The 45,876-nt window shown below is 71.4% G+C and carries 40 protein-coding genes and 1 riboswitch (1 of these 41 running past the window's edge); of the genes, 22 read left to right on the plus strand and 18 right to left on the minus strand.

The window, feature by feature from the left end; genetic code table 11:
- The 6 genes from DLJ58_RS15605 to DLJ58_RS15630 all read left to right on the plus strand — a co-directional run.
- Positions 1–1,154, plus strand: the final stretch of a protein-coding gene (locus tag DLJ58_RS15605; protein WP_124857094.1) for a type 2 lanthipeptide synthetase LanM family protein. It extends 2,164 nt beyond the left edge of the window; the window shows 1,154 of its 3,318 coding nt (coding positions 2,165–3,318); the start codon falls outside the window, past its left edge; the stop codon is at positions 1,152–1,154.
- A gap of 70 nt (positions 1,155–1,224) precedes the next feature.
- Positions 1,225–1,476 carry a mersacidin/lichenicidin family type 2 lantibiotic gene (locus tag DLJ58_RS15610; protein WP_112603060.1) on the plus strand — a complete coding sequence of 84 codons (252 nt, stop codon included), beginning with the start codon at positions 1,225–1,227 and terminating at the stop codon, positions 1,474–1,476.
- 88 nt (positions 1,477–1,564) lie between these two features.
- Positions 1,565–1,843 carry a mersacidin/lichenicidin family type 2 lantibiotic gene (locus DLJ58_RS15615; protein ID WP_091399738.1) on the plus strand — a complete coding sequence of 93 codons (279 nt, stop codon included), beginning with the start codon at positions 1,565–1,567 and terminating at the stop codon, positions 1,841–1,843.
- Positions 1,844–1,936: 93 nt separating this feature from the next.
- Complete coding sequence (locus DLJ58_RS15620; protein ID WP_124857096.1) at positions 1,937–5,278, plus strand: type 2 lanthipeptide synthetase LanM family protein; 3,342 nt, start codon at positions 1,937–1,939, stop codon at positions 5,276–5,278.
- Complete coding sequence (locus DLJ58_RS15625; RefSeq protein WP_124857098.1) at positions 5,271–5,765, plus strand: hypothetical protein; 495 nt, start codon at positions 5,271–5,273, stop codon at positions 5,763–5,765. Before DLJ58_RS15620 ends, DLJ58_RS15625 begins: the two co-directional genes overlap by 8 nt.
- Positions 5,762–7,936: a peptidase domain-containing ABC transporter gene (locus DLJ58_RS15630; protein WP_091399730.1), complete on the plus strand. Its 2,175-nt coding sequence runs from the start codon at positions 5,762–5,764 to the stop codon at positions 7,934–7,936. The genes DLJ58_RS15625 and DLJ58_RS15630 overlap by 4 nt, the downstream gene beginning before the upstream one ends.
- A gap of 6 nt (positions 7,937–7,942) precedes the next feature.
- Here the strand turns inward: DLJ58_RS15630 and DLJ58_RS15635 are convergent, their stop codons facing one another.
- On the minus strand, positions 7,943–10,780 hold the full coding sequence (locus DLJ58_RS15635) for an AfsR/SARP family transcriptional regulator (protein WP_124857100.1): 2,838 nt from the start codon (positions 10,778–10,780) through the stop codon (positions 7,943–7,945).
- Between the two features lie 161 nt (positions 10,781–10,941).
- Positions 10,942–11,550, minus strand: a complete 609-nt coding sequence (locus DLJ58_RS15640) for a TetR/AcrR family transcriptional regulator (protein WP_124857102.1) — start codon at positions 11,548–11,550, stop codon at positions 10,942–10,944.
- A gap of 116 nt (positions 11,551–11,666) precedes the next feature.
- Between DLJ58_RS15640 and DLJ58_RS15645 the strand changes: the two genes are divergently transcribed.
- On the plus strand, positions 11,667–12,677 hold the full coding sequence (locus tag DLJ58_RS15645; RefSeq protein WP_124857104.1) for an aldo/keto reductase: 1,011 nt from the start codon (positions 11,667–11,669) through the stop codon (positions 12,675–12,677).
- Positions 12,678–12,692: 15 nt separating this feature from the next.
- Here DLJ58_RS15645 and DLJ58_RS15650 read toward each other — a convergent pair whose 3' ends face one another.
- Together DLJ58_RS15650 and DLJ58_RS15655 are read right to left on the minus strand one after the other, a co-directional pair.
- Positions 12,693–13,520: a GNAT family N-acetyltransferase gene (locus DLJ58_RS15650; protein WP_124857106.1), complete on the minus strand. Its 828-nt coding sequence runs from the start codon at positions 13,518–13,520 to the stop codon at positions 12,693–12,695.
- A 7-nt stretch (positions 13,521–13,527) separates the two neighbouring features.
- On the minus strand, positions 13,528–15,108 hold the full coding sequence (locus DLJ58_RS15655) for a helix-turn-helix transcriptional regulator (RefSeq protein WP_124857108.1): 1,581 nt from the start codon (positions 15,106–15,108) through the stop codon (positions 13,528–13,530).
- A 197-nt stretch (positions 15,109–15,305) separates the two neighbouring features.
- Between DLJ58_RS15655 and DLJ58_RS15660 the strand changes: the two genes are divergently transcribed.
- Positions 15,306–15,566 carry a hypothetical protein gene (locus DLJ58_RS15660; protein ID WP_124857110.1) on the plus strand — a complete coding sequence of 87 codons (261 nt, stop codon included), beginning with the start codon at positions 15,306–15,308 and terminating at the stop codon, positions 15,564–15,566.
- A gap of 13 nt (positions 15,567–15,579) precedes the next feature.
- The gene (locus DLJ58_RS15665) at positions 15,580–16,713 is read left to right on the plus strand and encodes a cupin domain-containing protein (protein WP_124857112.1); all 1,134 of its coding nucleotides are present in this window, start codon (positions 15,580–15,582) and stop codon (positions 16,711–16,713) included.
- Positions 16,714–16,781: 68 nt separating this feature from the next.
- Here the strand turns inward: DLJ58_RS15665 and DLJ58_RS15670 are convergent, their stop codons facing one another.
- The 5 genes from DLJ58_RS15670 to DLJ58_RS15690 all read right to left on the minus strand — a co-directional run bounded on the left by DLJ58_RS15670 (position 16,782) and on the right by DLJ58_RS15690 (position 23,111).
- On the minus strand, positions 16,782–18,257 hold the full coding sequence (locus tag DLJ58_RS15670) for a PepSY-associated TM helix domain-containing protein (RefSeq protein WP_124857114.1): 1,476 nt from the start codon (positions 18,255–18,257) through the stop codon (positions 16,782–16,784).
- Positions 18,258–18,536: 279 nt separating this feature from the next.
- Complete coding sequence (locus DLJ58_RS15675; protein ID WP_124857116.1) at positions 18,537–19,100, minus strand: copper resistance CopC family protein; 564 nt, start codon at positions 19,098–19,100, stop codon at positions 18,537–18,539.
- A complete protein-coding gene (locus DLJ58_RS15680; protein WP_124857118.1) occupies positions 19,097–20,305 on the minus strand; it encodes a Dyp-type peroxidase in 1,209 nt (402 codons plus the stop codon). Before DLJ58_RS15680 ends, DLJ58_RS15675 begins: the two co-directional genes overlap by 4 nt.
- A 23-nt stretch (positions 20,306–20,328) precedes the next feature.
- On the minus strand, positions 20,329–20,931 hold the full coding sequence (locus DLJ58_RS15685) for a copper chaperone PCu(A)C (protein ID WP_124857120.1): 603 nt from the start codon (positions 20,929–20,931) through the stop codon (positions 20,329–20,331).
- Between the two features lie 65 nt (positions 20,932–20,996).
- Entirely contained in the window at positions 20,997–23,111 is a 2,115-nt protein-coding gene (locus tag DLJ58_RS15690; RefSeq protein WP_124857122.1) for a copper resistance protein CopC, read from the minus strand.
- Positions 23,112–23,232: 121 nt separating this feature from the next.
- Positions 23,233–23,449, plus strand: a riboswitch (cobalamin riboswitch).
- Between the two features lie 196 nt (positions 23,450–23,645).
- Between DLJ58_RS15690 and DLJ58_RS15695 the strand changes: the two genes are divergently transcribed.
- The 3 genes from DLJ58_RS15695 (at position 23,646) to DLJ58_RS15705 (ending at position 26,824) form a co-directional block, all read left to right on the plus strand.
- Positions 23,646–24,092, plus strand: a complete 447-nt coding sequence (locus DLJ58_RS15695) for an acyl-CoA thioesterase (RefSeq protein WP_238684380.1) — start codon at positions 23,646–23,648, stop codon at positions 24,090–24,092.
- Positions 24,093–24,499: 407 nt separating this feature from the next.
- Positions 24,500–25,576, plus strand: coding sequence for a cellulose-binding domain-containing protein (locus DLJ58_RS15700; RefSeq protein WP_158629596.1), 1,077 nt, complete (start codon positions 24,500–24,502; stop codon positions 25,574–25,576).
- 183 nt (positions 25,577–25,759) lie between these two features.
- Positions 25,760–26,824 carry an ABC transporter substrate-binding protein gene (locus DLJ58_RS15705; protein WP_124857124.1) on the plus strand — a complete coding sequence of 355 codons (1,065 nt, stop codon included), beginning with the start codon at positions 25,760–25,762 and terminating at the stop codon, positions 26,822–26,824.
- On the opposite strand, the gene DLJ58_RS15710 is transcribed toward DLJ58_RS15705, so the two are convergent.
- The 5 genes from DLJ58_RS15710 to DLJ58_RS15730 are packed head-to-tail and all read right to left on the minus strand — an operon-like array spanning position 26,745 to position 31,887.
- Positions 26,745–27,425, minus strand: coding sequence for an ABC transporter ATP-binding protein (locus tag DLJ58_RS15710; RefSeq protein ID WP_244218954.1), 681 nt, complete (start codon positions 27,423–27,425; stop codon positions 26,745–26,747). The genes DLJ58_RS15705 and DLJ58_RS15710 overlap by 80 nt on opposite strands.
- On the minus strand, positions 27,422–28,426 hold the full coding sequence (locus DLJ58_RS15715) for an ABC transporter ATP-binding protein (RefSeq protein WP_124857128.1): 1,005 nt from the start codon (positions 28,424–28,426) through the stop codon (positions 27,422–27,424). Before DLJ58_RS15715 ends, DLJ58_RS15710 begins: the two co-directional genes overlap by 4 nt.
- Positions 28,423–29,307: an ABC transporter permease gene (locus DLJ58_RS15720; protein ID WP_124857130.1), complete on the minus strand. Its 885-nt coding sequence runs from the start codon at positions 29,305–29,307 to the stop codon at positions 28,423–28,425. The genes DLJ58_RS15715 and DLJ58_RS15720 overlap by 4 nt, the downstream gene beginning before the upstream one ends.
- Complete coding sequence (locus DLJ58_RS15725) at positions 29,300–30,319, minus strand: ABC transporter permease (RefSeq protein ID WP_244218955.1); 1,020 nt, start codon at positions 30,317–30,319, stop codon at positions 29,300–29,302. Before DLJ58_RS15725 ends, DLJ58_RS15720 begins: the two co-directional genes overlap by 8 nt.
- A complete protein-coding gene (locus DLJ58_RS15730; protein ID WP_244218956.1) occupies positions 30,289–31,887 on the minus strand; it encodes an ABC transporter substrate-binding protein in 1,599 nt (532 codons plus the stop codon). The genes DLJ58_RS15725 and DLJ58_RS15730 overlap by 31 nt, the downstream gene beginning before the upstream one ends.
- A gap of 189 nt (positions 31,888–32,076) precedes the next feature.
- Between DLJ58_RS15730 and DLJ58_RS15735 the strand changes: the two genes are divergently transcribed.
- Positions 32,077–32,577: a signal peptidase II gene (locus DLJ58_RS15735; protein ID WP_124857132.1), complete on the plus strand. Its 501-nt coding sequence runs from the start codon at positions 32,077–32,079 to the stop codon at positions 32,575–32,577.
- Here DLJ58_RS15735 and DLJ58_RS15740 read toward each other — a convergent pair.
- From DLJ58_RS15740 to DLJ58_RS15755, 4 genes are read right to left on the minus strand one after another with little or no spacing between them, the layout of a single operon-like run.
- Entirely contained in the window at positions 32,566–33,168 is a 603-nt protein-coding gene (locus DLJ58_RS15740) for a LutC/YkgG family protein (RefSeq protein WP_244218957.1), read from the minus strand. The two genes, DLJ58_RS15735 and DLJ58_RS15740, sit on opposite strands and share 12 nt — an antisense overlap.
- On the minus strand, positions 33,165–34,610 hold the full coding sequence (locus tag DLJ58_RS15745) for a LutB/LldF family L-lactate oxidation iron-sulfur protein (RefSeq protein WP_124857136.1): 1,446 nt from the start codon (positions 34,608–34,610) through the stop codon (positions 33,165–33,167). The genes DLJ58_RS15740 and DLJ58_RS15745 overlap by 4 nt, the downstream gene beginning before the upstream one ends.
- Positions 34,607–35,317, minus strand: a complete 711-nt coding sequence (locus tag DLJ58_RS15750; RefSeq protein ID WP_124857138.1) for a (Fe-S)-binding protein — start codon at positions 35,315–35,317, stop codon at positions 34,607–34,609. The genes DLJ58_RS15745 and DLJ58_RS15750 overlap by 4 nt, the downstream gene beginning before the upstream one ends.
- A 29-nt stretch (positions 35,318–35,346) precedes the next feature.
- Positions 35,347–36,066 carry a GntR family transcriptional regulator gene (locus DLJ58_RS15755; protein ID WP_124857140.1) on the minus strand — a complete coding sequence of 240 codons (720 nt, stop codon included), beginning with the start codon at positions 36,064–36,066 and terminating at the stop codon, positions 35,347–35,349.
- Positions 36,067–36,190: 124 nt separating this feature from the next.
- On the opposite strand from DLJ58_RS15755, the gene DLJ58_RS15760 reads away from it, so the two are divergent.
- From DLJ58_RS15760 to DLJ58_RS15800, 9 genes are all read left to right on the plus strand, one after another.
- Positions 36,191–37,240: a sugar ABC transporter substrate-binding protein gene (locus DLJ58_RS15760; RefSeq protein ID WP_208741122.1), complete on the plus strand. Its 1,050-nt coding sequence runs from the start codon at positions 36,191–36,193 to the stop codon at positions 37,238–37,240.
- Positions 37,240–38,328 (plus strand): mandelate racemase/muconate lactonizing enzyme family protein, encoded by a 1,089-nt coding sequence (locus tag DLJ58_RS15765; RefSeq protein WP_124857142.1) that lies wholly within the window; start codon positions 37,240–37,242, stop codon positions 38,326–38,328. Before DLJ58_RS15760 ends, DLJ58_RS15765 begins: the two co-directional genes overlap by 1 nt.
- Entirely contained in the window at positions 38,325–39,398 is a 1,074-nt protein-coding gene (locus DLJ58_RS15770) for an ABC transporter permease (RefSeq protein WP_124857144.1), read from the plus strand. Before DLJ58_RS15765 ends, DLJ58_RS15770 begins: the two co-directional genes overlap by 4 nt.
- A gap of 5 nt (positions 39,399–39,403) precedes the next feature.
- Complete coding sequence (locus DLJ58_RS15775; protein ID WP_158629597.1) at positions 39,404–40,345, plus strand: ABC transporter permease; 942 nt, start codon at positions 39,404–39,406, stop codon at positions 40,343–40,345.
- Complete coding sequence (locus DLJ58_RS15780; RefSeq protein WP_124857148.1) at positions 40,342–41,874, plus strand: sugar ABC transporter ATP-binding protein; 1,533 nt, start codon at positions 40,342–40,344, stop codon at positions 41,872–41,874. The genes DLJ58_RS15775 and DLJ58_RS15780 overlap by 4 nt, the downstream gene beginning before the upstream one ends.
- Positions 41,871–42,848, plus strand: coding sequence for an aldo/keto reductase (locus DLJ58_RS15785; protein WP_124857150.1), 978 nt, complete (start codon positions 41,871–41,873; stop codon positions 42,846–42,848). The genes DLJ58_RS15780 and DLJ58_RS15785 overlap by 4 nt, the downstream gene beginning before the upstream one ends.
- 64 nt (positions 42,849–42,912) lie before the next feature.
- Positions 42,913–43,752: a fumarylacetoacetate hydrolase family protein gene (locus tag DLJ58_RS15790; RefSeq protein WP_124857152.1), complete on the plus strand. Its 840-nt coding sequence runs from the start codon at positions 42,913–42,915 to the stop codon at positions 43,750–43,752.
- Positions 43,752–45,056, plus strand: a complete 1,305-nt coding sequence (locus DLJ58_RS15795) for an L-fuconate dehydratase (RefSeq protein WP_124857154.1) — start codon at positions 43,752–43,754, stop codon at positions 45,054–45,056. Before DLJ58_RS15790 ends, DLJ58_RS15795 begins: the two co-directional genes overlap by 1 nt.
- Positions 45,057–45,137: 81 nt before the next feature.
- A partial coding sequence (locus tag DLJ58_RS15800; protein ID WP_148097990.1) for an SDR family NAD(P)-dependent oxidoreductase occupies positions 45,138–45,876 on the plus strand: 739 nt, incomplete at its 3' end.

Genomic DNA, 45,876 nt, shown 5'->3' on the forward strand with positions numbered 1-45,876 from the left:
GCTGGCTGGGCCTGAGCCTGATCGCCGACAAGGTGTGGATGCTCGGCCCGAGCGCCATGGACCTCTACAACGGCATCAGCGGCATAGCCCTGTTCCTCGCCCGGCTGGCGGACGTCACCGGCGACACTGTCTACCGGCAGGCCGCCGACCGGGCCGCCACGATGATGCTCCGCGAGGCGCGGAGCTGGCTCGCCGGCCCGACCGCGACCGCGGGCGTCGGCGGCTTCGACCACCTGGGCGGGTCGGTGTACGCCCTGAGCCACCTCACCGCTGTCCTGGACCGCGCCGACCTGGCCGACACCGCCGCGGGCCTGGCCGCGTCGATGGTCACGCACGCCACCGAAAGCCGCGAGTACGACATCATCAACGGCAGCGCCGGTGGGCTGCTGGCCCTGCTGTCGCTGCACCGGGTCACCGCGGACCCCAGCGTGCTCGACGGCGCCCGGACGCTGGCCCGGCACACGCTCAGCGGCGCGCAGCCGGTCGGCGACGGGGTCGGCTGGTCCGGCACCCTCTACGCGGACACGCCGCTGGCCGGCTTCTCCCACGGCGCGTCCGGTATCGCGACCGCCCTGGCCCGATGGGACCGGTACACCGGGAAGCGCGAGCATCGCGACACGGTGGACGCGGCGCTGCGCTACGAACGCACGGTCTACGACGAGGCGACCGGCAACTGGCGCGACCTACGCCCGGACACGCCGGAGGGCGACTCCATGGTCGCCTGGTGCCACGGCGCGGCCGGGGTCGCGATGGCACGCGCCGAACTCCTGGGCTACGCCACCGACGACGCGCTGCTGCGCGACGACCTGCGGCGTGCGCTGACGGCGACCCTCAAGCCGAGCAACCTGCTGCACAACCACTCGATCTGCCACGGGGACCTCGGCAACGCCGAGGCCGCACTGGCCGCCGCCCGAGCCCTCGGGGACGACGAGGCGGTCCAGCGCGCCGCCGCGATCGGGGCGACCGCCGTCGCGGACATTGAGAACCGTGACTGGCGGTGCGGCGTGCCACGGGGGGTGGAGACACCGGGGCTGATGAGCGGCCTGGCCGGCATCGGCTACGCGCTCCTGCGGTGGGCCGATCCGGCGGGTGTGCCGTCGGTGCTGCTGCTGGAGCCGCCGACCGACCATCGCGGTGCCATCGATCTGCCATAGCGCGGTCCTACGGTTCCGCCGTGGAGGTCCATCCACGTATCGCTTCACCACCTATAGATGGGAGTTTCACATGGACTACATCAGGGCGTGGAAGGACCCGGTCTACCGGGCGTCCCTCAGCGCCGAGGACCGGGCCAGCCTGCCGGCGAACCCGGCCGGCTTCGTCGAGCTGAACGACCAGGAGCTCGACGGCGCCGACGGCGGCACGTGGACCCCGACTCCCACGATCACCGTGGTCACCGGGGCCGCCGGCTGCTTCTCCTTCAACGGCACCTTCTGCAACGGCACCTGCGCGGCGTTCACCGCCGGCTGCTGCGGCTGACCGATCCACCTCGGCGGGGAACCCGAACCGTCCCGCACGGACACGTTTCCTCGCCGGCACACCCCGAATTCCCTGAGGAGAGCCCTTAATGAACATCGTGCAAGCCTGGAAGGACCCCGAGTACCGGGCGAGCCTTTCCGCCGAGCAGTTGGCGGCGCTGCCGGAGCACCCCTGCGGCGTGGTCGAACTCGGTGACGACGTCCTCGCGCACATCGCCGGCGCGCGCACCGAGGGCCTGTGGACCCTCGGCTGCTGCGGCGGCTTCACCGCCCGCGAAACACCGTGCGGTTCCTGTGGCGCGACGTGCGGTGGAACCACCTGTGGCACCTGCCAGACGCAGTCGACCTGCGGTCTGTGCACCGCCTGATCCACCCGCTCCACCGGCGGTGCCCGGACATCTGAGGTGTCCGGGCACCGTCCCCCGCGAGACCCGACCGCTGCGCGAGAGAGAGCACCCCCGATGACGCAGTCGCACCTGCCCGGCCACGACCCGGTGGACGTTTCGAACCCCTGCTGGTACCTGGCGTACTCCCTGCCGGAAAGGCTCGGAGGCGCGGCGCCGACCGGCTCGGTGGACGAGGACCGGGGGCGGCTCCGGCTCGATCGGTGGAGGAACGAACCGGTCTTCGCCGGTGACACGGACCTGTTCGAGAGCTGGCTCGACGCCCTCGACCTCGACGAGCCCACCCTGACCAGAGTGCTCGGCGAGACGCCGGAGACGGTCCGCAGCAGGTTCGCCGACATCCCGGACTACGTGCGCACGATCGAGCGTGCATGGCGCAACCACCGGCCGGGCGAGACCGCTGACAACGACCACGGGCACGACCACGACCACGACCATGACCATGACCACCACCACGAGCCGCACCCGCACGCCGCGTTCGTCGAGCTGGTGCGCCCGCTGGTGGACGACGGCGTACGCCGGGTACGCGAGGCGGTGCACGAGGCCTGCGCCGAAACGCCGGGACCACACCTCGATGCCGACCTGCTCGCCGACCAGCTCTGCGAGCCGCCCTACGGGGCGATCAACCTGCTCGTCGGTCGGGTGCTCGTGCTGGAACTCAACGTCCTGCGGTTGCAGGGGCAGTTGGAGGGGGAGACTTCGCAGCAGCGCTTCCAGGACTTCGCCCGGCGGCTGCGCGACCCGAAGTACACACTCGACGTTCTGATGGAGTACCCGGTGCTGGCCCGGGACGCGACCATCCTCATCGACAACTGGGTGGACGCCCGGATCGAGTTCGCCCAGCGTCTCACCGCGGACGCCACCGCCCTGACCGCCCGGCTGGGGGACCCGGCGGAGCTGGGCAGCGTGACGGAGGTGTCGTTTGGCGCCGGTGACTCACACCGCGGTGGCCGCTCGGTCGGGTTCGTCCGCTTCGCCAACGGTGCACGCGCCGTCTACAAGCCCCGAGGACTGCAGGTCGAGCTGCACTTCCAGCAACTGTTGGACTGGCTCAACACGCGCGGCGCGCAACCGTCGCTGCGCACCATGTGGGTGCTCGACCGCGGCGACTACGGCTGGTCGGAGTTCGTCACCGCCGGGCCCTGCGCCGATCACGACGCGCTGCGCCGTTTCTACACCCGGCAGGGCAGCTACCTGGCATTGCTGCACAGCCTCGCGGCCGTCGACTTCCACCTGGAGAACATCATCGCCGTTGGCGAGCACCCGATGCTGGTCGACCTGGAAGCCCTCTTCCACCCGCAGGGCGAGCAGACGGACCAGCAGATCGGCGTCTCGGCGGAGTCGTTCCGGACGATGCGGGAGTCGGTCCTGGAGGTCGGGCTCCTGCCCCGGCCCATCATCTACCAGGACGACGACGGCGTCGGCGGAGTCGACTTCAGCGGCCTGGCCGGCACAGCCGGGCAGCTCACGCCCACCCCGGTCGCCACCTGGGAGGAGTCCGGCACCGACGAGATGCGCCTGGTCCGCAAACGGATCGAGATGGGCGGCGGGCAGAACCTTCCCAGCCTGAGCGACGCGGCACACCACACCCTCGACTTCAGCGCCGACATCATGGCCGGGTTCGAACAGACCTACCGGCTGCTGCACCGCCACCGCGACGAGCTGCTGGCACCGGACGGGCCGGTGGCCGCGTTCGCCGGTGACGAGGTACGCGTGATCCTGCGCGCCACCCGCACCTACGGCAAGCTGCTGCAGGAGAGCCGCCACCCCGACCTGCTGCGCAACGCCCTGGACCGGGAGCGGTTCTTCAGCTTCCTCTGGTTGCAGGAGGAGTGGCCCGGCGCCGAGGCCCGGATCGCCACCGCCGAGCAGGCACAGCTGAGCCGCGGCGACATCCCCTTCTTCAGCACGACGCCCGCGTCGCACGACTTCGTCGCCGGAGACGGCTCGGTGGTCGCCGGGGTGCTGCCCACCAGCGGTCTGGAGCGGTCGCGGCAGCGCATCGACGCCCTCTCCGAAACGCACCTGGCCCAGCAGACCTGGATCCTGCGCAGCTCGCTCGCGGCGCTGACGATGGGCGTGGAGAGTCAAGGGCAGTGGTCGGAGTACCAGGTCACCGCCGCCACCGTTCCCGCCGACGTGGACCGGTTCGTCGCCGCCGCGTGCGCCGCCGGCGACCGACTGCTGCTGTCGGCCGACACCGGCGAGGACTCGATCGCCTGGCTCGGGCACACCCTGGTGGCCGACAAGATCTGGCAGCTGGGCCCGGTCGGGATCGACCTCTACAGCGGGTTGTCCGGGATCGCGATGTTCCTCGGCTACCTCGGCGAGGTCAGCGGCGAGCAGCGCTTCCGCAGCGCCGCCGAGGTCGCCGCCGGCATGCTGGTACGTCAGATCGACCTGCTCGACGAGACGCCGACGGAGAGCCTGGAGAACTTCACCGTCGGCGCCTTCAACGAGCTGGGCGGACCGCTGTACGCGTTGAGTCACCTGGGCGCCCTGTGGCAGCGCGACGACCTGTTGGACGCCGCCGGACGCATCGTGCCCGTCCTGCTGCACCTCGCGCCGCAGGACGAGGCGTACGACGTGATCAGCGGCGCGGCCGGAGCGATCCTCGCGCTGCTGGCTCTGCACGCGGCGCGGCCGTCGGAGCCGGTCCTCGACGCCGCCCGCACGTTCGCCCGGATCCTGAGGGACAAGGCCGAGCCGGCCGGCGACGGGATCGGCTGGGCGGGCGCGGTGAACCCGAGTCGGCCGCTGGCGGGTTTCTCACACGGGGGGTCCGGCATCGCGGTCGCCCTGGCCCGGCTGGACCGGGCCCTCGGCAACCGCGACCATCTGCCGCTGGTCGAGGGAGCGATGCGCTACGAACGCTCGGCCTTCGACCCGGAGCACATGTGCTGGCTCGACCTGCGCGACACCACGCCGGAGCGGTACTCCATGGTCGCCTGGTGCCACGGCGGGCCCGGTATCGCGCTCGCCCGCGCCGACCTGGCCGGCTACGTCGACGACCACGAACTGCTCGATCGCGACCTCTCCGACGCCAGCACCGGCATGCTGCGGTTCGGCCTGACCGGCGAGGTCATCACGGGCACCGGCAACCACAGCATCTGCCACGGCGACCTCGGTAACGTCGAGGCCCTGCTGGCCGCCGCACGGGTCCGTGGCGACGAGGACGCCGCCCGGCAGGCCGAGCTGGTGGCCGCCAGCATCCTGGACTACATCGACCGGGACGGCTGGCTGTGTGGGGTTCCGCTCGGTGCGGAGACTCCCGGCCTGATGAGCGGCATCGCCGGCATCGGCTACAACCTGCTGCGCCTGGCCTTGCCGGAGCGGGTTCCGTCGATCCTGCTGGTCGAGCCTCCGGTACCGGCGGTGGGCGGTGACCCGCGTGGCTGAGCAGCAGATCTGGCCGTACCGGCCGCAGGCGTTGGCGACCTACCGAGGTGGCGTGCACGACGGTCCCGGGCGCAGCCCGATCCGGTCCTCACGACGGCCGCTGGTCGCGCTCGCCGTGCTGCTGCTGATCGGCGTGGGCTTCGCGGCGGTCATGCGGGTGCCGCGGACGGCCGACGGGGCCGTGATCGGTGCCGACGGGCCGAATCTGGTCTCCATGTTCGCCGGGCGCCTCAATCCGGAGCCGGCGCCGGGCTCGGAGGTCACCCTCGTGCAGGAGGGTGGCCGGGCGACCCTGCGGGTCGTCCGGGCCGAGGTCGTCGACGACCCCGCCGATCGGCGCTGGAACATCCCGGCGGAGGTGCCCCGGCCGATCACCATCGTCTGGCTCGCCGGAGACGCGAAGGAGAGCTTCGGCCGGCTCAGTCTCGTGGTCGCCAACCCCACCCTGCTGGAGCTGGTGCCGGGCGTTGAGGGGGTCCTCCGATGACGATGAGCTGGCTGCGACCGCGTCGCCGGGTGCCGATCATGCTCCAGATGAGCGCCACCGAATGCGGTGCCGCGTGCCTCGCCATGGTCTTCAGCTCCTACCGGCGGTGGACCTCTGTCGCCGAGTGCCGGGAGCAGTTGGGCATCGGCCGCGACGGGGCCACGGCGTTGCAGATGACCCAACTCGCCCGCCGGACGGGGATGCGGGCCCGAGGTGTCAGCGTCGACCTCGACGGACTGCCGCAGTTGCGGTTGCCGGCGATCGTGCACTGGAACTTCCGGCACTATCTGGTGCTGGAGCGGTGGGACCGACGCGGCGCCGTCGTCGTCGACCCGGGGATGGGCCGGCGGCGGATGAGCCGCGAGGAGTTCGGCGAGGGATTCACCGGCATCGCCATCGAGCTCACCCCGGGCGAGGAGTTCGAACGACGCCCCAGCCCGGGACGGCTGGCCTCGCTGCGGTTCGCCCGCAGCATGCTGACCTTCTCCCGTCCGTTGCTCGGCCTGGTCCTGGTCGTCTCGCTGCTGCTCCAGCTGGCGGTGCTGCTGCCCGCACTGATCACCAAGTTCGCGGTCGACACGGTGATCGGAAAGGGGCAGGTCGACGCCCTGACCGTCCTCGGCCTCGGCATGCTCCTGCTGTTGGCCACCCAGGGGGTGGGCACCTACGCCCGAGGTGCAGCTCTCAACGTGTTGCACGCGCGCATGGACGACACCATGATGCGGCGCTTCTTCGACCATCTGCTCGCCCTGCCGTACTCCTACTTCCAACTGCGCAGCAGCGGCGACCTGCTGATGCGGATGTCCAGCAACACCGTCATCCGCGACCTGGTCACCAGCCAGACGATGTCGCTCGTCCTCGACGGCCTGTTCGTCGTCGTCTACATCGGCATGCTCCTGGCGTTCACACCGCTCTACGCCTGGCTGGTGCTGGGCCTGGGTCTGCTGCAACTCGGCGCGATCGTGGCGACGTACCGGGCCATGCGGGAGCGTACGCACCGGGACATCGCCGCCCAGGCCGAGGAGCAGAACTACGCGGTCGAGGTGCTGGCCGGCGCCGAGACGGTGAAGGCGATGGGCGCCGAGCAGCAGGTCCTCGGCCGCTGGTCCGGGCTGTTCCAGACCCGGCAGTTCGCCTCGCTGCACCGCCGTCAGCTGGAGACCGGGTTGGAGGCGACGCTCGGGGTGTTCCGAATGGGGTCGCCGCTGCTCCTGCTGTGGGTCGGCGCGCACCAGGTCGTCGCCGGTGCGATGTCACTCGGCACCATGCTGGCGCTCAACGCCCTCGCCGCAGCCGTGCTCACCCCGCTGATGGGGCTGGTCAACACGGCCCGTCAACTACAGACAGTCGGCACCCACCTGGAACGGATCCGGGACGTGATGGACGAGGCCGCCGAGCAGGACCGGTCCACGTCCCAGCCACCGGGCCGCATCTCCGGGCAGGTGACGCTGACCGGGGTCGGCATGCGTTACAGCGCCAACGCCGCCTGGGCCGTACGCGGCGTCGACCTGACCATCCCGCCCGGCGCGAAGGTGGCGCTTGTCGGGCGGACCGGATCGGGCAAGACGACGCTCGCCAAGACCATCATCGGGCTGTACGTGCCCAGTGAGGGCGAGGTCCGATTCGACGGGCGTCTGCTCCAGGACCTCGACTTCCGCGAGTTGCGCCGCTGGTGTGGCATGGTCACCCAGGAGCCTGCCCTGTTCGCCGGGTCCGTCCGCGACAACATCTCCCTCGGGCATCCGTCGGCGACCTACGACGAGGTCGTCCTCGCCGCCGAGCGCGCGCAGATCCACGACGAGATCATGGCGATGCCGATGGCGTACGAGACCCGACTCACCGAGGGCGGCGGAGGGCTCTCCGGCGGCCAGCGGCAACGGCTGGCCCTCGCCCGCGCCCTCGTGCACAACCCGCCGCTGCTGCTGCTCGACGAGGCGACCAGCCACCTGGACGTGGTCACCGAGCGTCGCGTGGACGAGGTCCTCTCGGCGCTGTCGTGCACCAGGATCGTCATCGCGCACCGGTTGAGCACGGTGCTCAACGCGGACCTGATCGGTGTGATGGAGGAGGGTTCCCTGGTGGAGCAGGGCACGCACGACGAGCTGATCGCGCACGGGCGCTACTACGAGGCGCTGATCCGCGACCAGCTCCAGACGGCCCGGCCGCTGTAGCCGGGTCTATCCGGCCGGGGTCACCGGGCCGGAGTGGCCGGGCGCGACGCGTGCCAGCAGCTGTCGCACCACGTCCGCGGCGGGGTCGCCCAGGTCGTCGTAGATCCGGATGGCCCGCTGCCATGCCTCGGCGGCGGCCGGAGGGTCCGCCATCGCCTCGCGCGCCTCGCCGAGCCGGACGAGGGTCAGCCCTTCGTGGTACCGGTTGGCCGATTCCTGGAAGCGTTGGACGGACTGCTCGTAACAGGCCGCCGCCCTGGCCGGGTCACCGAGCCGGTGGTACGCGAAGCCCAGACTGTCCAACGTCGCGGCCTGCCCGACGCGATCGTCGATCGCCTCCTGTTGGGCCAGCGCCTCGGCGCAGTCGACGACGGCCTGGTGGTAGTCGCCGGTCAGGGCGTGCAGGTAACCCTTGACGTTCAGCGCGCGCGCCTCGGCGTACCGGTTGCCGATGAGCTGCGAGACCCGCAGCGCCTCGGCACTGTGCTTGAGCGCCTCGTCCAGCCGGCCGTACTGGGTGCAGTGCTCGGTGTACTGGCGCAGGATCAGCGCCAGGCTGTCCAGGTCCTCAAGCTGTTCGTACAGTTCGAGCGCCCGCTGCACGTGGTGCTCGGCCGCGTGCTGGTCGCCGAGCCGCATGAGCGCGCGGGCGAGCATCCGGCTGGCCTGCGCCTGCGCCCGGACGTCGCCGATCCGCTGCGCCGCCGCGAGCGCTGCCTGCTGGGCCGCGAGCTGCTCCTGGAACATGCCCCGAGGCGCGAGGTACGCGGCCAGGGCCCAGGCGAGCTGGCAGGCGTACCGCTCGAAGCCGGTTTCCGCGGCCTGACGCAGCACCCGCAGCAGGACGGGGTGCTCGGCGTGGAACCAGGCCGCCGCGACGACCCGGTCGGGCATCGGCACGTGCACGTTCGCCGGCATCGGTGGTTCCAGCTCGATGGCTGCCCAGGTCGGCTGGAGCAACACCGCGCCGGGGTGCGCGCTGTGCAGGTAGTGGTCGTACATCCGGCGCGCGGCGGCCCGGCGCTCGTCGGCCAGGTCTGATGCCTGGGCCAGTTCGGCCGCGTACGACCGGAGCAGGTCGTGCAGGGCGTACCGCTCGGGCAGGTGCTCGGTCAGCAGGTGCAGCCTGGTCAGCTCCTTCAGCAGCGGGGTGACGGTTGCCCGGGGACGGCCGAGCAGCGCGGCGGCGGCGTCTCCGGTCAGGTCGGGGCCCGGGTGCAGGCCCAACAGACGCAGCAGGCGGGCCGCCTCGGTGCTCAGCGCCCGGTACGACCAGGAGAAGATCCGGCGGACGTCCCCGTCGGCCAGTTGCTCCAACCGGGACTCGGACGGGCGCAGTTGGGCCGCGACGGCGTCGATCGGGAAGGTGGGCCGGGCGGTCAGCCGGGCCGCCACGATGGACAGGGCGAGCGGGAGGCGACCGGTGGACTCGATCACCTCGCTGGTCGCCGCCGCTTCCGCGATCACCCGGTCGTCACCCAGCCGGCTGCGGAGCAGCCTCGTCGACTCGGCGGCCGTCAGCACCTCAAGCGTCAACGGTCGGGCGCCCTCGGCCACGGTGAGGCTGCTGAGCTGGTCGCGGCTGGTCACCAGGACCGCGCACTGGCCGACGCCGGGCAGCAGCGGTCGTACCTGGTCGGCGTCGCGCGAGTTGTCGAGGACGACGAGCATCCGACGCGAGGCCAGCAGGCTGCGGTACAGCCCGGCCCGAGCGTCGACGCTGCTGGGGATGCGGCCGACCGGTACGCCGAGCGCCTCGAGGAAGTCGACCAGGGCATCGGCGGGGGACACCGCATCCGCGTCGTCGTAGCCGCGGAGGTTGACGTACAACTGGCCGTCGGGAAAGCGGTCGGCGGCCCGATGGGCCCAGTGCAGCGCGAGCGTCGTCTTGCCCACGCCGGCCATGCCGCTGATGGTGACGATGTCCACCGTGGCGGGTCGTTCGGGTCGGGCGCCGAGGGTCGCGTCGAGGAGGTCGAGTTCGGCGCTGCGCCCGACGAAACCGGGCAGGGCCAGTGGCAGTTGCTGAGGGCGGCCCGGTGCAGCGCCGGCCGACGCGTCGTCCGCGGGCCTGGTCGTCGCGCCCTGCTGGCCGAGGCGGTGGTGCAGGATGTCGTCGTGCAACCGGGTCAGCTCGGGGCCGGGGTCCATCCCGGTCTCCTCGGCCAGCGCGCGTCTGGCCTGCTGGAACGCTGCCATAGCTCCGGCGATGTCGCCGATCTGGTAGAGGCCGGTCATGAGTTGGGCCCAGGCCCGTTGCCGCAGTGGGTGACGGTCGAGCAGTGCCCGCAACCGGGGGATCACCTGGGCCGCCTCGCCAAGTGCGAGCCGCGCCGCGGCGTGGTCCTCCTCGGTCAGCAGCCGCCGCTCGGTGATCCGCGCGACCCGGCCGCTGAGGAGCCGGGGCAGCGGCAGCCCCGCGAAGGCGGGCCCCCGCCACATGCCGAGCGCGAGGGACAGCTCCGGCTGCGCCGCCGCCGGGTCGCCGGCGGCCAGCGCTGCCCGTCCGCGCGCCGCCGCCGCGTCGAACCGGTCCACGTCCCGTTCGTCCGGCTCGACGCGAAGCAGGTAGCCGCCCGGTGTGGTGAGGATCCGACGGCGCTCGCCCGCGGTGCAGTCGAGTGCCTGGCGCAGCCCTCGAAGGTAGGTGCGCAGGTTCGCGGCGGCCGAGGCGGGGGGCTGGTCGCCCCACACCATCGTCATCAGCTCCTTGGCGGAGATCGCCTCACCGGGGCGTAGCAGCAGAGCGGCCAGCACCAGCTGTTGTTTCGTCGACCCGAGGGCGACCGGTCGGCCGTCCCGTGACACTGTCAGCGGCCCGAGCAGGTCGAAGTGGAGGGGCATCCTCACCTCAGGTTGCGGTGCCGGCCGGGCGAGAGTGGCGATCGTATGAGCATCGATCAATGACGTTAGCACCGATTGAACATGATCTTCATGTTTGGTCGGGCGGAGCCCGCGGAGCCCGGTCGCTCCGTGGCATGCGCGGTGGCCGGACCGGTTGCGGGTCAGCGCAGTCCGCGGATGAGGTTGTCGACCAGGGTGCGGGCGAAGTCCTCGGTGAGCGGCAGGTCGGCGATGAGAAGCCGGTGGTAGCAGGCGCCCCAGAGTTGGTCGACGACGGATTCGGGGTCGATGTCGGCGCGTAGCTGCCCCCGGGTCATGGCCCTGGTGAGGGTTTCGACGGCGAGGGCCCGGCGGGGGGCGGAGTAGCGCTCGCGGTAGGCGGCGGCCAGTTCCGGGTCGGTCTGCGCCTGCCCGATGAGTTGGCTGATGACGCGCCCGGCGGTGGTGTCCCGCACCAGGTGGACGAAGGCGACGAGCTGGTTGGTCAGGTCGGCGACGATGTCGGCGGTGTCGGTGAAGGCCAGGGTGGGCGCGACGACGGTGAAGTAGCCGTCCAGGGCGAGCGCTCCCTTGGAGGGCCACCACTTGTAGATGGTCATCCGGCTGGCTCCGGCGTGGGCCGCGACCTTCTCGATGGTGAAGCCGGCCATGCCCTCGGCCAGCAGGAGTTCACCGGCGGCCGTGAGGATTTCCGCGCGTACCTGATCGGCCGGCCGGCGGCCGCGACCACGGCGCGCTGGCGTCTGGGCATCCGGCGTGAGCTCGGCCACTGGTCCTCCTGGTTATATGGACACGCTGTCTACTTGCTGGTTATATGGACACAGCGTACACAGCGGTGCCCGGACGCCACGAGGCACCGCGACGACGACCGAAGGAGACGAGGGACATGACGGGTCTACGACGGCGACGGTTGGGTGCCTCCGGGCCGGAGGTGTCGATCATCGGGCTCGGCGCGATGGGCATGTCCGACCTGTACGGGCCGGCCGACGAGGCGGAGAGCGTCGCGACGCTGCACGCGGCGATCGACGCTGGTGTGAACCTGATCGACACCGCGGACTTCTACGGGTCGGGTCACAACGAGATGCTGATCGGCCGTGTGCTGCGGGAGCGTCGCCGGGACGAGGTGGTGCTCAGCGTGAAGTTCGGCGCGCGCCGGACACCCGACGGCGGCTTCCAGGCGGCACCGTACGACGTGTCGGCGGCGGCGGTGAAGGACCGGCTGGCGTACTCGCTGCGACGGTTGGGTACCGATTACATCGACATCTACCGGCCGTCGCGGCTGAACCCGCAGGTGCCGGTCGAGGAGACCGTGGGCGCGCTGCTGGAGATGCAGCAGGCCGGCTACATCCGGCACATCGGGCTCTCCGAGGTGGGGGCGGACAGCATCCGCAGGGCCGCGGCGGTGGCGCCGATCAGCGACGTCCAGATCGAGTACTCGCTGCTCTCCCGGGGCCCGGAGGCCACCATTCTGCCGGCGCTGCGGGAGCTGGGCATCGGGTTGACCGCCTACGGGGTGCTGTCCCGAGGTCTGCTCAGCGGCCACTGGTCGGCGGACCGTGCGCTGACCGGCACGGACTTCCGGGCCAACAGCCCACGGTTCCAGGGCGAGCACCTGGCCGCCAACCTGCGCCTGGTGGACGCGCTCGGCCGGGTCGCGCAGCGGCTGGGTGCGACCACGAGCCAGGTGGCGATCGCCTGGGTGGCCGCACAGGGCGAACGGATCGTGCCGTTGGTCGGGGCGCGGCGGCGGGACCGGCTGACCGAGTCGTTGGCCGCGGTCGACCTGGTGCTCGACCAGGACGCCCTGGACGAGATCGAGCGTGCCGTGCCGGCTGGCGCCGCCTCCGGCCAGCGGTACGCGACCGCCATGATGGCGCTGCTCGACAGCGAGAAGTGACAGCGGCGGGCGGCCTCAGGAAGCTGCTCGCCAGACCCAGTTGCGGCGTTCGTAGAGCGGCACCAGCCCGGCCCGACGCATGTTGTTCAGCGACGGGTTCTGCTGGCCGGGCGCGGGCTTGCCGGTCTCGGCGAACAGCCACCGGCATCCCGCCTCGGCCGCGGCTCGGGCGCGGGCGGCGATCAGCGCCGACTGCGCCCCGAGGCCGCGGTGACCGGAGGCCGTCGCGGCGGCGTTGAGCGATGCGGCCTCGCCGTGCAGGAACAGGTTGCCGCCCGCGACCAGTTCGCCGTCGTCCCAGGCCGCACAGGGTCGCCACGCCGGCTGGCCGACCGTCGCGGCCAGCATGTCGGTGAGCCCGCCGGTCGGCATGCCGAACCCGGTGAGCAGCACGTCGGCCCAGCGCCGCGCCTCGGCGGCCGGCACCGGGGCGACGCGCAGACGGGTCTGCGTCGCGGCGACGTCGCCGGGTCGGGCGGCGAGCTTGACCCAGGTGCTTCCCGGCTCAAGCCCGCGCGCTGCGGCGACCTCGTCGAAGCCCGCCGGCAGCACCGACGGAACGAGCTGGAGGACAGCCTGGTCGACGCCCTGCTCCCGGTAGAAGTCGAGGACGCGGTCCAGGGTCTGCACTGTGAACGGCTCGGTGGTGCCGAAGCCGAGGGCCTTGTTCCAGTACCCGCCGGAGGGATCGTTGCGCATGGCGAGGGCGACACCGCCGCCGATGCGGGTGGTGGCGATCCCGAGTTCGGTGTACGTGGGCCCGGGCGCCTGCGACTCGTAGGAGTGCATGAATTCGCACTCCACGGCTTCGGCGAGCGGCGTCAGGTCGGCTGGCGCGGTCATCGGTTGATTATCGTCTGGTCCGTTCCCAGGTCCGCACCAACTGCATCCGATTGTGAATGCCCAGCTTGTGGTATATGGAGCGGAGTTGGGTGTCCACGGTGTGGAAGGAGACGAAGAGGCTCCGGGCCGCCTCCTTCTTCGTGGCGCCGGCGGCGAGCATCTCGGCCACCCGCTCCTCGGCGGGGGTGAGCGCGCCGATGCCCCGGCTTGGCGGCCCGTCGATCGACGGCCGGTGGCGCGGGGTGGCGGCGAGGTCGGCGCAGCGCCGGTCCGCGATCGCCTGGTCGCCAGGAGCGCCGATCCGGGCGTAGAGGGCAGCCGCCTCGTGCGCGGCATCGCGCGCCTCCCCGGATCGCGCCCGGGGACTGTTCGCGAGGTCGAGCAACGCGTCGGCCAGCGCCGGCCGCGCGGCGGTGGTGCGCAGCCGGTCGACCGCCGAACGGAGGGCGTCCGGGTCGTCGTCGCGCAACCCTCGGCTCTGGTCGGCCAGCGCCTGCCACAGCGGCACGGGGGTACGGGTGGAGACCAGCTCGACCAGCTCGGTGACCCGGCGGGCGGCCCTGGTGTCGTCGGCCGCCACCGCCGCGCGCACCAGTCGGGGGCCGAAGTGCGGCACGGGCAGGAGTGACCGGACCGACCGGTGCAGGTCGGCAACGACCCTGGTGAGCAGGCCGGTCGGCGCGCTGAGGGCGGGGTCGCGCACCGCCACACAGAACGCGTACGTCCACATTGTTCGGTCGGGCCACCGGTCCTCGGCGAGGCAGGCGCGGAGGACGGCGCGGGCGTCGTCGTGTTCGCCCCGGCGGTAGCGGACCTCGCCGATCACCGCGACCAACAGGGCACGCACCTCCCTGCTGAGGTCCGCAGAGCCGGAGCTGAGCGTCGTCACGGCCAGCGCGGCCGCCTCGGGCAGCTCTCCCACGGCCACCATGCGCAGGCAGTCCAACGCGGTCAGGCCGGTGAGTGAAACGTCGGCCGCGTCGGGCGCCTGGCGCGTCGCGGCCCGCGCGTCCTGGTGCCGGCCCAGACCGAGCTGCACGAGGATCCGTTCCGCCCGGATGGACGGGGCGTCGGCGCGTGCCGCCCAGGAGCCCGGGTCGAGGGCCGCCAGCACGGCCTGGGCACCCGGAAGATCACCGTGCGCGAGCGAGCGGGCGGCCCGGCCGAGGGCGAGGTGGCGAGCCGACGTCGGGTCACCCGACGCGGCGTGCGCGGTGCCCGCGTCGCGCAGCAGGGCATCGGTGTCCGGATGACCCGTGCGGGCCGCGATCGTGGCGACCAGGGCGAGCAGGGTGCCCCGGCTGTGGGTTTCCAGTCGGAGGTTCAGCGCCTCCCGCAGACCGGCGAGGGCGATGCTCGGCTGCTCCAGCGCCACGATCTGCGCCAGGCGGCCGAGCAGAAGGGCCCGGTGGCGCTCGCCGCTGCGACTGGTGGCGAGCTCCGTCGCCAGGACGTGCAGCGCCTCCATCCCGCGTCCGGCGAGCCGGAGCTGGTCCGCCGTGGCGAACAGCCGGTGCCGTCGCTGCTCGGCGTCGCCGGCGATGTCGTCGGCCGGAAGGGTCCCGGCATTGAAGGGTGATTCGGACAATGGCGTTCTCCCCGGTTGTTACCAGGCGCGTCGAAAGGCCGTCCTGCGACCGAGCCTAGCCACGGCGACAGGTACGGGCGACCAGATCGACGAACCGACGGGAGTGCGCCGAATGACCCCACTGTCCGGGATTCGACCTGCGGTAATGGCGCGATCACGTGATGCCACGTACGACGTTCGGCACCGATCATCGAACCATGGCCCAGCTCACCGAACTTCCCGGTCTGCATCGGCTCCGGGTCGTACTGCTGATGTTCGTCCTCTACGCCAGCACCGGGGCGGCTGGTCACGCTCCGGTGTGGACCCGCCTGGTGCTGACGGCTGCCGCCGCGGCGATTCCGGTCGCGATCGCGGTCCAGTACGGCTGGCCCGGACTGCGTGCCCTGCTGGGGATCTCGTCCCGGCTACGGCTGCGGGGCGGATCCGTTTCCGCACCCAATCCGATCCGACCCGAGTGAGGAGACAGCGATCATGGCGAACAGCGATCCAGAGCCGCGACGAGGCGACCAGGGCGCCTCGCCCTTCGCGGGCCGCAACGTCGAGCTCGAACGGCAGAACCCGGACCTCCTGGTTCCACCGACGACCGACAGCCGGCTGGTGCCCAACCTCAAGTTCTCCTTCTCGCAGGCGCACACCCGGGTGGAAAAGGGCGGCTGGACCCGGGAGGTCACCAGCCGCGACCTCCCGATCGCCAGCCAACTGTCCGGAGTTCAGTTCGGTCTCGAGCCGGGCGCGTACCGGGAAATCCACTGGCACCAGCAGTCGGAGTGGGCGTACATGCTCAGCGGCAGCTGCCGGATCAGCGCCGTCGACCACGAGGGCCGCAACTTCATCGAGGACGTGAAGGCCGGCGATCTGTGGTTCTTTCCGCAGGGCGTGCCGCACAACATCCAGGCGTTGGAGGACGGCGCACAGTTCCTGCTGGTCTTCGACGACGGGGCGTTCTCGGAGAACAACACGTTTCTGCTCAGCGACTTCTTCGCACACACCCCTCGGCACGTGCTGGCCAAGAACTTCGGCTGGACGCTGGAACAGATGGAGAACCTGCCCGAGCGGGAGAAGTACATCTTCCAGGGTGATGTCCCACCGCCCCTGCAACAGGACCGGGTGGTCAGCCCGACCGGTGACATCCCCCGGAGCTTCAAGCACCGAATGCTCGCGCAGACCCCGCAACGATTCCGCGGGGGTACGGTCCGGATCACCGACTCGACAAACTTCGCCGCCGCCGTGACCACCGCGGCGGCCCTGGTGGAGGTCGAGCCGGGTGGGATGCGCGAGTTGCACTGGCATCCCACCACCGACGAGTGGCAGTACTACATCTCCGGCACCGGGCGGATGGGCGTCTTCGCCGCGCAGGCCGCCGCCCGGACGTTCGACTTCCAGGCCGGCGACGTGGGTTACGTCCCCTTCGCGTACGGCCACTACATCGAGAACACCGGCGACGAGCCACTGGTGTTTTTGGAGATGTTCCGCCATCCCCGGTTCGAGGACATCTCGGTGATGCAGTGGATGGCGAACACGCCCCACGAGGTCATCGCCGACACGATCAACGTGCAGAAGTCGATAGTCGACGGCCTGCCGAACACCAAACAGGTCGTGATCTGAGCCAGCCAGCCAGCCAGCCAGCCAGCCGTCCGGCCGTCCGTCGGAGGACGGACGGCCGGTCCGGTGGGTCAGCTCCCCGCGGGTGCCGGGGAGGTGGGAGCCGCGGCAGGTCGTCGGCGTCGAGACACCGCACCCACCGCCACGTCGATGACGAGGAAGGCGAGCAGGGTGAGCCCGAACAGGGGCAGCGCCCAGCCGATCGCCACGGTCACCGGTACGCCGATCAGCAGCGCCCAGAGCGGCAGACCGCGTACGCCGCCGCGGGCTGGCGGGGTGCCGGCGATCGCACGGCGGTCGACACGGGTGGGCCGGCGTTGCCACCACATGCGGTAGCCCCAGAAGATGACGCAGAGCAGGCCGAGGGCGAGCGCGGCGAGCAGGATCTGGTTGACCAGGCCGAAGAGGATCCCCATGTGGGCCTGGATGCCGAGGCCGCTCAGTTTGGCCAGCAGGGGCCAGTCGGCGAAGTCGCTGCGGGCGGTGACCGTGTCGGAGGCCGGGTCGACGGCGATGCGGTCCTTCTTGACCGGCCAGGTGTTGTCGACCTGCGTGACGGTCCAGGCGGAGCCGGGCTCCGGCGCGGGAGTGATCTCGACCGGCCCGGAGAGGCCCGCGCCGCGAGCGACCGTCAGGACCCGATCGAAGGCCGCCGACTCGACGAGCCCGCCTGCCCCGGCGGCGCCGTGCTCGTGGCCCCCGCCGGTCTCGGCAGGGGCGGGGGGACCGGCGGTGAGGCTGGTGGAGATCTCCGGAGTGCGGGCGCTCAGCGCGTCGAGACCGGCGGCGAAGTTCGCGCCGGCGTAGCGGGACCAGGTCAGGCCGGTGACGGAGAGGAAGAGGAGTCCGACGGTGAGCCAGATGCCGGTGGTGGCGTGCCATCCTCGGGTGCGGCGGACACCCTTACCGGTGGACAGGTCCGGCACGAGCAGGTGCCGAGCGGCGGCTCGGGCTGCGCCGCGTCGACGCCACCAGAGGATGACCCCGCCGAGCGCCATCACCCACAGCCAACTCGCGGCCAGTTCGGAGTAGTGCTCGCCCACCGTGCCCAGGTGCAGGTGGCGGTGCAGGTCGTCCAGCCAGGTGGTGATCGGCGTGGACCCGAACCAGGTGGTGAGCTGCCCCTGGGACTCGCCGGTGTACGGGTTGATGTAGACGGTGTGCTGGTTCTCGCCGAGCTCGGGCAGGGAGAACACCACCTTGGTGGTCCGGTCGCCGTCGCCGGGTTGCACTGTGGTGATGCTGCCGTCGGGGTGCGCGTTGCGCGCGGCCCCGATCTGCGCGGCCAGTGGCAGCTGACGGTCACCCACCTGGGCGACGGTCAGCTGGTCGCCGTAGAGGATCGAGTCGAGTTGCGGGGTTGTGGTGTAGGCCAGGCCGGTCAGTGCGGCGACCACCAGGAACGGGGCGACGAGGATGCCGGCGTAGAAGTGCAGCCGCAGCAGCAGCGCGCCGAACGGCGACGTGCGCCGGGCGGCTCGGGCCGGTTTCTCGGCGGTCGTGGCGGGCTCCGGCGTCGGTGCGCCGGACAGTTCAGTCAGAGACATGGTGATCCGATCGGAAGAGTCGGGAAGCACGAAGGTGTTTCCCGTACTGGTCTGGTCGCCCGGTGAGGTGTCGCGTCGGCCCTGACTGGTAGTCGGGGGAGAGACGCCGGCGGTTCCCCGAAGACGGTTCCCGATGTCAGGGCTGGTCCGGCCGGACCGTGCGGCCCTGTTCACGCTGGTCGGCGCGGATCCACTGGCGAATCAGGACGATCATGACGACGATGGCGGGCAGCTCGCCAGCGCGACGAGCGGATGGGTGAGCAGTTTCGCGAGCCGGGATCAGCGTCGGGCCGCCCGCCGCCACAGCAGCGCAGCCGTTACCAGGACGAGGAGGGCCAGCACGGCAGCCGCGACGAGTACACCGGCGCTCGGACCACCGCCGGACTCTGCCGCTGCTGCGGCCGGGGCGGGCGCTGACGCGCTGACAGCGACAACCGGCGCGACGGTGGACGTCGGATCGGCCACCGTGAACGGATAGGACCCCTGAACCGGGTGCCCGTCGACGGAGACGACCCGGTAGGCGACCGTGTATGTCCCGTTCGGCAGGGTGTCGGTCACCTGCACCGTGCTCTTCGCTCCGGTGACCACCGGTTCGCCGGTGGGAAGCTTCCGCTTGGCGGCGTCGGTGAGCACGATGGTGGTGAACGCGGGGTCGAGTCGCTGCATGAATTCGAGCGTGACCTCGGTCGGTGCGCTCGGCACTGTCGCGTCCCGAGCGGGCGTGGCCGTTCGGAGCGAGTTGTGCGCCCAGGCCGGGCTGGCCGGGACGAGCACCGCCACGAGGACGGCGAGCACCGCCGCGCCGAGTCGGACGGCTGCGGGACGGGACGGCGGCACGCTCATGCGAGCACCTGCTCGCCGATCCACCCGCCCGGTTGACATCCGGGCGGGATGGCGAAGACAGCGGACCCGATCGGCGTGGTCCACTCGTTGAGCAGGTCCCGGTCGGCCAGCCGGCGCTGGATGGGCAGGAACTGTCTTGCGATGTCGGCCTGGTACGAGGCGAAGATCAAGCCGCTGTCCGCGTGGCCCTCCGCCGTCGGCACCCCGTCGTAGTTGTAGGGCCGGCGCAGGATCTTCAACCGGTCGTCGGTGACGTGGGCGCGGGTCATGTGCGAGAAGTCGGGGATGACGGTCAGGCCGTCGGCGTCGGTGGCGGCGAAGTCGGGTTCGTCGTGTTCGGCGGTCCCGGTGAGCGGGGCGCCGGTGTCGAGCCGTCGCCCGACGGCGAGTTCGCGGTCGGTCCGGCCGAGCAGGTCCCAGGTCTCCATGTTCATGCTGATCCGCCGGAGCACCACTGTGGTGCTGTCGCGCAGCCACGCCGGGCCTTCCGGGACCCAGAGCGCGGTGTCCATGGGCGCGCCGGGTCGGGGGTTGGCGGTGCCGTCGAGCTGACCGAACAGGTTGCGTTGGGTGTGGCCGCCCGGCTCGACACCGGGGCTGCGCCGGAAGCCCTGCTGGACCCACCGCACTGTCGCGAACGGTCGGCTGTCCTTGATCAGGACCCGCTGGGCGTGGGCGACGGAGATCGCGTCGTCCGCGCAGATCTGTAGCAGCAGGTCACCGCCGGACCAGGCCGGCTGGAGTCGGTCGATGCGGAACGACGGCAGTTCGGTGACCGATGCCGGCCGGCGGTCGTCGACGCCGGCCGCCCGGTAGAGGCCCGGCCCGAAGCCGAAGGTCACTGTCAACCGTGCCGGCAGCAGCCCGAGTTCGGCCTCGGTGTCGGCCAACGCGGGTCGGCCCTGGGTGAGCCGGGCGGCGTCGTCGGTGAGCAACCGCAACATCCGGCCCAGCGCGGCCCGGTCGGTGCCGCGCCGCAGGGTGAGCGCCACGAACGACGCGTGCGCCTGCGGTTCGGTGGACACCCCCGCCTGCCGGGTGCCGTGGAACGGCTCGACCAGGCCGCCGACGCTCGCCACCGGCGTGGTGTCGGCGGAGGCCGGTGGTGGCCCGCTGCCGGTACGAGTCGTGGCGATGGCGGCACCGCCGGCCAGGGCTCCTCCGGCAGCCAGGGCTCCGCCGGTGAGCAGGCCACGCCTGCTCACCGGCCGGACGGGTGGCGTCTGCGTCACGATGACGGGCTCATGCTCATCTCCGGCGTGGCACTCACGCCGGGCATGGGCTGACCGTGCCCGGGGGCGTAGCTCTCCTGCGCGCCGGTGAACGGCTTGGCCACGGCGCTGAACTGTTGGGTCTTGCCGTCGGCGAAGGTCAGCGTGAAGGTCAACTCGTCGCCGGCCTGAACGGGCTTGGTGAGGTTCATCAGCATGAGGTGGTCGCCGCCGGGCTCCAGCGCATGCGCGCTCTTGGCCTTGATCACGATGCCGCCCTGCTTCTGCCGCATGACCATCTTCCCGTCCTTCATGGCCATCTCGTGCAGCTCCATCGGCGACAGGGAGGTCGTGGCCCCAGTCACCGTGACATCGGTGTCGCCGTCGTTGACCAGGGTCCCGAAGGCCGCCGTCATGCCCTTGTCGGCCGCCTTCACCCACGGGTCACGAATGCCGAGCACACCAGCGTCCGGGTTGGCCGGGGCCGACGCGGACGGGCCCGCCTGCGCGGTCGACGGAGAGTCGGACGACCCGCACCCGGCGGCGCCCACCGTCAGGATCGCGGCGGCGAGGATGGCGGCCGAGCGACGGCGTGAAGCGTTTGGGCTGGTGGTGCGCATGTGTTCTTCCTCCGATGGTTGCTGCTGGGAGGTTGGTCGGCCGCAGCTGGGAGAAAGTTCCGGACTCAGGGAAGGTTGATCGTGAACTCCCCGGTGTGCACCTTGCCGGCGACCTGGAAGTCGAAGAAGGCCCGGTACCGGCCTGAACTCGGTGCGGTCAGCCAGAACTTGACCGTCCCGTCGACCAGCTCCTGCTCGGGGTGGACGTGCACGTAGCCGAGGTCACCCTCACGAACCACTACCAGGTGCCCGTACGCGGCAAGGTATCGCTCCAACTGCACGGGGGTGGTGGTGTCGGCGCTGGCGACCTGGAAGTGGATCGGCGCCGTCACCCCCACCGTCGGGGTGCCGGTCATCGACACCGCGTACGGACCAGCCGTCGCCTGGGCCTGTGGCGGCGGCAGCGCGGTCGGGGTGTGCGCGCCGGGCACTGTGTGGTCGACGCCCAGCACGAGCGGCAGCGGCGTGCCGTTGGCAGCGGTGACGGAGAAGTCGGCGTAGACGCGGTACCCGCCGGGTCGGGCCAGCGTCATCGGGACGCTCCAGGTGCCGTCGGGTGCCATCGTCGGGTGCAGGTGCTGGTAGCCGGTCAGGTCACGGCCCACGACGATCATGTGCAACGGCTTGTCGTGGACGACCGCGAAGCGTGTCGCCGGCTGCCGGTCGGTGCCGACGATGCGGAAGCGGTAGTCGGCGCGTACCCCGGCGGGTTGGGTTCGTTCCAGCGGTTGCAGCGTGTACCCGCCGGCGCTGACGGTCGTCCCGGTGGCAAGCGTCTCGCCCGTTCCGCCGTCACCCCGGTGCGTGTGCGGTCCGGTGCCCGCCGGGTGTTGGTGTCCGTCGTTCGCGGACCCTGCCGGGCCGGAGGCGGGCGGACCGCCCGCCGGCTGCCGGGCGTTGTTGGCGGCCGGGACCTCGTTGCCGCTGATGCGCGCCAATCCGAATCCGCCGAGCAGGGCCAGCACCATGGTACCGACGAACAGTGCCAGGCTGGTGTTGCTCAGCCGGGACCCGGGCGTCGCCGTGGCCAGATCCGGGTCAGGCGATGCCCCGGAGTCGACGGGCGGTCGATTGTCGGTCGTGGCGAGGGCTTTCGCGTTCTCATCGGTCGGAGTCGGATCGACAGCCACGCCCGTCCGAGCCACGACGACGGCGGTGTCCTTACGCGCGGCCGGCACGGCGCTGGGTCGCCGCTTACCGTCCGAGGTCTGCGTACCGCTGCCGGTCGCCGCGACGGTCCTGTCTGCTTCGGTCCTGTCACCGACCGCTCTGCCGCCGCCAGTCCTGGCAACGGCGGGCTTGCTGCCGGTGGCCTTGGCACCGGTGGCCATGGCGCTGGCGGTCTTGGTGCCGGCGGTCCTGGTCCCGGGACGGGTGCCGGCGCCGCGTCGAGCGGATGTCGCCGGCGCGGTACGGCCGCGGCCGGCGGGTCTGCCAGTGGCGGTCGTTCGCCGACGCCAGACGACGAATCCGGCTGCCGCGGCCGCCACCGCGACCACCGCCAGGCCGACCCACGCGACCGCTCCGGGGCCGCTCTCGTCCGTCGGTTCGGTCGGCGCAGCCGCTGCCGCGGATGGCGGAACCGCCGTCTCGGCCGCGACTGTCGGCACTGCCGAGACCTGCCCGGACGACCCGTGTTGCTCGGCGGTGGCCAACAGCGCCGGATCTGGTTGGGTCGACGGCGGGCTCCACCCCTTGGGCGCCGCCGTCACCGGCCCGTCGTAGCGGAAGGTCAAAGTGCCGCGGACGGGGTCGCCGTCCGAGGCGACCGACAGGTAGCTCACCGAGTACTCGCCCGTGGCCGGCAGGTGCGCGACCGCCACCGTCGCGGGGAACCCCGTGGTGTACTCACGTGGCTCGAACTGGCCGTTGACCAGGAAGTACTCCCGCACCGGCTTGTTCAACGGCTTGGGCTCCCCGTAAGACCAGCCATTGTCGACCCGGATGCCACCTGGCGCGGTGACCGTGAAGAACGCGTTGGCGGCAGCCTTCTCGGTGAAGAACAGCTGCACCGACGTCAACGGCTCGCGCACCGTGGCGCCACCCGCCGGCGTGGACATCGCGAGGGTCCCGTGAGCTGCGGCGGGCTGAGCGGACGCGAGGAGAGCGACCGCCGACGCGAGGAGGAGCGCGAGGAGGCCCGAGACCATCCGCCCAGGAATCTGAGGGTGACGACGCATCTGAATATCCTCACTGCGCTGAGACTTTTTACAAGAGGTGACGAACTTTTTCCTCACATGGCTAAAGCCGAACACCTCCCGGGTGGTCTGCCGGGCTGAGGGGCCGTCGCCCCTGGCCAGCTATGCTCCCGGTGGCGCTGGTTCGTCCGGTCGTGAGCTGGCCGGGCGTCGTAAGAGGGAACCCGGTGGGAATCCGGGGCTGCCCCGCAGCGGTGAGTGGGAACGACCGCCGTCATCAGCACTGGGCCAGTGGCCTGGGAAGCGACGGCCAGTAGGGGACCGGCGTGGAGCCGGTCGGGCCCGCGAGTCCGAAGACCTGCCCGCGCCGCGTACACAACCGTGTGCGCTGCCGTCGGCCTCGTGGGTGGGCTGAGCGGGTGACGTGCCGGGGCGGTGTGCGCCGGTGTGTCCTCGTCAGCGTGTGCCCGTGTTCCGGCGGTGTGGTTTCCCGAGGGACGGACTACCGCTGTGCACGACACCACCACGATCGCCGGCCGAGCGCCGTCGGCGTCGCACCTGACCCTGTCGCAGATCATGGATCAGCACCACACCAACCTGATGGGTACGGTCCACGGCGGCCGGATCCTCAACCTCATCGACTCCGTCGCTGGTGTGGTCGCCGCCCGCCATTCCGACGGGCCGGCGGTCACCGCCGCCATCGACGAGACCGCGTTCCTGCGGGCGGTGCGGGTCGGCGACGTCGTGCATGTCGACGCGCGGATCACCTGGGCCGGTCGCAGCTCGATGGAGGTCGCGGTCAAGGTGACCGCCGACCGGTGGGACCGGGCGGTGCCACCCACCGACGTGGCCACCGCCCACCTGGTCATGGTCGCCATCGACGACGACGGCCAGCCTCGTACGGTGCCGCCGCTGCTACCGGAGACCGACGGTGACCGGCGGCGGTACCGGGAGGCGGAGATCCGCCGGAAGCACCGGCTGGCGCTGCGGCGCGCGCTGCTCGACGGTGCCGAAGACGACTGACCCGGCTGGTACTACCGCTACCGGCGCCCACATCACGAGAGGGTGCACCCGCGCTGTGACTCGCAGGCTGACTGATGGCCGTCAGTCTGGTGATCTGCTCACTCGCCGGTCCACATTGCAGGCTCGCGTACCCGGCGCTCGGTTTTCTGCCGGGACTTGGCCGCCCACTTCGTTGCGTTCTTTGACGCGAAGTCGTCCAGGACCTGGCGGTCAGTCGCGGTCCAGGCGGGAAGCTGCGCTGTCCACTCTTCTGCCTGTTCGGCGCTGTGGCCGCTACCGATCAGCCATGGCGGGCTGTCCGTTGTCCTGCCGGCGGCAGGACTGCCGTGCGTGCCTTGACAGGAAGGTGGAGCAGCAGGACAGTCGAGATATTCATAGACGTCCAACTATTTACGGCGAGGTGTGCCATGCGGAAGTCGCTGACTGCTGTGGCCGCCATCGCTGTTGCCATGGTCGCGATGATGGCCGCGATCTCACACGCCAGTGCGGCGAACGCGGCGGCCGGGTGTCGGGTGAACTACGTCGTCACCAGCCAGTGGACCGGTGGCTTCCACGCCGACATCGCGGTCACCAACTTGGGTGACCCAGTCAACGGGTGGACGCTGCGGTTCGCGTTCCCAGCAGTCGACCAGCGGCTCACGCAAACCTGGAGCGCCACCTGGGCCCAGGCGGGCCAGCAGGTCAGCGCGACCAATCTGGGCTGGAACGCGACCCTTGGCACCAATGGCTCCGCGAACATCGGTTTCGTTGGCGCCTGGTCGGGCAGCAACCCCATACCAGCGTCGTTCACGCTCAACGGCGTCACGTGCACCGGCGGCGTCCTGCCCAGCGTGACGCCGACCCGGACGACCACACCGCCGGTCGCTGACTGGCCGGCGATCGTCACCTGGCTCAGCCCGACCGCCGGCGCGGTGTACACCACGCCGGGAACCGTCCCGCTGGCTGCGACCGCGACCGTGGGAGGCGGACACAGCATCACCTCGGTGTCGTTCCGGGTGGACGGCGTCACGGTGGCCCGGGGGGTGAGGACGACCGGTGACCGGTTCGAGGCGCTGTGGACACCACCGATCGGGGAGCCCGGCACCAGCACCACCTTCGTGCTGTACGTCTCGGCCGGCACCGACCAGTCGCTGTCTGGCGCTGCGCCGCCGTTGCTGGTCACGGTGGTGACGCCGGCGTCCACCGGCACCAACCACCCGCCGGCAGTGGCGTTGAGCACCCCCGGCGGGCAGACCTACTTCCTCGAGCCGACGACCGTCACGCTGGTCGCCGACGTCGCCGACACCGACCCCGGGGACCTCGTCAGCCGCGTGGAGTTGTACCTCGGGGCGACCCGGCTGGCCGTGACGCCGACCAACAGCGGACAGCGCTACCAGTTCCAGACGGCCCTGTCGGCCGGCACGTCGTCCACCTTCACCGTGCGGGTCCATGATTCCCACGGCGGTATCGGCATCTCGAACCCGCTGACCTTCACCATCCGTTAGCGCCTCGGCCCTCCGTCAAGGGCTGACCAAGGTCCTTCCACTGGCCGTCGACACGTTTGCGAGTCGGCACGCTTCCTCAGCTGGCTTCGGTGAGCATCCTGCGGCCCGGTGACGAGAAGTTCCCCTACAGCGACGGCTCGCACAAGTGGACGTGGCGCGGTCGCGCCTGGTAGGCAGGCGGTTGTGCGCATCGTTTCCCTGCTGCCGGCGGCCACGGACATCGTGGCCATGCTCGGCCTGACCGGGCACCTGGTCGGCCGTACCCACGAGTGTGACTGGCCGCCGGGGGCCCTGGCCGACGTCCCGGCGGTGACCGCGACGTCCCTGCCGGAGACCTTGACGAGCCGGGAGATCTCGGCGGCGATCGCCGGTGACGCGCACCGAGGCTCGTCGTTGTACCAGCTCCACGTCGCCATGCTGGAGCGGTTGAAGCCGGATCTGATCCTGACCCAGGATCTGTGCGACGTGTGTGCGGTCTCCTACGAGCGGGTCAACGACGCGGTTGGTCTGATCGATCTCGACACCAGGGTAATGTCCCTGGAGGCGCGGACCATCGACGGGATCCTGGACACTGTCGATGCCGTGGCCGCGCTGACCGGCACCGAAGGCAGGGCGGCGGAGATCCGAGCCGACGCCGAGCGTCGCCTCGCCGCGTTGCCAGGGCCGGTGCCCGGCGCGCCGACGGTGCTGTTCGTCGAGTGGCTCGACCCGTTGATGCCGGGCGGGCACTGGGTTCCGGAGCAGATCACCTACGCGGGTGGGCGGTCGCTGCTGCTCGGGCCGGGTGCGCACAGCACCCCGCACCCGTGGTCGGTGGTCGCGGACCTGGCCCCCGACGTGGTGGTGTTCGGGCCGTGCGGGTTCACGCCGGAGCGAACCATCGATGAGCTGTCCGTGGCGACCGCGCAACCCGGCTGGGCGGACCTGCCCGCGGTTCGTCAGGGGCAGGTGTGGGTGGTCGACGGGCCTGCCTACTTCAACCGCCCCGGCCCGAGGGTCGTCGACGGCGCGGAGATCCTCGCCGGCATCCTCGGCGGGCCGCCCCGACTCCCGCGCCCGGCGGGTGCAGCTCGACGTCGGCTGACGCTGTCGCGCCCGAGTGGCGGAGGCGGACCTCCGATGCCGATCGCCCGTTGCCCCTGGCATTCGCGACGGCCCGGAGTGCGGGTCAGGTGCGCGCCCTCGCTGCACCGGCGAGGTCGACGATCCGGTCACTCCAGTGGTCCAGCAGGGTCTGGTCGTGGGTGATGACCAGGACGCCAGCCCGCTGGGTCCGCTGGTAGTCGCGGATGACGGCGGCGACGTGCGCCTGGGTCGAGGCGTCCAGCATCGCCGTGGCCTCGTCGCAGAGCAGGTAGTCCGGCCGGTGTACGAGGGCCCGGGCGAGGCAGGCGCGTTGCAGTTGCCCGTCGGACACCGCGTGTGGCCGTCGGCCGCGCAGGTCGGCGGTGAGGCCGACGAGGTCGGCGAGTTCGGCCACCCGCTCCCGAACCGTCGCCTCGGGGGTTCGGACGGCACGTAGCGGTTCGGCGATCAGGTCGTCCAGGCTCAGCCGGGGATCGGCGGCGGCGCGCGGGCTCTGGAACAGGACGGCGACGCGGGTCCGCAGGTCGACCGGCACGGCGTACCGCACTCCGTGGACCGGCGTGCCGTCGATGCTGACCTGGCCGTGGTCCGGGCGGTGCAGGAGGGCCAGGACCCGGACCAGTGTCGACTTGCCACATCCGGACGGGCCGCGGAGTCCGACCGTCTCGTCCCGGCCGACCCGCACCGTGACACCGTCGAGCACGACCTGACGGCCGTACCCGACGGTCACCTCGTCGGCGAGCAGGTGTTCTGGACTGGTCACGTGACGGCTCCGGTGCGGATCGGGTGGTGGCAGGCGACGGTGCCGTCGTCGGCGATCGGCGTCGGCGGCGGCTGGCTCGCGCAGGTGTCGGTGCGGTGCGGGCAGCGGGGCGCGAACGCGCAGCCCGGAGGCAGCGCGGTGAGCATCGGCGGGTCGCCCGGCACCGGCCGGAAGGCACGGTCCGGCAGGGCGTCGAGCAGCGCCGAGGCGTACGGGTGGGCCGGTGCGGTGAAGAGTCGGTCGGTGTCGCGGTGTTCCACGATGCGGCTGGCGTACATGACGGCGACGGTGTCGGCGACCCGTTGCGCGGCTGCCAGGTCGTGCGTGATGAGCACGACGGCCGAGCCGTTGTCGCAGCGGCGTCTCAGCAGGTCGAGGGTGTGGTCGACCAGGGGTCGGTCCAACCCGGTGGTGGGCTCGTCGGCGATGAGCAGCGACGGGTCGGGTGCCAGCGCGAGCGCGGTGACCAGACGCTGTGCCATGCCACCGGAGAGTTCGTGGGGGTAGCGGTCGAGGTCCGCTGGGTCGAGCCCGACGTCGACAGCCAGTTGGTCGGCGTCGGCGCGGTCGTGGCCGTGCGCCCGCAGCGTCTCGGCGAGCAGTCGGCGTCCGGTGCGCACCGGGTTCAGGGCGGTGGCCGGGCTCTGCGGCACCAGCCCGACCCGGCGCCCACGCACTCTGCGCGCCAGGTGGCGCTGACCGCAGGTGATCAGGTCGACCGGTTCGCTGTCCGGCTCGTGCAGGACGGCGTGGCCGGTGGTCGTGGCGTTGCCGGGCAGCAGGCCGAGCAGGGCGTGGGCCAGGACGGACTTGCCGCAGCCGGACTCGCCGACGATGGCGAGCAACTCGCCGGCCCGTACGGTGAGGTTGAGGTCGCTGACGGCACGCACCGTCGCGTCGCGGAGTCGGAACTCGACGCCGAGGCCATCAACGGTGAGCAGCGGCTCACTCGTGCCGGCGCGGGGCGACGCGATGGCGGGACCGGATTCGGTGGTGGTCACAGGTGCAGCTCCGCTCGGACCCGGGGATCGAGGCGGTCGCGCCAGCGGGCGGCGAGGACCGCGATGGCCAGGGTGACGACGACGATGACCGCGCCCGGCGCCAGGCTGGCCCACCAGGCACCTGTCAGCAGCGACCCCTGACCGTCATTGATCATGTTGCCGAGTGAGGCGAGGTGCGGCGGTAGGCCCAGGCCGAGGAACGACAGGGCGGTCTCGTGCCATACCGCGTGCGGGATCATCAGGGTGGTGGCCAACGCCAGCCGGGGCAGGACGTGCGGCAGCAGGTGTCGGGTGAGGACCCGGAATCGGCCGGCCCCACCGCTGATCGCGGCGTCGACGAACGGTCGGGTCCGCAGGCTCAACAACTCGGATCGGACGATGCGGGCGGTGGAGAGCCAGTGGGTGAGCCCGACGGAGGCGATCACCGCGCCGAGGCTGGGACGCAGCATGGCGACGATGAAGATGCCCAGCAGCAGGTGGGGCATCGCGGCGATGGTGTCCACCATCCGCATCAGGAGCCGGTCCACCCGGCCGCCGAGCATGCCGGCGATCCCGCCGACCACGCCCCCGAGAACCGTGGCCACGAGGGCGGCGACCGCGCCGACGAGCAACGAGACCCGCAGTCCGTAGACGGCCCGGTGTGCCACGTCGCGGCCCAGGTCGTCGGTGCCAGCGAGGTGGGTCCAGGACGGTGCCAACCGGGTCTGGTCCAGCGCGACCGCGCTCTGGTCGAGCGGCCAGACGAGCGGAGCGAGCAGCGAACCGACGACGGCCACCAGCAGGACCAGGCCGGCGATGACGACGCCGGTCTGGCCGGGTCGCAGCCGCAGCCGGGACCGGGCCAGGTGGAGCAGCGGCGGTCGGGTTGCAAGGTCAGCCATCGAGTCGCACCCTTGGGTCGGCGGCGGCGTAGGCGAGGTCGGTCGTGAGGTTCGCGGCCAGCACCACGGCGGTGGTGACCAGCGTGATCGCCGCCAACAGCGGGAAGTCGCTGCCCAGCGCGGCGGCCACCGTGACGGCACCGAGGCCCGGCAGCGAGAAGACCGTCTCGACAAGCACCGCCCCGCCGACCAGCTCGGGCAGGTGGGTGCCGACCAGGGTGAGGAACGGCAGCAGCGCGGTCCGTAACGCGTGCCCGAACAGGACCGTCCGCCCGGGCAACCCGCGGGCCCGCGCCGCGAGCACGTGGTCGTCGCGCATGCTCTCCGCTACCGCGTCCCGGACGAACAGCACGAACCACGGTGCCTGGGAAACGGCCAGCACTCCGACCGGCAGGATCAGGTGGTGCGCCACGTCGGCCCACGAGGTGCTGGTCGCTGTGACATCGGTGAGCCCACCCGCCGGAAACCAGCCCAGGGCCAGCGCGAACACGGCGATCGCGGCCAGGCCCAGCCAGAACACCGGCATCGACTGCACCGCATAGGCGGCAGTCCGCAGCGCGCGGTCGAACAGCCCACCCCTGCGGTACGCGGCCAACGAGCCCAGTAGCAGGCTCCCGACCAGGGCCAGGGCCAGGGCAACGCCGATCAGCAGCAGCGTCCAGCCGGCCCGGGCGGAGAGCACCGAGGCGACCGGCTCGTGACGACTCGTCGACCAGCCCAGATCGCCCTGGACCAGGTTGCCGATCCAGCGCAGGTACTGCACCGGCAGCGGGTCGTCGACACCCCAGTTGGCGCGGATCTGTGCCAGGTTCTCCTCGCTGGCGGTGAAGGCCGCCGCGCCCGCGTACTGCTTGGCGGGGTCGACAGGTGAGGCGGCCCCCAGGGCGAACATCCCGATGCTCGTCGCGGCGAGCACGGGCACGGCTACCAGGAGGCGGCGTCGGACCACCGCCCCGGCCCCGGCCAGTCGGCCGGAGCGGGTCATGAGCGCGTCCAGGTGTTGATGTTCCACCAGATGCTGTTCGCCACCCCGTGCTCGTGCGCCTCGACCCGGGGGGCCGTGCCCTGGACGGAGGACTTCAGCACGTAGGTGTGCCGCAGGTAGGTGAGGAACAGCCACGGCACGTCAGTGGCCAACTGCTTCTGGAACTGCGCGTACGCGGCCTTGCGAAGAGCCGGGTCGATCTGGTCGCGGCCCTCCTGAAGAGCGCGGTCCGTCACCTCGGAGCGGTACGAGCCAGGGTTGAAGTAGCCCTGCCCTGCGAATTGGGAGCTGAACAGCTTGTACGAGACGAAGTCCGGGTCGTACGGCGTGCCGTAGCCCATCAGCAGGGCGTCGGACTTCATCCGCGGGTCGATGGCGTCCCAGGTGAGCCCGGCCGGCGTGACCTCGATGCCGATCTTCTTCGCGTCGGCGGTGACGGCCAGGGCCAGGTCCTTGCGCAGGGTGTCGGTTGCCGGGTACATCAGCGTGAACCGGGCCGGCCGGCCGTCCTTGGCCCGCACCCCACCCGAACCGGGCTTCCAACCGGCCGCGTCGAGCAGCGCGCTCGCCGCCGTCGCGTCGGCGGTCGGCGTGCCGACTGTCGAAGGGTCGGCGAACTCGGAGGTCGGGGGGACCGGCCCGAACGCCGGCTCGCCGGCGCCACCGAGGATGCCGGAGACCATCGCGGCCCGGTCGACGGCGAGGTTGAGCGCCCGGCGGACCGCCGGGTCGGCGAGGACCGGGTTGCCCATCGGCAGCATCACGCCCCGGTAGTCGGCGGTCGGCACCCGCTGCACCCGGTACGCGGTGTCGGAGTCGAATCCGGAGGCGAGCTTCGGCGGCAGCTCGGCGGCGTCGAACTCGCCGGCCCGCATCCGCTGGGCGCGGACGTTGTCGTCGGCGACGAACGCCACCACGACCCGGTTGTTCGCCGGCCGGCCACCGAAGTAGCGCTCGTTCGCGGTGAGCACCAGCCGGTCACCCGGCGTCCAGGACTCGACCTTGTACGGCCCGGTCCCGATCGGCTTCCGGTTGAACCCGGTGGTGTTGATGTCCTGCCCGCTGAGCAGCTTCGACGGCACGATGCCGAGGGTGAGTCGCTGCAGGAACGGCGCGTACGGGTAGCGCAGCCGGAACACGACAGTGGTCGCGTCGGGCGCGGTCACCGACTCCACCATGTCCAGGTCGGAGCGGAGCGTGGAGTCCACCTTCGGGTCCAGCACCGCCTGGTAGGTGAAGGCGACGTCCGCCGCGCTCAGCGTGGCGCCGTCGTGGAACTGCACCCCGTCACGCAGTGTGGCGGTCACGGTGCGTCCGTCCGGCGAAACCGTCGGCAGGGCCGTGGCCAGCGCGGGGACGAGGCGGTTGTCACTGTCGCGGGCGACGAGCCCGTCGAAGATCAGCGCAGCGCCGTCGACGCCGAAGTTGAGCACCGGGTTGAGTGCGTCCGGCTCGTCGGAGGTGGCCACGACCAGTGTCGCGCCGCCGGCTGGGCTGTCCGGACTGGTCGGGGTCGAGCAGGCGGCGAGGACGAGCATCCCGGCCGCTGCTGTCGACGCCACGAGCCGTCGGAAGGTCGGACGGATCCGGGTCACGGAACGCTCCTGTGGTGTGGGGAACTCGGCGTGGGCATGCAGGTGCAGCCGCAACAGTTGATGATCACGGTGGCACAGTTGCAAGTTCTTTGCAATTGCCACATGCAGGCATCACGCCCGGCGGGATCCGTCGGACAGGCCCTCGCGCTCCGGTGGTGACGGCCCGCGGTGACCGGCTAGGGTTCCGGGATGTTCCGCGCCGTCGTGTTGATCGCTGCCGTGGTGCTCGCCGCCGATCAGGCCACCAAGTACTGGGCCGAGTCCGCGCTGTCCGACGGGCAGACCATCACCCTCCTCGGTGACCTGCTGCAACTGCGGCTCTTGTACAACCCGGGCGCGGCCTTCTCGGTCGGCTCGGCGTACACCTGGATCTTCGCGGTGTTCGCGGCGGCGGCGGTGGTCGCGGTGACGGTCGTGGCGTGGCGGGTCACGTCGCGCGCCTGGGCGGTGGCGTTGGGCCTGGTGCTCGGCGGCGCGACGACGCACCTGCTGGACCGGCTCTTCCGGGAGCCGGGGTTCGCGCGGGGGCACGTGGTGGACTTCATCGACTACGCCGGGTTCTTCGTCGGCAACGTCGCCGACATCGCCCTGGTGGTCGGCGTGGGCATCGTCATGCTGCTCAACGTGCGCGGCGTCCCGCTGCGGGACCCGGCGGGCGAGACCCGCGAGCAGGTGTCGTCAGACTCCTGAGCCGATCAGGACGACCTCCAGGCGGCGCGGGCCGTGCACTCCCTCGACCCGGTTCAGCTCGATGTCGCTCGTCGCGGACGGGCCGGAGATCCAGGTCAGTGGCGCGCGCGGGTCAAGTCGGGTCAGCGCCTCCGGCAGCAGGCCGACGACCTGGTCGGTGCGGACGACGCAGATGTGCCGGTCGGGCACCAGGGTGAGCGCACGTCGACCCTGCGCCGGGCCGGCGTCCAGGATGATGGTGCCGGTGTCGGCGACCACGACGGCGCAGCCGGTCAGGACCGCGTCCAGGTCGTCGAGCGCGGCCGGTGACAGCGGGGGCGCGTCGCGGTGCAGCTCTCCCGCGTAGCCGGCCAGCCAGTCGGCGGGGACGTCGATGGGTACGGCGAGCCGGTCGACCTCGCTGAGCAGCCGAGGTAGGGCGTCGATGCCGTGGTGGACGACCGCCCGGTAGTCCTCCAGGCGGTCGACCAGGGTGTCGATCAGATTGGGGCGGTCGTCGACCCGGCGGTACCCGCGGGGCACCTGCACCGGCGGCGGGCTGTCGGCCAGCGCCGTCCGGAGCCGCGCCAGGATCTCGTCACGTGCGCTCACTGTTTTCCCCACCATTCCCGGAAGGTCTGCGGCGCGGGCAGCGGCACGTCACGCGACCGGGTCCACGCCGACGCGGGCCAGGGCAGTCGCCGCAGCGTGCGAGCGCCGGTGCGCCGCTCACGGTACGCCCCGAGCGGCCCCGCGCCGGCCCGGGCCAGGCGCAGGGCGGCGGCCCAACGTCGAGGGCTGCGCATCACCCAGGACAGGACGCGCATGGTGGCCCGTTCGGCGGGCGGGTGCGGTGCCTGCTGGCGGAGGTGGACCAGGATCTCCGGAATATTGATCTTCACGGGGCACACGTCGTAGCAGGCGCCGCAGAGGGTCGACGCGTACGGCAGTGAGGCGTTGTCGGCAACACCCGTCAGCTGCGGCGACAGGATCGCGCCGATCGGGCCCGGGTACACCGAGCCGTACGCGTGCCCGCCGGCCCGCTCGTACACCGGGCAGACGTTGAGGCACGCGGAGCAGCGGATGCAGGACAGCGCGGGCCGCCCGACCGGGTCGGCGAGCACAGCGGAGCGGCCGTTGTCGACGAGCACCACGTGCACGTCCTGCGGGCCGTCCCCGGGGGTGACGCCGGTCCACATCGAGGTGTACGGGTTCATCCGCTCACCGGTCGAGGACCGCGGCAGCAGTTGCAGGAAGACCTCCAGGTCGGTGAAGGTCGGCAGCAGCTTCTCGACGCCGACGACGCTGATCAGCGTCTCCGGGAGGGTGAGGCACATGCGGCCGTTGCCCTCGGACTCGACCACCACGAGCGTGCCGGTGTCGGCGACGGCGAAGTTGGCGCCGGAGACGGCGACCCGGGCCGAGAGGAAACGCCGTCGCAGGTGGGCGCGGGCCGCCTCGGCCAGCGCGGCCGGTTCGTCGCTCAGGTCGCTCGGCGCGTCGGCCATGCGACGCTCGAAGATCTCCCGGATCTGGGCCCGGTTGTAGTGGATCGCCGGCACCAGGATGTGCGAGGGGGTGTCCTCGCCGAGCTGCACGATCAGCTCGGCGAGGTCGGTCTCGTACGCGGCGATCCCGGCGGCTTCCAGCGCCTCGTTGAGCTCGATCTCCTGGGTCGCCATCGACTTGACCTTCACGACCTCGTCGGCCCCGGTGGCCCGGGTCAGCTCGACCACGATCCGGCACGCCTCGGCCGCGTCGCGGGCCCAGTGCACTGTGGCGCCGGCGGCGGTGACGGACGCCTCGAACTGCTCCAGCAACTCCGGCAACCGACGTTGGACGTCCGCCTTGATCGCCGAGCCGGCGTCGCGCAGAGCCTCCCAGTCGGGTACCTCGTCGACGACCCGGGCTCGCTTGGCCCGGATGGTGCGGGTGGCCCGGTGCAGGTTGGCCCGGAGCTGCGTGTCGGCGACAGCCGGCTTCGCGGCGGTGGGAAAGGGCAGCGGCGTGCGGATCCGCCCGCCCCCGGTGGCGGGTGCGACCGGATGGCTCATGAGGTGGCTCCCGTCTCGGCGAGAATCTCGGCGTAGTGCACGGCCCGTACGCCTGAGCGGTGGCGGTCGAGGCCGCCGCCGATGTGCGCCAGGCAGGAGTTGTCGGCTGCGGCGAGCACCCGTGCGCCGGTGTCGCGGACCCGGGCGCACTTGTCGGTGAGCATGGCGGTGGAGACGTCCGGGTTCTTCAGTGCGAACGTGCCGCCGAAGCCACAGCACTCCTCGGCGTCGCCCAACTCGACCAGTTGGATCCCGCGCACCTGGCGCAGCAAAGTCAGCGGCCGGTCGCCGAGGCGCAGCATGCGCAGGCCGTGGCAGGTCGGGTGGTAGGTGACCGTCTCCGGGAACTCGGCGCCGACGTCGGTGACGCCGAGAACGTCGACGAGCAACTCGGACAGCTCGTACGTGCGGGCGGCCACCGACGTGGCCGGCGCGTGCAGGCGCGGGTACTGGTCGCGGATCATCGCGGTGCACGACCCGGACGGCGCGACGATGGCGTCGTAGGAGTCGAAGACGTCGACGTAGTTGCGCACCATCGGCATGGCCTCGGCCCGGTAACCCGTGTTGGCGTGCATCTGCCCGCAGCAGGTCTGGTCGGCGGGGAAGTCGACGGTGTGGCCGAGTCGCCGCAGGATGCGGGTGACCGCGATGCCGGTGGCCGGGAACGCGAGGTCGTTGACGCAGGTGATGAAGAGGGCGATCCGCATGGCGGCTCCTCGGAGGTGTGGGGGGTGGATCACGCCGAGTCGCGCGGTGTTGCGGGGGCGGGGAGCTGGTCGAAGGCGGGCAGGTGACGCTCCCGGGCGGCGCTGAGGTGGGCGCGCATCGCCTCGGTGGCGGCTGCCGCGTCGCCGGCGACGATGGCGGCGGCGATGCGCTGGTGCTCGGTGTTGGTGTCCGGTGCGCCGGCGACCGGGAAGTACAGCCGGTGCAGGTGCAGGTGTGAGTGCAGCCGCGTGATGGTGTCCCGCAGCAGAGGGCTGCCGGAGACTTCCGCGATCAGGTCGTGGAACTTCGCGTCCAGCGCGGTGAAGGCGGCGTGTCGGCGATAGCCGTCGCCGGCCTCCACGTCGATGCTCGCAGCCGCCTCGGCGCTGATCCGTTCGCGGGCTTCGGCGGAGGCGTGCGTGGCGGCCCGTCCGGCGGTGGCGCCCTCCAGCAGTTGGCGGACGTCGAACAGGTCGTCGAACTCGGCACGGCTCAGCAGCGGCGTGGTGGTGTAGCCGGAGAGCGGGCGTTTACGGACCAGGCCGTCGGCCTCCAGCCGGGCGAGGGCCTCGCGGACCGGGGTGGGGGAGACGTCGAGCTCCCGGGCGAGCGCGTCGATGTTGACCCGCTCGCCGGGCGGAAGGATGTGGTCCATGACCAGCGTCTTTATCGACTCGTAGACGTCCTCGGCGAGGGTGAGTCGACGGGCGGGACGGAGTCGACCCTCGCGAGGTTCCTGCTGGGCCATCTCGTCTCCTCAGCAACCCCTTGACTGTGCCGGTGTGAGCGAGTACACACTAGCAAAGCAACATCCTATAGGAAATAGGTTCCTCCGCCACCGTCTCGCCACCACCACCCCCGAGGAGACGAACATGTCGCGCAGAATGCTGTCCCGAATCGGCTCCGGCCTGACCGTCGTGGCCCTCGCCACGACCACTGTGGCCTGCACGAAGAAGAGCGACACCACCGACGCCGAAGCCGGTGGCCGGGAACCGGCGCAGGTCAAGGTCGCGCTCGTGCCCGGCGGCTCGCACCCGTACTTCCAGCCCTGGAAGGACGCCGGTGCCAAGGCCAAGACGGAGCTGGCTCTCGGCGACGTCACCTTCAACGAGACCGCGGGCTGGGACCAGACCAAGCAGAACGACGTGCTCAAGTCCCTGGCAGCGCAGGGCTACAACGCCTTCGGCGTCTTCGGCGTCTCGCCGGACAACATCAACTCCACCTTCGAGGACCTCAAGCGGCAGGGCTTCCCCGTCGGCTCGCTGGCCTCCTGCCCGGCCGGGGCCAACAAGGCCGACTTCTGCCTCTCCACGGACGTGGAGGTCGCCGCCTACAAGGGCGCCAAGGCCGCCATCGACGCGATGGGCGGTCAGGGCAACCTGGTGCACCTGACCGGGAACAAGGTCGACTCCAACACCCAACGCCGGATCGCGGGCGTGGAGAAGGCGGTCGCCGAAACCGGTGGCAAGGTGACCCTGCTCCAGAGCGTCACCGACATCGACAAGGATCTGCAGAGCGCGCAGAGGGCCGTGGCCGACCTCCTCGCCGCGAAGGGCCGCCAGATCCAGGCGATCGTGAACACCGCCTACAACCCGGCGGTCGCCTCGGCCGAGGGCGTCCGCCAGTCGAAGCTGCCCATCAAGGTCATCGCCATCGACGACGACCCGACGGTCCTCGACGGGCTGCGCGGCGGCTCGGTGGCCGCCACCGTCCTGCAGAACCCGGTCGGTCAGGCCCAGGTCGGCTCGTACGCCCTGATGAAGCTCAGCGGCGGCTGCACCATGGCCGAACCCGGAGTGACCATCGACTCGGGCTCGTTCGTGGTGACCAAGGACAACCTGGACGGCTACGAGGCCGACCGTACCTCCACCACCGAGGCACTGCGGAAGAAGTTCGACGGCGACCTGCTCAAGTGCAGCTGATGTCGACCATCACCAGGGCCGAGGCGTACCTCGTCGACATTCCCGTCGAGACCGTCCGCACCGACGCGGTACAGGCGTTTCTGAAACAGGAGACGCTCTTCGTCGAGGTGCGCACGGCCGACGGCGGGCACGGCACGGGGTACGCGTACACGATCGGGACCGGCGGCACGGCGGTGCTCGCACTGCTGCGCGACTACCTGTTGCCGCACCTGGTCGGCCGAGATGCCGCCCGGGTGGAGGCGCTCTGGCGGGACCTGCACGCCGCCACCCGCGCCACCGCGGTCGGGGCCATCACCTCGTTGGCGCTCGCCGCGATCGACACCGCGCTGTGGGACCTGCGCGCCCGCGCCGCCGGCCTGCCGCTGTGGGTGCTCGCCGGCGGCGCGAAGGACCGCATCCCGTTGTACGACACCGAGGGTGGCTGGCTGCACCTCACCGAGGACGAGCTGGTCGCCGGCGCGAAGGCGTCCCAGGCGGCCGGCTGGCCCGGCGTCAAGCTGAAGGTCGGCAAACCCAACCCGGCCGAGGACGCCGCTCGCATCGGCGCGGTCCGGGCGGCCCTCGGCGACGACTTCGACGTGATGGTCGACGCCAACCAGTCGCTGACCGCCGCCGAGGCGATCCGCCGGGCCCGGCTGCTCGAACCGCACCAGCTCGCCTGGTTCGAGGAGCCGCTGCCCGCCGACGACGTCGCCGGGCACGAGCTGCTGGCCCGCGCGACGAGCATCCCGGTGGCGGTGGGGGAGTCGATGTACTCGATCGGCCAGTTCGCCGAGTACCTACGCCGGCAGGCGGCCGGCGTCGTCCAGGTCGATGTCGCACGCATCGGTGGCATCACCCCGTGGCTCAAGGTGGCCCACCTGGCCGAGGCGTGCAACGTGGTGGTCTGCCCGCACTTCCTGATGGAACTGCACGTGAGCCTCTGCGCGGCCGTGCCGAACAGCCGCTACGTCGAGCACATCCCGCAACTGCGCGCGATCACCCGGACCGAGATCGCGATCGTCGACGGCCACGCGCTCGCCCCCGGCGAGCCGGGCCTCGGCATCGACTGGGACCGCGACGCGATCGAGGACAGGAGGGTGGCGTGAAGACGGAAACAGCGCCGGAGGCGCCGGCGGTGCCTCCGGCCGCGGAGCCCAGGCCGTCGGCCAGGGCCCTGCCGGTCTGGGCGAACCCCCGGCTCGGCCTGCTCATCGTCATCGCCGTGCTGGTCGTCCTCTTCTCGTCGCTCACCCCCGCGTTTCTCGACCCCCGCCTCACCCTGGCACCGCTGCAGGCCGACATCAGCGTGTACGTCGTGGTCGGTCTCGCCCAGCTCGCCGTGCTCTCGCTCGGGCACATGAACATGGCCGTGGGCCGGATGGCCGCGCTGTCCACCTTCGCGATGGGCCTGGCCTACGACCGGCTCGGCGTCCCACTGCTGGTCGGACTGCTCGTGGGTCTCGCCGTCGGGGCGGGCATCGGCGCGCTCGCCGGCCTGCTCATCGCCAAGACCGGCGTGAACTCCTTCGTGGTCACCCTCGCGCTCGACTTCGGGCTGCTGGGCCTGGTCACGATCCTCTACACCTGGGCGACCGGCGGGGTGTCGTTCGCGGTGCAGCCGAGTGGACTCTCCGCCCTGCGCTTCGACACCTTCGCCGACTACTGCATGGGCGAGGTCTGCGGGCCGCGGATCCCGCTGGTCGTGCCGATCGCGGTCGCGGCGGCGCTCGGTGTCGGGGTGCTGTTCCGGCACGCCCGGCTGGGCCGGGAGATCCTGATGACCGGCTCCAACACGGTCGCCGCCGAGCTGTCCGGCATCCCCACGCACCGCCGGGTCGTCGCCGCGCACGCGTTGAGCGGGCTGCTCGCCGCACTGGCCGGGTTCCTGCTCGCCGCCAACAACGGGGCCTTCTCCGCCAACATCGGTGAGTCGTTCCTGCTGCCGTCGTTCCTGGCCCCGGTGCTCGGCGGGACGCTGCTCGCCGGTGGTGCGGTCAGCGTCCTCGGCACCGCGCTCGGCGCGACCCTCACCCAGGTCATCTACAAGGGCCTCAACCTGCTCCAGTTCTCCCTGGAGGAGCTGAAGCTCTACATCGGACTCGTGCTGCTCGCGGCGCTGTCGCTGGACCGGCTACGGGCCCTGCTCGCCGAGCGAAGGGCGGTGTCATCATCATGAGGAGCGTGATCCGGACCAACGAGTTCACCCTCGCGGTGATCGCGGCGCTCGGGTTCGCGGCACTCGCTGTCGCCACCGACTTCAACCTGCTCACCGCCGGCACCCTGGACGCCTTCCTGCGCTTCCTCGCCCTGCCGATCGTCATCGGCCTGGCCCAGATGGTGGTGCTCGCCGTCGGTCAGATGAACCTCTCGGTGGGCGTGCTCACCGGTTTCTGCGCGGTGGCCTCGGGCTGGCTGATGGTCGACGCCGGGCTGCCCGCCCCGGTCGCGGTGCTCGCCGCGCTGGCCCTCGGCGCCGTTGTCGGGCTGGTCAACGGCCTGTTGGTGATCTTCACCCGGATCAACGGGTTCATCGTCACCCTCGCCACCATGACGATCCTCGAAGGGCTGCGGTACGGGGTGAACGGCACCGGCACCTACCAGGGCTACTCGCCCGGCCTGCGCGAGTTCGGGCAGGCGTCAGTGGCCGGCGTACCCGTGGTCTTCCTGCTGGCGGTCGCGATCGCCGTCGCGGTCGCCCTCTTCTTCCGGCGCACCGTGCCCGGACGGCATCTGCTCGCCTCCGGCGGCAACCCGTTCGCCGCCCGGCTGTCGGGCATCTCCAACGACCGGGCGTTGGTGCTGGCCCACACCCTGTCGGGGCTGCTGGCCGGCTTCGCCGCGGTGATCGTGGTGGCCGCCTTCGGATCGGTGAACGCCTCGATCGGCGACGACCTGCTGCTGCCCAGCTTCGCCGCGCCGATCATCGGCGGGGTGGCCCTGGCCGGCGGCATGATCAGCGTGACCGGCACGGTGCTCGCCGCCTTCCTGGTGCGGCTGGTCGATGTGAGCCAGTCGCAGTTCGACATCAACCGACGGTGGGTGGACCTCATCATCGGCGCGGTCGTCCTCGGCGCGGTGCTGCTCGGTCAGTTCCGCGACAAGCTCTCCGGAGGTTCACGATGACCGTCGTGCTGTCCGCCGAGAAACTGGTCAAGACCTTCCCCGGGGTACGCGCCCTGGACGAGGCGACGCTGACTCTGACCGCCGGCAGCGTGCACGCGCTGCTCGGCGAGAACGGCGCCGGCAAGAGCACCCTGATCAAGATCCTGACCGGGGTGTACCGACCGGACGGTGGGCAGTTGCGGCTGCCCGGGCCCGACGGTGAGCTGCGCGCGGTGCAGCTGGGCAACCCGCAGGACGCCCAGCGGGCCGGCATCGGTGTCGTGCACCAGGAGCGGAACCTGATCCCGGCGTTCAGCGTCGCCGAGAACATCTGCCTGCAACACCTGCCCCGCCGCGCCGGCCTGCTCGACCGGGCGGCGCTGCGTACCGAGGCCCGCCGTTGCCTCGACCTGCTCGACCTCGACCTGGACCCCGACCTGCCGGTGTCGCGGCTGTCGGTGGCCCAACTGCAACTGGTGGAGATCGCCAAGGCGCTGTCGGCGGACTCGACAGTGCTGCTGCTCGACGAACCGACAGCGTCGCTGACCAACGACGAGGCCGACCGGCTCTACGGCATCGTGCGTCGGCTGTCCGAGCGGGGTCACGCCACCGTGCTGGTCAGCCACAAGCTGGAGGAGGTCTTCGCGGTCGCCGACACGGTGACCGTGCTGCGCGACGGGCGCAGCGTCGCCGAGGCGGAACCCCTCGCCGACCACAGCCGCGAGGAGATCGTCGACCTGATGGTCGGCCGGGCGTACCAGCAGGTGCACCTCGCCCCCAGGACCGTCGCGGCGGACGTCGAACCGGCGCTGGTCCTCGATGCCGTCGCCACCACCGCCGGCCACCACGACGTCAGCCTCGCCGTCCGCCCCGGTGAGATCGTCGGCCTGTACGGATTGGTCGGCGCGGGCCGCAGCGAGCTGGCCAAGGCGCTGCTCGGCCTCGACCGGATCAGCTCCGGGGAGGTGCGGGTACACGGCCGTCCGGCCCGGATCCGGGACGTGGGCGACGCCCTGCACCGGTACCGGATCGGCTACGTCACCGAGAACCGCAAGGAGGAGGGCCTCTTCCTCGACCAGACCGTGGCCCGCAACACGGCGGTGACGGTGTGGCGTCGGCTGGCCCGGCTGGGGCTGGTCCGCGACCGCTCCGAGCGGCTGCTGGTCAACGAGTACGCCGATCGGCTGGGCATCCGACTCGCCTCGCCCGACCAGCACGCCGGTCAGCTCTCCGGCGGCAACCAGCAGAAGGTCAGCCTGGCCAAGTGGCTGGCGGCCGACTGCGACGTGCTCATCATCGACGAGCCCACCGTCGGCATCGACGTGCGCACCAAGGCCGCCTTCCACGAGTTGATCGCCGGCCTCGCCGCGCGCGGAATGGCCATCCTGCTGATCTCGTCGGACCTGCCGGAGATGGTCACCCTCGCCGACCGGATCGCGGTGATGCGGGTGTTCGCCATTGTTGGTGAACTGGACAACGACCACGACTACGACCGGATGAGTCAGTCGGTGATCCGGTTCATCCATGACGGGCAGGGGGTGGTCGCGTGAAGGCCACCGAACCAGTGACCCTGGGGCGTACCGATGTGGCGGTGACCCGGCTCGGGCTGGGGCTCGCCCCGATCGGTGGAATGTTCGACGCCGTCGGTGACGAGGTAGCCCACGCCACAGTCGAGGCGGCCTGGGATCTCGGGCTGCGTTACTTCGACACCGCCCCGCTCTACGGCTGCGGCCTCTCCGAGCGGCGCGCCGGGGCGGCCCTCGCCGGCAAGCCGCGCGACGCGTTCACCCTCTCCACCAAGGTGGGTCGGCTGCTCGTCCCGGACGGTGGTGATCGGCAGGAGTTCTGGGCCGAGCCGACCGACCTCACGCCGCAGTTCGACTTCTCCGCCGCCGGGGTACGTCGTTCCCACGCGGAGAGCCTGGCCCGGTTGGGGCTGGACCGGATCGACATCGCGCACATCCACGACCCGGACGACCACCTCGCCGAGGCGGTCGCCGGGGCGTACCCGGCGTTGGCGCAGTTGCGGGAGGCCGGCGAGATCGGCGCGGTCAGCGCCGGGATGAACCAGGCCCCGGCGCTGGTCGAGCTGGCCCACGCCGGCGACTTCGACTGCTTCATGCTCGCCGGCCGGTACACGCTGCTCGACCAGTCCGGCCTCGACGAGTTGCTGCCGCTGGCTCACGCGAAGGGGATTGCGATCATCGCCGCCGGCGTCTACAACTCGGGCCTGTTGGCCGACCCGACACCGGGCGCCCACTACGACTACGCCCCGGCCGGGCAGGGGCTGCTGGACCGGGCCACCGCGATCCGGTCGGTGTGCGAGCGGCACGGCGTACCGCTGCGGGCCGCGGCGATCCAGTTTCCGCTCGGGCACCCGGCGGTTGCCAGCGTGGTGGTCGGCGCCCGGGACCCGGAGCAGATCGCCGACAACGTGGCGATGTTCGAGTGGGACGTGCCCGGCGCGTTGTGGGCCGATCTCAAGGCCGAGGGTCTGCTGCCGAGCGAGGTGCCGACGCCGTGATCATCGACGCGAGCAGCCGTCCGGCTTGTGTCGCGACTCGTACCTATGCACTGGAGGTTGGTTCGTGAGACTCATGCGCGTCGGGCCCGTGGGGCGGGAACGCCCCGTGCTGTACGTCGATGGGCGGCACTTCGACCTCTCGTCGCTCACCGCCGACATCGACGGCGAGTTCCTCGCCGGCGACGGCGTCCGGCGGGTCCGCGAGGCCACCGACCTGCCCGAGATCGACGTCACCGGTCAGCGGGTCGGCGCACCGATCGCCCGGCCCGGCGTGGTGCTCTGCGTGGGGCAGAACTACGCGGCGCACGCCGCCGAGTCGGGCGCCGCGCCACCGACCGACCCGATCATCTTCTACAAGGCGCCCAACACCGTCGTCGGCCCGTACGACGAGGTCCTGATCCCGCGCGGGTCGACGAAGACCGACTGGGAGGTGGAGCTGGCGGTGGTGATCGGCCGGACGGTGCGCTACCTCGCCTCACCGGCCGACGCCCTCGGGCACATCGCCGGGTACGTGCTGTCCAACGACGTCTCCGAGCGGGACTTCCAACTCGCGGTCTCCGGTGGCCAGTGGTCGAAGGGCAAGTCCTGTGAGACGTTCCAACCGCTCGGCCCGTGGCTGGTCACCGCCGACGAGATCGGCGACCCGCAGGCGCTGCGGCTGCGTTCCTGGGTCAACGGCGAGCCCCGCCAGGACTCCAGCACCAAAGACATGATCTTCGACGTGGCGTACCTGATCTGGCACCTGTCCCAGTACACAGTCCTGGACCCGGGCGACGTCATCAACACCGGCACCCCGCAGGGGGTGGCGCTCTCCGGCCGGTTCCCGTACCTGGCCGTCGGCGACGTGATGGAGGTCGAGATCGACGGCCTCGGCCGGCAGCGCAACACGCTCCGGGACGCCTGATGGCGGTGATCACCTCCGTCGACACGTACGACGTGCGGTTCCCGACCTCGCGGGACCTCGACGGCTCCGACGCGATGAACCCCGACCCCGACTACTCGGCCGCGTACCTGGTGCTGAGCACTGACGACGGCCCGGACGGGCACGGATTCACCTTCACCATCGGGCGGGGCAACGACGTCTGCCGGGCGGCCATCGACGCGCTGGTGCCGTACGTGGTCGGCCTCGACCCGGACACCGTGGACCTCGGCGCGTTCGCCCGCTCGCTCACCCACGACTCGCAGCTGCGCTGGCTCGGCCCGGAGAAGGGCGTGATGCACCTGGCCGCCGCAGCGGTGATCAACGCGATGTGGGACCTGGTCGCCAAGAGGGCGGGCAAGCCGGTCTGGCGCTACCTGGCCGACCTCAGCCCCGAGCAGATCGTCGACCTGGTCGACTGGCGCTACCTCACCGACGCCCTCACCCCCGACGAGGCGCTGGAGATCCTGCGCGCCGCCGAGCCGGGCCGGGCCGACCGGATCGCCCGGCTGACCGAGCGGGGCTACCCCGCGTACACCACGTCACCCGGCTGGCTCGGCTACTCCGACGACAAGGTGGTCCGGCTGGCCCGGCAGGCCGTGGCCGACGGGTTCACCCAGATCAAGCTGAAGGTGGGCGCGGACGCCGCCGACGACGTCCGCCGCCTGAAGATCGCCCGCGAGGCGGTCGGCCCGCAGATCCGGATCGCGCTCGACGCCAACCAGCGTTGGGACGTCGCCGAGGCGGTCGACCGGATGCGGGAGCTGGCGCCGTACGACCCGTGGTGGATCGAGGAACCGACCAGCCCCGACGACGTGCTCGCCCACGCGGCGATCCGATCCGCCCTCGCCACCAGCGCACCCGACGGCGGGCCGATCCGGGTCGCCACCGGCGAGCACGTCGCGAACAGGGTCGTGTTCAAACAGCTGCTCCAGGCCGACGCCATCGACGTCGTGCAGATCGACGCCTGCCGGGTGGGTGGCGTGAACGAGAACGTCGCCATCCTGCTGCTGGCCGTGAAGTACGGGGTGCCGGTGTGCCCGCACGCCGGGGGAGTGGGCCTGTGCGAGCTGGTGCAGCACCTGTCGATGTTCGACTTCGTGGCGGTGTCCGGTTCGATGCGCGACCGGGTCGTCGAGTACGTCGACCACCTGCACGAACACTTCCTCGATCCGGTGGTGATCAAGGACGGGCACTACGTGGCACCCAGCGCCCCCGGGTTCTCCGCCGCGATGCGTCCGGAGAGCCTCGCCACGTACGCGTACCCCGACGGGCCGGCATGGGTCTGACGAACCTCGACACGCACGACCGCACGGCCTCATCGACGGCGGTGCGTCACCTCAGCGGACCACTCGGAAGGGGAGAGCAGTATGCGGTGTGACGGTCTCGTGGCGGTGGTGACCGGAGGTGGATCGGGGATCGGCCTTGCCTGCGTGCGGGCGTTCGCCGCCGCCGGCGCCCGAGTGGGTGTCCTGGACCTGGAACTGGCCGGGTTGCCGGAGGATCCCGGCGTACTCGGCGTCCGGGCGGACGTGGCCGACCGGTCGTCCCTCAGCGCGGCCGTCGCCTCGGTCGCGGAGAGGTTCGGCGGCATCGACATCCTGGTGAACAACGCCGCCGTCTCGGCCGTGGGCACTGTGGAGGAGAACGACGACGAGCAGTGGAGCCGGGTACTCGACGTCAACGTCTCCGGCGTGGCCCGAACCAGCGCCGTCGCCCTGCCGTACCTGCGCCGGTCGTCGTCCGCGGCGATCGTCAACATCTCCTCGATCGCCGCGACCACCGGTCTGCCCAAACGCGCCCTGTACTCGGCGTCGAAGGGTGCCGTGCACGCCCTCACCCTCGCCATGGCCGCCGACCTGGTGACGGAGGGCGTCCGGGTCAACTGTGTCGCCCCTGGCACTGTCGACACGCCCTGGGTGGCCCGCCTGCTCGCCGGCGCGGCCGACCCGACGGCGGAGAAGCGCCAGTTGGCCGCCCGCCAGCCGACCGGCCGACTGGTGACCGCCGACGAGGTTGCCGCCGCCGTCGTCTACCTCGCCTCGCCCGTGACCAGGTCGGTGACCGGTTCGTCGCTGCCGGTGGACGGCGGTATGTCCGGCCTGCGCC

This window comes from Micromonospora arida (assembly GCF_003857035.1).
In the GTDB taxonomy this organism is placed as follows: Bacteria; Actinomycetota; Actinomycetes; order Mycobacteriales; family Micromonosporaceae; genus Micromonospora; species Micromonospora arida.

Bases quoted from the DNA above. Each gene is read 5' to 3' on its own strand.
- DLJ58_RS15610 (WP_112603060.1), top strand. From the start codon at position 1,225: ATGGACTACATCAGGGCGTGGAAGGACCCGGTCTACCGGGCGTCCCTC.
- DLJ58_RS15615 (WP_091399738.1), top strand. From the start codon at position 1,565: ATGAACATCGTGCAAGCCTGGAAGGACCCCGAGTACCGGGCGAGCCTT.
- DLJ58_RS15620 (WP_124857096.1), top strand. From the start codon at position 1,937: ATGACGCAGTCGCACCTGCCCGGCCACGACCCGGTGGACGTTTCGAAC.
- DLJ58_RS15630 (WP_091399730.1), top strand. From the start codon at position 5,762: ATGACGATGAGCTGGCTGCGACCGCGTCGCCGGGTGCCGATCATGCTC.
- DLJ58_RS15635 (WP_124857100.1), bottom strand. From the start codon at position 10,780: ATGCCCCTCCACTTCGACCTGCTCGGGCCGCTGACAGTGTCACGGGAC.
- DLJ58_RS15645 (WP_124857104.1), top strand. From the start codon at position 11,667: ATGACGGGTCTACGACGGCGACGGTTGGGTGCCTCCGGGCCGGAGGTG.
- DLJ58_RS15650 (WP_124857106.1), bottom strand. From the start codon at position 13,520: ATGACCGCGCCAGCCGACCTGACGCCGCTCGCCGAAGCCGTGGAGTGC.
- DLJ58_RS15660 (WP_124857110.1), top strand. From the start codon at position 15,306: ATGGCCCAGCTCACCGAACTTCCCGGTCTGCATCGGCTCCGGGTCGTA.
- DLJ58_RS15665 (WP_124857112.1), top strand. From the start codon at position 15,580: ATGGCGAACAGCGATCCAGAGCCGCGACGAGGCGACCAGGGCGCCTCG.
- DLJ58_RS15670 (WP_124857114.1), bottom strand. From the start codon at position 18,257: ATGTCTCTGACTGAACTGTCCGGCGCACCGACGCCGGAGCCCGCCACG.
- DLJ58_RS15675 (WP_124857116.1), bottom strand. From the start codon at position 19,100: ATGAGCGTGCCGCCGTCCCGTCCCGCAGCCGTCCGACTCGGCGCGGCG.
- DLJ58_RS15685 (WP_124857120.1), bottom strand. From the start codon at position 20,931: ATGCGCACCACCAGCCCAAACGCTTCACGCCGTCGCTCGGCCGCCATC.
- DLJ58_RS15690 (WP_124857122.1), bottom strand. From the start codon at position 23,111: ATGCGTCGTCACCCTCAGATTCCTGGGCGGATGGTCTCGGGCCTCCTC.
- DLJ58_RS15695 (WP_238684380.1), top strand. From the start codon at position 23,646: ATGGATCAGCACCACACCAACCTGATGGGTACGGTCCACGGCGGCCGG.
- DLJ58_RS15700 (WP_158629596.1), top strand. From the start codon at position 24,500: ATGCGGAAGTCGCTGACTGCTGTGGCCGCCATCGCTGTTGCCATGGTC.
- DLJ58_RS15720 (WP_124857130.1), bottom strand. From the start codon at position 29,307: ATGGCTGACCTTGCAACCCGACCGCCGCTGCTCCACCTGGCCCGGTCC.
- DLJ58_RS15735 (WP_124857132.1), top strand. From the start codon at position 32,077: ATGTTCCGCGCCGTCGTGTTGATCGCTGCCGTGGTGCTCGCCGCCGAT.
- DLJ58_RS15745 (WP_124857136.1), bottom strand. From the start codon at position 34,610: ATGAGCCATCCGGTCGCACCCGCCACCGGGGGCGGGCGGATCCGCACG.
- DLJ58_RS15750 (WP_124857138.1), bottom strand. From the start codon at position 35,317: ATGCGGATCGCCCTCTTCATCACCTGCGTCAACGACCTCGCGTTCCCG.
- DLJ58_RS15755 (WP_124857140.1), bottom strand. From the start codon at position 36,066: ATGGCCCAGCAGGAACCTCGCGAGGGTCGACTCCGTCCCGCCCGTCGA.
- DLJ58_RS15760 (WP_208741122.1), top strand. From the start codon at position 36,191: ATGTCGCGCAGAATGCTGTCCCGAATCGGCTCCGGCCTGACCGTCGTG.
- DLJ58_RS15765 (WP_124857142.1), top strand. From the start codon at position 37,240: ATGTCGACCATCACCAGGGCCGAGGCGTACCTCGTCGACATTCCCGTC.
- DLJ58_RS15780 (WP_124857148.1), top strand. From the start codon at position 40,342: ATGACCGTCGTGCTGTCCGCCGAGAAACTGGTCAAGACCTTCCCCGGG.
- DLJ58_RS15795 (WP_124857154.1), top strand. From the start codon at position 43,752: ATGGCGGTGATCACCTCCGTCGACACGTACGACGTGCGGTTCCCGACC.